Here is a 44,009-nt window from a genome sequence, read left to right on the forward strand (position 1 = left end):
TGATATTCAAAAAATCACTGACAAATATATCGAAACAATCGATGCTCGCTTGAGTAAGAAAGAAAGCGATTTGATGGAAGTTTAATACTGATATATTTGGTATTGATAGCAAGAAACAGTTCAGAAGATTATCTGTAATTGAGCAGCCAATACTTTATAGCTATTGGCTGTTTATTATTGTGTAGACTGATATAGTCAATCCTTTATAAAGAGTGACAGCGTTAACCTCGCTTAAAGTATCACAGTTACATCTGCACTCGGTTGCGCTGTCTCTCTTTTAAACTGAATCAACTATATGAAGCCATATCTAAAGCAAGCCAAAGGTGTGGTTGATTGAGCTGTGTCCATCGCATTCTGAACACTAAAAACTAACGACGCAATTATGATAAGTTAGTGAATTATATAAATGGCGCTTTTTAATCGCTGTTGCACACGTTATTATTATTTTACCTCAACAATAAGCAAGTTCGCCTATGTCCACTTCAGCCGTTTTGGCGCCCGCTATTCTTCCTCGTCATATCGCAATCATTATGGATGGTAATAATCGCTATGGTAAGGCCAATGATTTGGGCCACGGTCAAGGGCATGTGGCTGGCAAAGACGCGCTCGATCCTATCGTTGAGTATTGTGTCAATACAGGCATTGAAGTGCTGACCGTATTTGCATTTTCTAGTGAAAATTGGCAGAGACCGCCTAGTGAAGTGGCACTGTTGATGCAGCTGCTCACATCGACGATTCATGAGCAAATGCCGCGTATGAATGAGTATCGTATTCGCTTGCGTTTCATCGGTGATCGCAGTCAACTTAGTGAGTCATTACAAACGCTAATGGCTGATGCGGAAGAAAAGACGGCGGATTTTGATGCAATGACGCTGGTGATTGCAATTAGCTACGGTGGACAGTGGGATATCGCAAACGCAGCAAAACAGCTGGCTCAGCAAGTGCAAGCTGGCGAATTAAAAGCTGAAGATGTCAGCGAAGAGTTGTTAGGTAACTACGTACAATTAGCCGATACCCCAGCAGTAGATATGCTGGTGCGTACGGGCGGCGAGTATCGTATTTCTAATTTCTTATTGTGGCAATCTGCTTACGCTGAGCTGTTTTTCACTCCTACATTATGGCCAAATTTTGCAGCAGAAGAGCTGGCTTCGATGATCGCAGAGTTTGCTAAACGTCAACGTCGCTTTGGTAAAACCAGCGAGCAGGTAGTGATAGAGCAGCAAGGGCACTGAGCAGTGCGTTGATAGATAAGTTTAGTCGGTTCAGTTCAGTTAGTATTGTATAACTGGTCAATAGGGTTGGTTTATGCAATGATAAACGGCTTGAATGAGTATTGAATGCTATCACTAGGCCATCGTTAGTTAGCTGCTATAATGCATTTTTTGACCATCTGTTCTTCATTATTATAAGGCTCGATAAGTATGTGGCAACGAATTAAGACGGCAATTGTTCTCGTTATTATCGTTGGTATTGCAATGTTTGCGAGCCAAACGCCTATTTTATTTGCACCACTGTTGGCCATTGGGGTCATTATCGCCGCTCATGAGTGGGCTAAATTGATGCCTAAATGGCGCCAGCCTGTGGTATTCGTTCTATTGATTTTAGCGCTCACTATATTCTCACTGATGTTCAAGGTGACTTGGCTGTTCTGGTGGGTGGCTTCATTAGTAATATGGTTGATGGCGCTGTCTTGGGTTCGAGTTTTCCCGACACAAACGAGGTGGTACGGCAACCAGCTGGCAATGATGGGCGCGGTTATCTTGACGGCATCTATCACGGCGATGTTCTATCTCTGGCAGTTATCTGCGTGGTGGCTGCTGTATGTGTTCTTGTTAGTATGGTGTGCAGACAGTGGCGCATATTTCGTTGGACGTAAGCTTGGTCGCCGAAAAATGGCACCCAATGTCTCACCCAATAAGAGCATGGAAGGATTGGCAGGTGGCCTTGTCACAGGGCTGTTAGTTGTGGTGGCTATTAGCGTCTTTAAATTACAGCTGACCGGCGTACCCTTAATCGCATTTGTAGCGTTATCGGCCATCACTATTCTTGCCTCTGTACTTGGGGACTTGTTCGAGTCGATGCTCAAGCGCCGTGCTGATGTAAAAGATTCAGGCACTATCTTGCCAGGTCACGGTGGTATCCTTGATCGTATCGATTCACTGTTGTCTGCCACACCGATATTTGCCCTTGGTTTTTGGGCGATACAGCAGCTTGGTTTGATAGTGGTGTAAGGTTATATAGCAGCACTGTTCTATTTAGACCTGTTCTGTAGTCAGTTCACCATAATATTGGTATAAGTCAGACAGCGAGCAATGCGTTGGTATGACAAGCGAAGTTATCAGAGCAGTGGCTTTATAGTTAACAGACGATATTCTATTTTCATTATTTTTAAGTATCATGGGCATTGATGGTTATGACGCAACGCATCGCCGTACTAGGCGCGACAGGCTCGATTGGCGATAGCACCTTAGCAATATTGGCGGCGCAACCGCACACTTACGAAGTCTATGCTTTGTCAGGCTATCATCGCTTAGATAAGCTATTTGCACTCTGTCAGCAATTTCTGCCGAAACGCGTCAGTGTGCCGACGTCAGCCGTGGATGATTTTGCTAACAAGCTTAAAGCAGCAGGGATTGCTAGCGAGGTCGTAGGAGGCGAGGCAGGGTTGGTAGATATTGCCACTGACTCACAGACTGATACAGTGGTAGCAGCGATTGTAGGTGCGGCAGGGCTACCGTCTACATTGGCAGCAGCGCGTGCAGGCAAACGTATCTTATTGGCCAACAAAGAAGCCTTAGTCATGGCTGGTAAAGTCATGATCGATGCGGTCAAGACGCACAAAGCCACTTTGCTGCCGCTGGACTCTGAACACAATGCCATTTTTCAATGCTTGCCACTCGCTATTCAACAAGACAATACGCAAATTCATCAGCCAAATCATGGTGTCCGCAAACTGTGGTTAACAGCCTCTGGTGGGCCATTTTTGCAGCAGTCGTTTGAGCAGATGCAGCAGGCAAGCGTCGCAGAAGCGGTCAAACACCCTAACTGGTCAATGGGTCAAAAGATATCCGTCGATTCGGCGACGATGATGAACAAGGGGCTTGAGCTGATAGAAGCCTGTCACTTATTTGATTTGCCTGAAGATAAGATAAATGTGGTTATTCATCCACAAAGTATCATTCACTCAATGGTAGAATATAGCGATGGCAGCTTTTTGGCGCAGCTGGGCAGTCCAGACATGAAAACGCCCATTGCGCACGCGCTGAGTTATCCTGATCGGATGGATAGTGGCTCACAGCCGTTAGACTTATTTGCACTTAGTGGTTTGGAGTTTATTGAGCCTGACTTGCAAAAATTTGCCTGCCTGCGTTTGGCTCGCCAAGCCATGCAAGCCGGGACGCAAGCCACGATTGTGCTCAATGCGGCAAATGAAATTGCAGTAGCGGCGTTCCTCGATGGGAAAATTCGTTTGACTGATATTGCTAATATTAACGAACAAGCCTTAAATGACATACAGCTGCCCCCATTGAACGAAACTGCTGACATAGAAGATATATTGGCAATCGATAAGATTGCACGCCATCTGACTGATAAGTTGGTAGCAAAGCTGACATAATCGTAGCAAGCGTCTCTGAGCGGATATATGACATTAATAAACGATATTAGCGAAAATGTTAGTAAAAATGCTAAGAGACAATACTGAGAAAAAATCATGACGTTTTTACTAACACTTCTTGCCGCCATATTTGTCTTGGGCCCGCTTATTGCCTTACACGAGTGGGGACATTATATTGTGGCGCGGCTTTGCGGCGTCAAAGTGCTAACGTACTCTATCGGTTTTGGCCCTAAAGTTTTTGGTTGGACCAGCAAAAAAAGCGGTATCGACTATCGTATCTCAGCATTGCCACTCGGCGGTTATGTAAAAATGCTGGATGAACGTGAAGGTAATGTCGCAAAAGATGAGCAGCACCTTGCGTTTAATCGGCAGCATCCGCTCAAGAAAATTGCTATCGTTGCAGCTGGCCCTATCATGAATTTTGTCATCGCTATCGCGCTATTTTGGGTACTATTTATGACCCCATCTGAGCAGTTGGCGACTAAGATTGGACAGGTACTACCAGATACGCCTGCTGCAATGGCACAGCTGCCAGTCGGCGATAAGATCGTGGCGATTGATGGACATGATGTGCAGACATGGGAAGGTATTAACTATCGCCTTGCAGGACGTATGGGTGAGACGGATAATGTCAGCATTACCTTGCAGTCAGATGCCCAAACCGATCAGTCGACTAAGACATATAAAGCACCAGTTACGCAGTTTATGCAAGGCGAGGCTCAAGGCAAAGACGCATTGACCAGCTTTGGTATGTTGCCGTGGCAGCCGCAGATTGCGCCGATTGTAGGTGGTTTGGCTCCCGATGGTGCCGCTAGCCGCCAAGGTCTAAAGGTTGGCGACCGCATTACTGCTATTAATAATGAGTCAATCGAAGATTGGATTACTGCCACGCGTATCATTCGTGATAATCCTGAAACGCTATTGAACTTTACGGTGTTGCGTGATGATAAGTCAGTACAGTTGCAGATTATGCCTCAAGGCAAAAAAGACAACTTGGGTAATGATTACGGACAGATTGGTGCAATGGTGGATCAGACTGAGATTGTTATCCCTGACGATTACAAGACTACCGTGGTCTATGGTCCTAGTGAGTCGTTAGTGAAGTCATTTGAAAAGACTGAGCAGCTCGCGGTAATGACCGTAAGCTCGATGGGAAAAATGCTGTCAGGTATGATTGGTTTAGACAACTTATCAGGGCCAATTACCATTGCCAAGGTTGCCAAACAAAGTTTTGATATCAGTTGGCAGATGGTATTATCGACAGCGGCGCTTATTAGCCTGAGTCTTGCCGTCTTAAACCTTTTGCCAATCCCAGTATTAGATGGTGGTCATATTGTTTATCACTTTATTGAGTTGATTCGCGGCAAGCCACTGTCTGAAGGTGTACAAATGGTCGGTCTAAATATCGGTTTACTCTTGCTGGCAGGTTTCATGGTGTTAGCAATTGGTAATGACATCAGCCGGCTATTTTGATCGGCTGATGAGCAATATGGCTGATAAAGCACGATATACTAATGGTTTTACGCCTATTATAAGCTGATTATTGTTATGATAGGCATGCTACTCTGTGTCGCAGCCTCTGTACTAATCGTAATTTTTAGTTTATTTTGTGATGCAATTTATATAAAGTGTTCTGAGTTACCCTTGCATGGGTTTATAACCTTATGCGCACGGGTTAGACAATACGTGCCTTTTAACTTAACTTAAGCAATTTTTTTATTGACGGATAGTGTTTATGCGTACGCCTTTAATTATGAGCGCGGCTGGGTTGCCGTTAGTTGTAGCGATGATGAGTATGCCAGTACAGGCTGCAGAATTTGTAGTAACTGATATTGGTTTTAACGGCCTACAACGCCTAACCCCTGATAGCCTCTATCCGGTCTTACCTGTTACGGTAGGCGATACGGTGAATGATAGTAGCTTAGCTGCCAGTATCAAGGCGCTATATGCAACTGAGAACTTTGCTGATATTCAAAGCCGTGTCGAAGGTGGCAAGCTAAGGTTTGACGTCATTGAGCGTCCAACGATCGCTGAAGTTACCTTTGAGGGTAACAAGCTTATTCCAAAAGAAGGACTTGAGCAGGGACTGAAGAATGCTGGCCTTTCTGCTGGTGACGTGCTCAAGCAGTCTACCTTGCAAGGCGTGGCCAATGAGCTACAACAACAATATGTTAGCCAAGGTTATTACAATAGTAATATCGAAGTAGATCAAACGGTCCTTGATGGTAACCGCGTAAAACTTGACGTGAAGTTTATAGAAGGCAAGCCTGCTAAAGTTGTTGATATCAATATTATTGGTAATGAGCACTTTAGTGATGAAGAGATTAAAGACGTTTTCGCGGTAAAAGAATCTTCATGGACGCGTCTACTGTCTAAGTCTGATCGTTACGCTCAAGAAAAACTGGCCGCCAGTCTAGAGAGTTTAAAGGCGCTATATCAGAACGATGGTTATGTGCGTTTTTCAGTTGATAATGCCGTATTGAACATCAGCGAAGATAAAAGTAGTGTGTTTATCGAAGTCAGCCTAAGCGAAGGCGAACAATACCAGTTTGGCGAAGTGAACTTTTTAGGTAAACCTACCTTTGAAAATAGTGAGCTAAAAGAGCTGGTTAGCTTTACCCCTAATGAAAAATACTCGCAAGCAAAACTAGACGAAACCACTGCTTCTCTTAAAAGACGCTATGGTAACGAAGGCTATTATCTAGCTCAAATCAGACCAGTACCACGTATCAATGACGATACGAAAATGGTCGATGTTGATTACTATATTGACCCTGCTCGTCCTATCTACGTTCGTCGTATCAACTTTACGGGTAATATCAAAACGCAAGACGAAGTATTACGTCGTGAAATGCGTCAGTTAGAAGGCACACTGTCATCTAATGAAAAAATTCAGCTGTCACGCACGCGTTTGATGCGTACTGGTTTCTTTAAAAATGTCACTGTCGATGTTAAGCCAGTACCTAACCAGCCGGATCAAGTCGATGTGAACTATGTGGTTGAAGAGCAGCCTTCTGGTAGCTCAACGATTGCAGCCGGTTACTCACAAAGTGGCGGTGTGACTTTCCAATTGGATCTCACTCAAAACAATTTCATGGGTACCGGTAACCGTGTTAAGGCTGCGCTTTCTCGTTCGGAAACACGCGACTCTTATAGCCTAGGTTATACCGATCCGTACTTTACAGAAAACGGCGTTTCTCAAGGTATCAGCGGTTATTATCGTAAAACCAAATATGACGACGACAACGTTAGTAACTATGTGACCGATTCATATGGTGCGACTCTGAACTATAGTTATCCTATTGATGAAACCAAACGCCTTAGTGCTGGTCTAAATGTAGACAACACAAAGGTTCGTGGTGGTCGTTATTTAGGTATATCTAATGTCCAAGAAATTCTAGACGAGGGCGGTACGAAAACGCCGGAAGTCGAGACTGATGGTATTGCCACCTTCAAGAATGATTATCAGACCTACAACCTATTATTTGGTTGGGACTACAGCACTCTAGACCGTCCAGTATTCCCTACCAAAGGTATGAGCCATGCAATTGATGCAACCATTGGTCTTGGCGATGCCAACTACCAAAAGCTAACTTATAGCGGCAATATATATTATCCTCTTTATAAAGACGTGATCGCACGCGGTTATACTAAGCTTGGTTATGGTAATGATTTACCGTTCTATGAAAACTTCTATGCTGGTGGTTATGGCTCAGTACGTGGCTATGAATCATCTACTCTGGGACCTAAATCACAAGTCTATTATGATGCGGTCAATGATCCAGACAACCAAACCTTTACCGCAGAAGAGGTTGGTGGTAATGCACTAGCAACGTTTGGTGCTGAACTAATTTTACCAATGCCGTTTAAAGGCGATTGGGCAGATCAGGTACGCCCAGTATTGTTTGCTGAAGGTGGTCAGGTCTTTGACACGTCTGATAAAGAAGATCGCACTTTTAATGACTCAGATGTTCCATTGCTGACTCAAGATAATGACTTCCGTTACAGTGCTGGTGCCGGTATCACTTGGTATACGCCAATTGGTCCAATCTCACTTAGCTACGCGGTACCATTTGGTGACAAAGAAGGCGATGAGACTGAAAAAGTCCAGTTCCAGATTGGTAATACATTCTAAATTAATGACATCATTCTCATCTATTTGAGTAGTTTTAGAGATTGTCTCAAATAGACGGAAATATCATTAGAGCTTAGTAGGTCGTCAAAACGCATTGTTATTTTGGCGACCGTTTCATTTATAACCATATTTTATTAATAGTCATTATGATAACGATTGAGCAACTCATTACTCGAATTGAGCAGCGTCAGCCTATTATTAATAAGGCTGAGATTGATACTGAGCAATTGTGTCAACCATTCAGTAGCGTCGGTAGTTTGACGACGGCCAGTCAGCAGCAGTTAAGCTTTTTAGCAGATCCTCACTATATCTCTAGCTTGGCTAGCAGTGATGCCGGTGCTGTATTGGTGACAGAAGCATATCGTGACCAAGTGCCTACTTCAGCGATAGCGCTAGTCGTCTTAAATCCATATTTGGCTTATGCCAGTGCCAGTCAGCTGTTTGCGCGTCATTCTTTATCTAACGGAATTCATCCTAGCGCGGTGATTGCAGAGACTGCTGTTATTGGCGAGCAAGTCAATATCGGCCCTTTTTGCGTGATTGGTGACAATGTGCAAATAGGGGCACGTAGCTCACTCGATGCTCACGTCGTGGTTGAGGCCAATACCAGTATCGGCACCGATTGTGTGATTAAGTCGCAAGTCGTTGTCGGGCCTGAGTGTGTCATTGGCAATCACGTTAGATTGCATGCAGGGGTAAGCATCGGATCTGAAGGGTTCGGGTTTGCGCCTACTCAAGATCCTAGTAACACAGGTTGGGAGCGTATAGCCCAGTTAGGCCGTGTCATTATTGGTGATTATGTGCGAGTTGGTAGCCAGACGTGTATCGATCGTGGCGCTATCGATGATACTGTTATTGGTAATCACGTGATTATTGATAATTTGGTACAAGTTGCCCATAACGTCCGTATCGGTGACGGTACTGCTATTGCTGCTCAAACGGGTATTGCGGGTAGTACTACGATAGGTAAGCGCTGTATAATAGGCGGCGCTGTCGGTATCACAGGGCATATCGAGATTACAGACGATGTCGTTTTATCTGGCATGACCATGGTAACCAAATCCATTAAAACTGCTGGCTCATATTCATCTGGTACTGCTGCAATGCCAACTGCTAATTGGCGACGTGCTGCTGTACGTTTTCGTCAGCTAGGCAGTAACTAATGCAAACACAAACAAATAATAGATATTCAAAACACAGCAAGGAAGCGTCATTATGAGCAATAACAATATAGATATCCCAACTGATGAAGACGTTAAAAGCTTGGCTGAGCAAGGTCTTACGCTACCATTGACGTATCATACGATTAAGCATTACTTACCGCATCGTTATCCTTTTATGCTGGTAGATCGTATTGTAGCTTGTACGCCAGGCGAGTGTATTACTGGTATCAAAAACGTGACTATTAATGAAGAGTTTTTTAACGGTCACTTTCCTGATGAGCCAATTATGCCAGGGGTATTGATGGTAGAGTCGATGGCCCAGGTATCAGGAGTGCTTGGTTTTATCAGTGCAGGACTGACAGCAGAAGACGGTTACCTCTATCTATTTGCAGGTGTCGATAAAGTCCGTTTTAAACGTCGTGTAATTCCTGGTGATCAGCTTATCATTCGTGCAAAAACTGTGATGCAAAGACATGGTATCTATAAGTTTGATTGTACTGTTCATGTCGAAGATGAACTGGCTGCTAGTGCGCAAATTATGATTGCACGTCAAGAGCAACAAAAACCTGCTAACGTGAAGGGTGCTTAAGTTTTTAATAAGCCATACTGTACAAAGAGCGATATTATTTCGCTCAATATAATTGCAATAAACAGCTATATGTAAATTCAACAACACAACTGGTATTAGCTTCGTTAGTAACACTGAAATAGCGATACTTTCTTATTATTTACTCGCATCAAATGATACAAGGGCCCATCTTATGAGTCAGATTCATCCTACAGCACTCATCTCACCGTCCGCGCAGATTGACGAAACTGCTATCATCGGGCCCTATTGTATCGTTGGTGATGAAGTATCAATTGGTGCGCATACGGTTTTGCATAGACATGTAGTTGTGACTAAGCTGACTCGTATTGGCCAACACAATGAGTTTTATCAATTTGCGAGTATTGGTGAAGATCCTCAAGACTTGAAATATGCAGGTGAGCGTACTTGGCTTGAAATCGGCGATCATAATACGATTCGTGAAGCCTGTAGCTTACATCGCGGTACAGCGCAAGACGGCGAGCTGACTAAAATCGGCAGTCATAATCTACTGATGGTAAATACCCATGTCGCACATGATTGTGTCATTGGCGATCACAACGTACTGGCCAACAATGTTGGTGTGGCGGGGCATGTGACTATCGGCGACCATACCATTATTGGTGGTAACTCAGGCATACATCAGTTTTGTACAGTAGATGACTATAGCTTGATTGGCGGAGCAAGCCTTATTTTAAAAGATGTGGCTGCATTTACGATGGTATCTGGCAATCCGGCAAAGGCCCATGGACTCAATATCGAAGGTATGCGCCGTAAAGGTTGGTCAAAAGAAACGATTAATGTATTACGTCAAGCGTACCGTACGATTTTCAGATCAGGTTTGACCACTGCGCAAGCGTTGGAAGTCTTACATAATGAGCTGTTGGCTAAAGAGCCAAAAATTCAACTACTTATTGATTCCTTACAAAATAGCAGTCGCGGTGTTGTGCGCTAAAAAAACATAACTCGATTAAAGATGAGTTTGACACTTTTAATAAGCTAAATTCTTATAGAATGAAGACGAATTACGTAGAAGCCATAACTATTTGTTATGGCTTTTTATATTTATGAGCACTTGACTTTTTTGGTCGCTTAGCAGAAACTGAGCGTTTACGATATTGTAATCAATTCTTTCTTAATGTTGCTGGGCGCTTCACATCGAAGCGTTTACTAAATAGTCCAACGGTAAAGCCGACTATTTATGTTGATCAAGGAAGATTATCAGTAACATTAATTGAAGCACGAGGACGGAAAAAATGGCTATCAATAAACAAGAACATGCCCAGTGGAGCTCAAGCTTTGGCTTCGTATTGGCAGCAGTAGGCTCAGCAGTTGGTTTAGGAAACATATGGAAATTTCCATACATGGTTGGCGAAAGCGGTGGTTCAGCTTTCGTTATTGCTTATTTGTTCTGTATCGCGCTGGTCGGTTTTCCGATATTAGTTGCTGAATGGTTAATTGGTCGACGTGGTCAAAAAAACCCAGTCAATACCTTTTCAGACGTAGCAGCGACTGAAGGTAAGTCGCGTAGTTGGGGTATTATTGGTGCTACTGGTATCTTAGGTGGTTTCTTAATTCTATCGTTCTATAGTGTGATCGGTGGTTGGGCGCTTAACTATATCACTAAAGTTGCAACAGGTAGCTTTGCTGGTCAAGACAGTGATTCTGTTGCTGCAACCTTTGATGCTATGCTTGCATCAGCTGGTACATTGACGATCTGGCACACGGTATTTATGATTTTGACCGCTGTCATCGTTGGTATTGGTGTGACAAGCGGTATCGAAAAAACAGCTAAGATATTAATGCCATTATTGGGTGTGATTCTGTTCGTTATCGTTGGTTATAACGTGATGAACGGTGGATTCGGTGAAGCAGTTGCTTACCTATTTACGCCAGATCTTAGCAAACTAACGGCTGATGTTATGCTTGCAGCATTAGGTCATGCATTCTTCACCCTATCAATTGGTATGGGTATCATGGTCGCTTATGGTTCGTATTTGGGCCGTGAAGTGAACTTGCTAAAGACAGCACGTACCGTTGTTATTTTGGATACGGTTATTGCGTTGGCTGCTGGTCTTGCCATCTTCCCAATTATCTTCAGCAATGGTCTAGATCCTGCATCAGGTCCTGGTCTTATCTTTGTAAGTTTACCAATTGCTTTCGGTAGCATGGGTGCGGGTACTATCATTGGCGCATTGTTCTTCTTACTTATTACCTTTGCCGCTATTACCTCATCTATCTCGTTACTTGAGCCAACCGTTGAGTTGTTAGAAGAGCGTACGTCGATGAGTCGTACTGTATCGACTATCGTGGCAAGTACAGTAATCTGGTTGTTAGGTATTGCAGCACTGCTATCGTTCAATCTATGGTCTGACTTTACTATCATGGGTAATGGTATCTTTGATGCATTAGATAAGCTTACTAGTAAGTTCCTACTGCCTCTAACAGGTCTGGCTGCAATTGTATTTGTTGGTTGGAAAATGGATCAACGTAACATTCAGCAAGAGCTTGGTTTATCTAATGGTACATGGCAGCTGTGGCAAATCGTTGCAAAATTCATCGCGCCAATCGCTGTTATTGTAGTATTCGTGACGTCATTGATGGGATAGTAGTCAAGATTGACACTATATTAATCATTAGTTGATAATCATTAAATAATAAAAGCAGCACAGAAAAAGGGCTTAAGATTATTCTTAAGCCCTTTTTTATTTCAACAGATTCGTTACACAGTCGTGAATGTTAAACAGGATTAGCGCAAGTTTAACTCAGGAACCGTTTGACCGCGTTTAGCATAAAACTCGCTGACAAACTCATCAAATTTATCTTGCTCGATAGCATCTCTAATACCCTGCATCAAACGTTGGTAATAGCGTAAATTATGAATAGTCGCTAACTGAGCACCTAGCATCTCTTTACACTTATTAAGATGGTACAGATAAGCACGGCTAAAGTTTTGGCAAGTATAGCAGTCGCACTCAGGATCTAATGGCCCTTCATCATTGCGATATTGGCTATTACGAATACGTACCACACCAGCATTGTCTGCATCGCCCGTCACAAAGTAATGGCCATTACGCGCGTTACGCGTTGGCATCACACAGTCGAACATATCCACACCGCGGCGTACACCTTCAACTAAATCCTCAGGCTTACCGACACCCATAAGATAGCGCGGCTTATCTGCTGGCATATCGTCAGGCAGGTAGTCTAGGACATCTATCATCTCTTCTTTAGGCTCGCCAACCGAAAGACCACCAATAGCATAACCATCGAAGCCAATCTCTAACAGGCCTTCAAGTGACTGCTGACGCAAATCAGGATACATGCTGCCTTGCACGATACCAAATAATGCGTTGGTACTGCCCAGTCTGTTGTGCTCATCGATACAGCGCTGTCCCCAACGTAGCGATAGCTCTAACGACTTTTTCGCTTCATCATGAGTGGCTGGATACGGCGTACACTCATCGAACTGCATGACGATGTCTGAGTTCAAGCTGTACTGAATCTGCATAGATTTTTCTGGTGAAAGAAATACTTTGGCGCCATCGATAGGCGATTTGAAGTTAACTCCTTCTTCGGTAATTTTACGCATTGCACCCAGACTGAATACTTGGAAACCGCCCGAATCCGTCAAAATAGGCTTGTCCCAATGCATGAACTTATGCAAGCCGCCAAATTTGTCGATTACTTCCGTGCCTGGACGTAACCATAGGTGAAAAGTGTTGCCTAAAATGATATCAGCACCGATGGCTTCGATATCACGTGGCAGCATACCTTTGACCGTACCATAAGTACCAACAGGCATAAAAGCAGGCGTTTGCACGTCGCCATGATTGAGATGAACGGTGCCGCGGCGTGCACGCGTTGCACCGCTGGCTGTTTTGTGTAAGACAAATTGCATATGTTAACCGATATATGAGCTATGAAAATGGCGCTAATTATAGCATTGTTAGCGGTTTTTTTGGACATATAGTCAGAGAATCACTGAACTGCTACGGCGTTACTCTCCTTAAATGGACTATTTGTACAATTTTTAGTTGGCAGCCTTGTACCCGTTTTAGCGTTCTCTAACTATAAATACTAGGTGTTATCGATATACGCGCAATATACACTTTGGTCAATATTGCTTTACTATAACCAAAAAACACAGATAGAACGCCAAAAGACACAGACAGTGCTAGAGGTCTATTGATACAGTAGAAGTTATACAGGTGAGGTAGTAATCATTGCCACACCATGCTTTTAGATGCTGGAGACATGATATGAAAAAGACAGGTTATTTATTATTAATGGGCGGATTATTGTTGATATCAAAAGGGGCGATGGCTGCTGAGACAGAAGAGCCAGAGTACACGTTATTGTCGCAAACAGGTGACTTTGAGTTGCGCCGCTATGATGAGCAGCTAGTGGCGCAAACGTGGGTGAGTGGTGATCAAGACTCAGCAAGTCGTGAAGGGTTTAAGATTTTAGCGGACTATATTTTTGGTAATAACACAGCACCAAGTGGAGACAGTAGTAAAATTAGTATGACGGCACCTGTCACGATGCAAGCTAATAACGAAGAAAGTGATAATGAGTCACAAAAAATTGCCATGACAGCACCAGTCAGTATGCAACAAGACGATGGTAAGTGGCGCGTACAATTTACGATGCCTAGTAAATATACGATGCAAACATTGCCAAAGCCAAACAATCCAAACGTTGAGATTATAGAAGTGACTGCACAGACGTACGGTGTGATTAAGTTCTCTTGGCTCGCAGGAGAGGACAAAGTAGCGGAAAAAACCGAAGCGCTGCAAACATGGATGCAAGACCAGAATTTGACGCCTATAGGCGAGCCTGAATTGGCACGTTATAACCCACCTTGGACGCTACCATTTATGCGTCGCAATGAAGTGATGATTGCTTATCAGCCAAAATAATACCAATCCCAAAAATATGACTGGCTGTGTCAAAATCGCTTGTTCTATTATAGGTAGCACTTGCACTCATCTTCCGTGTTACTCACATTTTTGGAAATGATATACCCATAAAAAAAGACAGCAATCGCTGTCTTTTTCGTGCTTCATCTAAAGTATCTGAGTTAGACGTTTTGTTCACGGATGATATTAAGCATGCGACGTAATGGTTCTGCTGCGCCCCATAACAACTGATCACCAACGGTAAATGCGCCTAGATACTCAGGACCCATATTGAGCTTGCGTAAGCGACCTAGAGCAACAGTTAAGGTGCCAGTCACGGCTACTGGCGTTAGGCGATTCATGGTAGCTTCTTTGTCATCTTCGACCAAGTCCAACCACTCGTTGCCACTATTTTTGAGTGCAGCTTCGATTTCTTCTAGTGGAATGTCTTTTTTCAGCTTGATCGTTAGGCCTTGCGCATGACAACGCATAGCACCGACGCGTACACACATCCCATCGATAGGAATCGTACTGACTTCATCATTACCCAAGATCTTATTGGTCTCGACGCCGCCTTTCCATTCCTCTTTTGACTGTTTGTTTTCTAGCTGAGCATCGATATAAGGAATCAAGCTACCTGCCAGTGGTACACCGAAGTATTGTGTAGGGAAGTCTGCTGAACGCTGGGTTTGAGCGATTTTTTTATCAATCTCAAGAATAGCGCTAGCTGGGTCAGCCAATTCGTCTTGGACGGCATCACGTAACACACCCATGCCATTGATGAGCTCGCGCATGTTGTTTGCGCCAGAGCCACTAGCGGCTTGGTAAGTCATCGCGCTGACCCATTCGACCCAGCCTTTATTAAACAGCTCGCCGATAGCCATCAGCATCAATGATACGGTACAGTTACCACCGATAAAGTCTTTTTTACCATTGGCAAGTGCGCTATCAATGACGCTTCGGTTGACTGGATCAAGAATGATGATGCTGTCATCTTTCATACGTAAGGTACTTGCCGCATCAACCCAATAGCCGTTCCAACCACTATCACGCAATGGTTGATGGACTTTTGACGTATAGTCACCACCTTGGCAAGTAATAACGACATCACAAGCAGCAAGTGCGTCAATATCATGAGCGTCTTTTAGTTGGCCGGTTTCAATACCATCGAATTTTGGTGCATCACCACCAGCATTACTGGTAGAAAAAAACACGGGTGTGATACCGTTGAAGTCGTTTTCTTCCTGCATACGTTGTATCAATACTGACCCTACCATACCGCGCCAGCCTACCAAACCTACTGTTAAATCACTCATGAAGTTCAATCCTATTTACAATTATTTGTTGCATCGTCAACCGATAACAATGCCGTGAATGGCGCGAAAAAGCAAGGCGTTTTGGCTATTATTTGGTCGTTTTCCATACACTATTAACTATGTCGACTATAACTTTAAGTTATTACTATTGAAGAGATACTTAGCTATCTAACGACCTCAAAAATATGATGTCTAATAAAGCACTCATTACATTGAGTGAGCCAGTATTGTAACGTTTTATGATAGTTGTCGCATAATTGAGACTCACCAGTAGGCGAGAATCTTCTGAAATGCTAAAGTAAGTCTCAAACACAATTACTCGACGTTAGTTATTTGATGTCAGGTGAGTTACAACCACGATATTTCTTATCAAATAAAAGCTTAACCAATATACATCATCGGCTCTATCAAAATTTCAATCAACGGTTAGTACCTACTTATGGATCTCTCACTATTATATTACGCCTTACAAGGTCTAGCAGGATTCATCGCCTTTGTTACAATCTGGGGCTGGTTGCCGCTGGATAACTGGTGGGTGCGCGGTGTTGAGTTTCCACGCATTCAAATAATGGTGCTTGGTATTATCGCTTGGTTTGGCATGTTAGTGTTTTTCTCAGAGTGGGAGTTATGGCAGTGGATATTGTTTGTTGTATTGAGCGGTACGTTAGCATTTCAGTTGAGAATGGTACTGCCGTATACTAAGCTGTGGAAAAAAGAAGTTCAAAAGGCAAAAGATAAGCCAGAAGGGCAAGCGCATCAGATAAAAATCATGGTCTCCAACGTTCTGACCCCTAACGATGAAACCCAAAAATTGGTTGATTTGGTCAAACAAAGGCAGCCTGATATCTTAATTACATTAGAGAGTGACAAGAAATGGGAGCAAGCCTTACAGCAAGTCGAGTCTGACTATCCCTACACCGTGAAAGTGCCACTAGATAATCTATATGGCATGCACTTGTATTCTAAGCTTGAGCTAATTGATCCTGAAGTTAAGTATTTGATGATAGATGATATACCGTCTATACATACTCAATTGCGTTTGCAAGGAGGCCGCGTCATTTGGTTATATTGCTTGCATCCCATGCCGCCAAGTCCAACGGAAGCGGACAAATCAACCACGCGTGATGCTGAACTACTGATGGTGGGCAAGCACATCAAAGAGAATGATCAAACCGCCATATTAGCCGGTGATCTCAACGACGTTGCATGGTCAAAGACGACACGCCGCTTTCAACGCATCTCAGGGCTATTAGATCCGCGCATCGGTCGCCACTTTATCAATACTTTCCATGTTAAATATCCGTTTTTGCGTTGGGCATTAGATCATATTTTCCATAGTGCTTGCTTTACGGTCGTTGATATTCAACGTATGCCTTCTGTTGGCTCTGATCACTTCCCAGTGATGACGACTTTGCAATATGAGCCAGAAGAGGCAAGCAAGCAAGAAGGCAATGCGCCTACTGCACAAGCAGAAGATATCCAAGAAACTGACAACAAAATCGAAGAAGGCAAGAAAGAAGGCGAAAAAGTGTCAGAAGAGCACAGACAAGAGCAGCGCAGTTTTGGTTGATAAAAGAGGCTGTTTATTAACGGTAATGCATAAAAGTGATGTAAGCATATGCTTACGCAAAATAGAGTCTTTAGCTTCTATCGGCACCAAATTCATTGGCCTATAATACATCCATCAACACAAGGATACGCATGGATGTAGTGTTGAGACAGTATCAATAAAAGCACAGGTCAGCCCGCTGTCTTATATAATACTGTTAAATGACTTAGGATGAGTCAGCACGGAAGAGAGATAATAACAATAACATGAAGTATTGAAACCCTGAACCAATCGCCCTAGGTTCGGGGTTTTTCTTTGTGTATAGATTTTGGTTTATCAAGATTTAAACTATTTAACTTTGGGATTTTCTCATCAAAGCTTCCAGTTAAATATCTAACTGCGCAAAATAAAGAAGGGTATATGCAATGGCATATACCCTTCTTTATTTAAATCGATTCAATATTCTAGCTAACTTAATATTACAATATATTAGCCAAGTATCTGAATATAAGCGCCAGCACGTAGCTCTTGTAACCAGTCTTCTTGAGCTTGTGGTGCTAGGCGTTGATACAATGCTTGACGTGCCATATTGCGACGATATTGCTCGCTAATATCTTGATCGCGCTTACCGTCGACTTTTAGGATATGCCAACCAAACTGTGTCTTAAATGGCGCAGAGTAATCACCAACAGCCGTATTTTTCATTGTGGCTTCAAATGGACCTACCATATCTTCTTCGCTAACCCAATCAAGGTCGCCGCCACGTCCCGCAGAACCTGGATCGTCTGAATACGTTGAAGCTAAACTAGCAAAGTCAGCGCCGCCACGAAGTTGCTCGTATAGATCATTGATTTTTTGTTCAGCAAGCGCGTCAGTCTGTAGGTCATCGACTTTAACGAGGATATGGCGAGTATGCCACTGTGGTATCAGCATCGTATTGCTGGCCTTTTTATCAGCAAGCTTGATGATGTCAATCCCTTCGGGAGTCAATAATGGCTCGCTTACGGTACCAACGTCTAACTTGGTAATTTTGCTAGACAGCTCTGTCGGTAACGAGGCTGCCTTGTGAAAGCCCATATCTCCACCTTGCAATGGAATCGGATAGCTACCTTGGCTAGCAGCAACGGCTTCAGCGACGTTGACATTTGGCTCAAGCAAACGCGTACGTAATGCTTGCGCCACTTTTAATGCTTCTTCACGTTGAGCGGCTGATAGGCGACTATAGTCATCTATATAAGGCACACGTACGTGAATGGTTTGATATTCGCTTTGATTCAGACGTTTGGCTTCAGGGGAGGCCAAAAATGCATCAATGTCTTGCTCGCTAATACGTACTCGGCGAGTAATTTGACGCTGCTGAAGCGCTTGGATAGAAGCCTCTTCGATCAGTTTGGCGCGTAGATTGGCATAACTACCAGGTTGCGCTGCATCTAGACGTTGCTGCAATGCTGCGATGCTATTAAGGCCTTCAGCTTGAGCGATTTGACCAAGACGTTGATTGATCTCTGATTCATCAGCAGACAGTCCCGCGCGTTTGACCATAGACAGTTGCAGTTCACGCAAAATAAGTGCGTTTAGCACTTCAGACTGTAGTTGTGCTGAGTTTGCGATAGGCTCACCAGCAGCTTTGGCACGTGCTTGAGTTTGCTCGATAGCATCAACCAGTTCGCTTTTTAAGATAGCATTTTCATTAACTAGGGCAATAATACCGTCTGTGCTATTGGCTGGCGTCAAGCGATCAACTGAGCTTTGCGCAGCAGAAGTAGAAGCTTGGGCTGCTGTAGGTTTTACAGTAGCAGCGTTGGCACTTAACGTAAGCGTAAGGCCTGCCATAGATAGCAATACTGCTCTGCTAGTCTGACGTAAAGAAAAAAATCTCATGATGCTCCTCATCAATGTCATTGCATCGGATGGTAGTCGGTCAACTCTATCCAATACTCTTAATAATAAAATATTCGACAGCGTTTCCCATACCATAATAGGGGTTCAAATAGTGTCTTATAAATATTTACGTAAATAATTCTAATCTAGCAAAAAACTGGTTAGTCTTTCCATGCCGTCTGTACAGGTTCAAAGCCCAAGATTTTATCAGCAAGCAATCGTGTCAAGCGGCTACTACCACTGCCAAGACCGTTTAATCTAACTTCTGCCATAATAGCTTGTGTTGGCTCGTCTTTTACGTTTAGGTCATTGTAATAGCGGCGACCATAAACAGCAAAGCCGAAACAGCAATCTTCGTAATCAACGCCGATTAATGAATCGAGCATCCTGTCGCTTTTCAGGTCATATTGACCTTGAGCCAATATTCGCCAGCTGTTATTAATAGGAAAAATGGCAGATGCTGTAAACGCGGATAGTGGCAACTGCTCGGTGTTGTCATCACGCTGACGCTTAACATAACCTACATTAAATAAACTATTGTTTGATGGCTGATAGCGCAGTTCAGTCGTAACGTAGTTCAAATCATAATTACTGGTTAAGGCACCACTAACATCTACCCAAAAATTATTATAAGGCTGAGTGCTAGTTTCCCATACCATACCTGAAGAAGACGAGGTAAAAATGGGCTGATTGTCATCAAGTGTTACACGTCCATCATCTAGATAGAACTGTTCTGCAATGCTACCATCAAAACGTGTCACACCCGTTGCATCGATGTAACGATAATTGATGCCAGGCGTAATAGAATGCAAATCCTGCAAACGATCATGACCTAAGAACCAACTGTCCGAAAACAGCTGTTCATAATTAATAGAGGCAATACGCGTATTAAAGTTAGGAATATCGTTTTGGTTCTTATACGGTGAATACGTATATTTTACGCGGGGACTAAGCAAGCGATAACCACCCATCGTATCATCAAACGCGCCAAACGGTGAGCCTGCTTGATAAAAAGTCAAACCTGCATCAATACTGGCTTGCGGGACAAACACAGATTGACTACCGTCTTCTTCACTGAGTTGGTTCGCGATTAAGCTATCTTCATCATATGACGTATATAGATGCTGTAGGCTAAGTTTGGGATGAACATAACCCCAAGAGGTTTCCATCGGATAAGTAGCACTCAATTTATTGTAAATACGTGCACCACTTTTTTCGTTTTCAGAGCCATCATTAATAGATTTTTTAAAGTATGCAGAGTCATGGACTCCAGTAATATCAAGACGCTCAACCCAAGGCAGGCGATAATTTAATTTGAGCTGTGGCAAGCGTGAGTACGGTTTATCTTTATCTTCTAACGCTTCACCATTATCATCAAAAGCGTCTAAAGTTTGAAAGGTTTCGACTTTTAGTTCACCATCGACGTAGTCATTATAATAATTTGCCTGAGCACGACGTGGCAAGTTTATGGTGCTATCTGATAAGCCCAATGTATCAAAGTCATTAAGATAATCCGCATCTGATACATAGCTATATTTAGCATCGGCACTTAAACGCGGAATGCTTTTCGACGACCAAGTATGGTCATAAAACAAGCTGGTACGATCTTCGTCGTCATACTCTTTATCGTTTGGTAAGTATGAACCGTTTAAAATACCTTCCCCATAACTTTCAGTCAGATAACGGAACTCACCTGATAGCATAGGGTTACGGTCAGTATAAATATGCGTGTTAAGGGTGGCATCGTAGTTAGGTGCTAAGTTGAAATAATAAGGAATATCAACTTCAAGACCACTTTCACTACTTACGCTAGCACTTGGTAATAAAAACCCACTACTACGGCGACTGTCTATCGGAAAGTTAAAGTAGGGAAGATAAAATACGGGTATATCAGCCACACGGAAAGTAGTGTTATACGCTGCGCCGCGCCCTGTATCGGTATTTAGATCGATACTTTTAGCTTCAAACTGCCATTTACGATTGGTAGGTGGACAGGTACTAAACATCACCTGATCCAGCTCGTATTCACTTTCGTTAGGTTTGTTTAAGCGTTTGGCATAGCCGTGCGCTTGTAGACCGACACTGGCAAACGCCACATCATTGGCTGTTGATTGACCAGTCTCAGTATTGTAATTCAAGCTGTCTGCAACGCCAATTAGGCCGCTTTGTGCCGCTCTATCATTAAAGCTGGCTTGGCCGTTATTCGTAGCTGCATTGTTTGTAGAGACGTTGCTTGTACGCTGTCCAGTCGCATTATCTGTAAACATGACTTTGCCTTGAGCCGCCGCAACGCCATTACTCAAGTCAATCATGACTTTTTCTGCTTCGATATGCTGAGTGCCTTGGTCAATTTTTACATTGCCAGATAGCTCGGCATAATTAATATTGTTGTAATAACCGTAATCTGACTCGGTAAATAAAGGGGCTTGATTGTTCGGAACGCTAGCCACATTTGGTGCTGGTTGTCCGTTTGCCGTACCAGCTTCATTGACAGCGCGTTGATAATTAGGGTTACTCTGCGGATATACCCATTGACCTTCACAGCGCTGGGCACTGTCCACGGCATTCGGCAGTAGACGTAAATCTCTACCGACCTTTGGAATCGTCTGTGCGGCAGGCATGGCGTTATTATGAGTATTGTTTGCTTCAGTGCTGATACCGTCATTATTTAATGTTGAAGCATCAGTATCTGGTGTTAGCTCATAAAACTCTGCTAAGCGCATTAGGCTGGCCTGAATACTCTCGTCATTAAGGTCTAGCTTGCCATTGTCTGTTGTTATCGCTTTAGGGACAAAGGCACTGCTATCTAGTGTATTACTGCTTACTTGGTTACTGGTTTCTGTATTTAGATTACTAGCATTAGAAACTTCATTGCTAAAAGCTTTAGAGTCAGCAGCCTCATTAATCTCTGTAATGTCTAGGTCATTGTTCTCAGAAAATCTGCTATTTAACGCAGTATCATTCGATAAAGTAGCGTTATTCGTATTAGCAGAATTAGCATCGTCTGGATAGCTATCATTTAGAATATCTGCTTCTTGATAGCCATCATTGCTTTGAGTACGACTAATACTATTGGCGTCAGTCGCCACACTATTAGACGCATAGCTGCCTGTACTATCCGTAGTGAGTGGTTCAGTTTTTTGCGTATTGGCATCACCAATGGCAGCACTGACAGTTAGGCTAGATAAGCCTAAGGCACCAAATAAGATCAAGCGGATGCTTTGGTAAAGCGGAGAATATAACAAGGGCACACCTATGATTGCAGAGCTTATTGGATTGCGTGACTGAGTTTAGTAGCGGTTTCACCGAACGATATAAAGCAGTGAACGAGCGACTAAAATATGACTAATGTATTCTCAAAAATTTGGATGTTTTACATATAATGACGACTAATCATAGTCAAAAAAAACCAAATCAGCTACACTATTTACCAAAATTTATAATATAGCCATGCTGATTTTTAAGTAGCGATAGCGATTCTATCCGACATCAAGTATTGAATGATATAGCAATACGTCTGTGGCAGCTTGTATAGCACCGACACATATCGCTATTTTAGCAAGTATTTGTCAGACTTATCACTACTTTAATTATTTATGACTTATATTTAACCAGCGATGCCCAATATGACTGACAAAACGACTTTAGAGACTGATATGATCGATGAAAATAACAACCGCCAACAGCAATTAGAACAATGGTTACAGCAAGTATTTTTAGATCAAACATTTAGTCTAGACAGCTTACCTGGTGACGCTAGTGCCCGCCGATATCATCGTATCGAACTATCAGAGACAGACAATAGTGCCAATAAGCATTATATCGTCATGGACTCCGCTGACGAGCAAGATGCGATGCTGCAATTCATCAATGTCGCTAAGCTGATGGCACCTGCTGTCAACGTGCCGACTCTGACTGCACAAAATGTAGAAAAAGGATTTTTGGTATTACAAGATTTTGGCACAGTAGAATTTGCTCATTTGCTTGTCGATGCAACTGCAGACCAAATCAATGACTACTATCAGCTAGCAATGCAGACATTAGTGGCGCTACAAACGGTACCAGTAGAAACGGCAAAGTCGCAACATCAGCTGCCAGATTATGACACAGCACTATTAGACCGTGAGATGGATTTATTTAGCGAATGGTTTATACCTTATATTGGTATAGCGCTAAATGAGCAGGTTTGGGGAAACCTAAAAACAGCGTTAATGAATGAGATTTTGCGACAGCCACAAGTAGTGGTCCATCGTGATTATCACAGCCGCAACCTCATGCAAGATCAAGCAGATCAATCAAAGTTGGGTGTGATTGATTTTCAAGATGCCGTCATTGGTTCGTATGCTTATGATCTAGTGTCGTTAGTCCGCGATGCTTATGTTGAATGGCCAGAGAGCCAAATATCTGCATGGATTAATGACTTTTGGCAGCTACAAAAACAAAAAGCACTAACCACTGCTGGCAGCGCGGTGCAGTTTGAAAACGATGTAAATGTCATAGGCGTACAACGTCACCTAAAGGTATTAGGGATTTTTATTCGTTTGTCCGAGCGCGATGGCAAAGACCGCTATTTGGCGGATATTCCTAAAGTCATGCGTGATTTGATTATTGAATTAAACTGTCTTGCCGAACATGGCAATGATGAACTAAAGCAATCAGTTATATCGTTTAATCAATGGCTACAAGAGGCAGTGCTACCTGCTTATAAAGAGAAGTTTGCTTCAGCGTAGATGACGCTCAGCTAAATTAATTTAAATAATAAAGATAGGAGCGCAGATGTCTACCTCTACGATTACACAAGCCATGATTTTGGCAGCGGGCAAGGGCACACGCCTACGTCCATTAACGCTTGAGACGCCCAAGCCTTTGGTTCAAGTCGCAGGTCAACCGCTTATTGTATGGCATATTAAAGCACTAAAAGCAGCAGGCATCACCGATATCACGGTCAATGCATCATGGTTGGCAGATAAACTAATGGACGCCTTAGGTGACGGTTCACAGTATGGCGTAAAACTGCATTGGTCAATAGAAGACGATGAACCACTTGAGACCGCAGGCGGCATTTTTCAAGCATTACAATCAGGTAAGCTAAAGGATGAGCCGTTTATTCTGGTCAATTCTGATGTCTGGACTACCTATGATTTCTCTCAATTAACAGACTATACATTGGGAGCGGATCAGCGCGCGCACTTGTTATTGATTGATAATCCAGAGCACAATAATGGTGGTGATTTCGCCATCAATAACGGTCTTGCTAGTGAGCAGCCGGTGGGCGATGCAGATAAGTATACCTTCGCTGGTATTAGCGTAATGTCACCAAAATTGGTAGAGGGGCTGGTATCAGGACAGCCTGCTGCATTGGCACCACTACTAAAGCAAGCAATGATAAAGTTTCAGATTACCGCTGAGGTGACGACAGATAATTGGATAGACGTGGGGACGCCAGAGCGTCTAACACAGGTTAATGAGTTTATCGAACAGAATGATATCGAGCATGCAGGTAAGCCAAGCTGATAAATTTAAGATAAATAAAAAGCAGCGTTGATTATTCAACGCTGCTTTTTTTATGCATATAGAGATATTTTTTACGACATGTCTAAAAAGTATATTGGCAAGACAAAAATGCAAACTTAGCATCTAGCAAGCTACTCATTAGCTAACTAGCACTCAATCGTATGATTAGGCAATTATGCTAAATACCCATGGCAAGCTTGATTAGCTGAGCAATAGTAAACACTACTAAAAACCCTGCTAAATATAGACCTACAAACCATGCCCATTGCGTTTGTTTTTTACTGAATTTTTTCATAGAGATCTCCTGACTAGCGTATGAAGTGTGACTACCATCTATAAACGATGATAGCCATCCTTTTTAGCCGATCCGTTACCCGTCTCGATTAGCGACTAGTACATCGGATTGTGATCAGACTTACCTTTGAAGGTATAGTAAGCAAATGCTGTATAGCTCAAGATAATCGGTAACATGATACAGGCGCCAATCAGCATGAATGATAATGAGGTATCGGCAGCAGCAGCCTCATAAATCGTCATTTGATACGGCACGATATAAGGGAATAGGGCAAAACAAACCCCGATATAACCCATTAAAAATAGAGCTACCGTTAGTAAAAATGGACGATACTCACGCTCAGTTTTTAAGTCTTTACGCATGATAAAGAATAAGAGCATGACAATGATAGGCATAGGAGCAAGGTACAACAAATCTGGGAAACTAAACCAGCCTTCTAATGCGTCGATGTCTGAGAAGTACATAAACGCTGTGACCACAACCATCGCTACTAGTAACGCAGTAAGCATCCACCTAGAAACTTGGCGCGCCCACACTTGCAACGTGTGCTCTGTTTTTATGATAAGCCACGTTGAACCAAGTAAGGCATAGCCGATAATCATGGCAAATCCGCACACAATTGAAAAGGGTGTGAGCCAATCAAATGGACCACCAGTATATAGACGATTACTGGCTTCCAGTCCTTGCACTAACGCCCCAAGCATAATGCCTTGAGAGAAAGTGGCGACGACTGAACCGACAAAGAAAAAGGTATCCCATACATGCCGACGTGAAGAGGATTTGAAGCGAAATTCAAACGCCACACCGCGCATGATAAGACCGAACAACATGGCAGTCACCGGTAAATAAAGACCTGTCATGATAATGCCATAAGCAACAGGGAATGCTGCGAATAGACCACCACCGCCTAGCACTAGCCACGTCTCGTTACCGTCCCAAAATGGGGCGATAGAGTTCATCATGCGGCTACGGTTTTTATCTGATCCTGCAAATGGGAACAAGATACCGCAGCCCAAATCAAAGCCATCAAGCAGTACATAGACAAAGACAGACAAAGCAATCAAACCGCCCCAAATGAGAGGTAAATCTAATACATCACCGAAGTTAAACATTAGCGTAATCCTCCATCATCGACATCATTTGCAGGCTCATCTAAGCCTTCTTCAGTACCTTTGGCAGGATTACTATCACCACTTAACGCGCGGCCTTGGCTCTCAGTCACTGAGTGCTCGTAGAAGTTATCTTCTGCAGGATCTGTATAAGGTTTCGGCCCTTGAGCAATCAAGCGCAAGATATAAAAACTGCCTGCACCAAAGACAAATATGTACAGCACGATAAAGCCAATCAATGTTGTCGCTACTTGCTGTGCTGCAAGCGGTGACATACTTTCAGCAGTACGAATCACCCCATAAACCGTCCAGGGCTGACGTCCTGTTTCGGTTACGAACCAACCTGATAATAAGGCGATAAAACCAAGCGGAGTCATCATCATCCAAGCACGGTGGAACCATACACTGTCAGTATTGAACTGCTGTTTTTTGAAGTATTTGTATAGACTGAATAGGCCGACCAGTACCATAAGCATGCCAATACCAACCATGATACGAAACGCCCAAAACACGATAATGACGGGTGGTTGATCTTCAGGCGCCCAGTTTTTAAGCCCCTTAACTTCACCATCTAACGAATGGGTTAAGATTAAACCAGTCACATAAGGAATTTTTACTTCGTACTTATTGGTCTGATTTTCTTGGTCAGGAATCGCAAAGAGACGTAGTGCGGCACCGCGCTCATCTTCCCAGAGCCCTTCCATCGCAGCTACTTTAGCAGGTTGATGCTCAAGGGTATTTAGACCATGCTCATCACCAATCAATACCTGCGCAGGCGCAACGAAGATGGCCATAATCATCGCCATACCTAGCATCACACGACCATGCGCGCGGTGCTCGACGTGCTTTTTGGATTGAATATAATATGCGCCGATACCACCAATGACAAAGGCAGTAGTTAGAAAGGCTGCGGTCATCATATGAGCATAGCGGTAAGGGAACGATGGGTTGAAAATAATTTCAAGCCAGTCAGTAGGATAGAGCAGGCCATCTGCACCCATCATAAAACCTTGAGGGGTCTGCATAAAGCTGTTGGCGGCTAATATCCAAAAACCTGAAATCAAGGTACCGATAGCAACGATGGCGGTTGAAGCAAAATGCATACGTTTGCTCACGCGACCCCACCCAAATAGCATAATCCCCAAAAAGGACGCTTCTAAGAAGAACGCTGTCAGTACCTCATAGGCGAGTAATGGGCCTAGAACGTTACCGGCTTTATCAGAGAATACTGCCCAGTTAGTACCGAACTGGTAGGACATTACCACGCCTGATACCACGCCTAAACCAAAGACGACAGCAAATATTTTGACCCAATGCTTGTAGACTTCAGCATAGATAGGTTCACCAGTTCTTAACCAGCGGAATTCAAGCACCGCAAGCCAGCTGGCAAGACCGATAGAAAAGGCAGGAAAGACGATATGGAACGAGATAACAAAAGCGAATTGGATACGCGCGAGCATCAGCGCATCGAGCTGGTCAATCATAAATGTAGCGAACATAAACGGTTACTCTCATCTGTTAGCTGAATAGCGCTGACTTCCATACAACGCTCAAGTAACTGTCCGTAACTATCCATCGATCAAAGTGGCAAACATTACGGGCAATAGCTCAGTGACGTGGACTTAGCTCCATTAGACATAAATTGTGGCTAAGTTTGCGACTCACTGTTTAGCTGAATTGAATAATTTATGTCCTTATAAATTTACATATTACTGTCATGTGCTATAGATATATTATGCGCTCACCTAGATATACACGCAAGCAACCCAGTCTGTCTGTTGCAGACCTAAGAGTCATCAAAATAACATAATTCAAACATTGAAAAATAAAATTAATATTATTAAAAACAAAGCAGTATGCGTTAACATACTGCTTATTTGAAACCTATAACTAATATTTAAAGGTTACGATTTATACGTCAAAAACCTTGTGAAATAACAAAAATCTACATCATTCTTGTAGCTGCTTATGCAAAATCCTTCGCAACGTCAAAATGGTCTGCGGATTGGTCTGGATACTATGACCGCCATTGATAATTGTTTCAGACGCAGCACCATCGAGATGGGCACTATTATAAGGAACGATACCATCTGACAAACGCTCGGTCAGTGCTTGACTGATATCATCATTGACTGTCACAGCAGCAACAAGCGGCTCGGGGGGTAACTGTGATGTCTCAGTATTGTCACTCACATCAACGCTTGCCGTTTCATTTCCAGCATTGTCTTCTACCGCTTGAGACAAATCAATCTTGGCACCGTTTGGTTGCGTTTGTGCCAGTCCTTTAGTGATATCGGCATCGTTATTGGCAATGATCGAATGGTAAGAGATACGCTCATTCATAGTGATGTCTTTGGTTAACTCTATAAAAGAAGACTTATCACTTAACTGGCTGGCACCATTTTGCAAATATAACGCGCCTAGTGGGTTTTGTGCCAAATCGCCTTGAGTGGCAATAGTCGCTAAGTTATCAGTGAATGTCTTGACCAGACCTACGGGTAAGTAAACGATACGGCGTAGCGCACGGGTAAACCAACGATCTGCATAATCGGTACCACGGAAAGGTGCAGATAGAAAAACAGCGGTGTCTACTTGCGGCAACGCCTGTAGCTCAAAACGCTCCTTTAACTGATCTTCGCCAAAAGACGTTTTGAGCGCGTTACGGATTTGCTGTTTCTCATTACTAGAAAGGATATCTTTGTCATTAAGTTTATCTAAATCATCGACTAAATTTTCATCAGATAGCATCATACGAGCGATAATGGCACCCATACTATGACTGATAATCACACTGTTTTGACTGGCACGATTTTGTCCATTGGGATCAGTCTGCTGGTAGGTGCTGTTGATTAACTGCTGAATCTGATAACGATTTTCTAAAATAGGCAGATTGGTTGGATAGAATATCTGCCAAACTTGGTAATTGTCACGCAGCTTGTCATCATTAAGAATATCGTTGGTCAGATTGACCCATGTGGCCGGACTAGAAGCCAGCCCGTGCAACATAATCAACACGCGTTTATCAGGATCATAAGGCTCAAGCATGAAGAGTTTGGGCAGCTGAGCATCTGGTTGGCGCGTAATCAAGTTTAAATAACCTACGCCATCTAACTGGTTCTCTGATAGCCATAAGCCATATCCTGCCGAAAAGTTGGCTGCTAGTGGGTAGTCATCGTTGAGAATGTTGACGGATTCAGTTTGGTACGGATTGTATAAATGAATATCAAGTTTACGACTGCTCAGCGCGTCTAATACGCTATCACCGTCTGGTTTAATCAGACCCGTTAATAACAGATGTCCCGTCGGATAAATACGAGAGCTTGGCTCGCTGTCGTCCGTATTTTTATCCTCATTTGTTAGACGACCAGATAAGGAGGCGACCAATAATTGACGGATTGTGGTGGTGTAGCGATCATCCAACGATGCTACCAAACTGATGCCCAAACCAGGGCGCTTACTCACGGAATTGAGACCGGAGAGTCGCAGCTCATAAGTAGATGATAAGTCTGCCAGAGCAGACGTTTGTTTATGAGCATTTTGCAGATAGTTGTTTTCATTGGGCAAATAAATATCAAGGTTATAGTTATCTACTGTCACTTTCATGACTTTGACTTGGTCTGTCGCTTTGCCCTTTATCGGTGGTCGATTGGCAATCGCTGCTTCATCCGTGTTGTCACGCTTGGTAGAGGTTATTGGCAGATATTCTACAGTCGTATCACCCATCAATTTATTGGCATTTTCAGTCGATTGATAGATTTGAGTAATAACGTCATTGCTAGCAGCGTTATAAATATCTTGGGTTTGGATATCATTGTCATTCGGAATACGGTTTTGCGCACGATGGCTATTGCTATTTTGCTCTGCACCTTCAAAGTCATGGGTCAAACTGTCATAAAACAGATAGGTGTAGCTGTATTTGACGGCATCAAATAACCTTGCTTGATAATCGGTTAAACACAGGTCGGTTTCTTTTTGCTGTATTTTTGAATCCTCATCACTTAAGGGGGCGTTGGCGTAATACGGATCAAGTGGCGGGCGTGCAAGTGCATTACGACAGTTTTTTGAGTCAGATAGTTGACGCGCTTTTGCATAGTGCAGTTCTGTAAAAATAGCTAAGGCAGGCCGATAGTGCCTGTTAAGCATACTGTCAGAGAGCTGAGTCAAGCATAAGTCAAATTGCTGCATACAGGCTTGTTCATTCAGTCCTGCTGATAATAAAGCAGATGCTGTATCGCTGCTTAATGCGTTGTCAGTGACAATATTGCCACGCTGCGCTGAGATGGTCTTGGCCGAGGCTTGTTTATCTACCGTCACTGTACTACATGCTGGTAGCAATACTGCTGCCGCCAAAAGCATAAGTGAAGTAATGGGCAGAGTTTTTTTATTAGTATGCATTATTGTCTGTTTGCCAAGGCCAGTGAAAGTCATATGTCAGTCCAATAAACGGTAGTTATGAGAGTATGAGTAATGAAAGTAGCAATTGATAATGAGTGTAGCGCAACTTTTGGCGTTAGACTATTCATTTGCAACTCTACAAAAGCGTGTTTTAAAACGAATGAGTTTCTGTTAGTCGAAAAAAAGCGCTTTTGTCTTATAGATATAAAACAAAAGCGCTTGGTATTTAAAGCTTAGATTATTTATTAGATATTTGACCTAGTGAAGGTTTTATTAAACAAATATCTTATGAATCAAACCCTAAATAGCTAAGCCCAACAAGTACAAAATTTCTAAGCACCTGGTTTTACGCTAATATCAGGGGCAGGGATATCCCAAATGTAGAATTTGCCTTCTTCAACAAGTTTGATTTGTTGAGGAATAACAGTATTGTTAGGGTATTGCCCTTCAAGACGACGTAGGCGCTCTAACGCATTAGCACGGCGGTCACTAAGTAGATCTGACTGTGCCAAGCTTTGTTCTGCTTCGGTGTACCCTAGAGCGACAGCGCGATCTAGATACTTTTGACCTTCTTTGAAACCGCCACCTTCTGATAGCATCATGCCGTATAGGAAGTTAGCCTCACCACTATCAGGTTGCAGCTTGATAGCGCGATCGACATACTGACCACCACGTACCGTGTAGTCTGAACCCAAATCTAGATTGCGACCCATGCCGTTTAGCTTAGCGGCACGAAGCAACACATCATAAGAAGCATTTGGCGACTTAGCATACGGTTCGATCCAATCAGCCAATACTTTGATTTTTTCACGTGTGTAATGGCGCTGTGAGCGGTTAGGAAAGTTTGGTGGATAGTGACGCGCATTAGGGGATACATCAGCGATGAAGTCATCTAGTAAGCTGACATCAAGCTTATCAGTACCTAGCCCTTTTTGTTGTGGAATCAGTACGGTTTTGACAAAGCTCATGTCTGAGAGCTGTACTTGCGGTGTAGGAATATTCGGAAGTTGTCCGCTACGCAAGTCGATACCGGTAGCTGTCATTGGACCAGGCTCATAAACGCGAGTAGTGCCGTTCATGACAGGTGCAGCAGCAGGCGACATCATTTGTGGTGTTTGAGGTTGAGCAGTGCTAACAGATGCGTTGTTTTGCAGAGTGCCGCTTAGTTGCATGTTAGTTGTTTGCGCATTAGTCGGCTGGCTGTTGCTCGCAGGTGTTGCTGGCAAGCTTGTTTGAGCGGCATTGGCTTGAGCAGGACTGATAGCTGCATTAGGACGAGCAAGACGAATCACACGTTTGCTTGAGTCCATCGCACTAGGTACAGCCGTTGCGGTGGCATCAGTTTCTGCAGCGTTCACAGGTGCAGATAATAGCATGGCACAGGTTGCAGCCATGACGGTCAACGTTGCAAACTTTGATGACTTAATAGAGTGGCTACTAGAGAGAATCGCTTTCATAAAAATCGTTACCTTGTTTAATTTATTTGGTTGTTATTCATTGATTGGACGGTAATATAAATAGCGCATTGCTGCAAAATCGTACAAATTTTTAATACCGTAGCAAATTAAGCTTTATGCTATCTGTGGTAGGATTGTTAATCGCTAGGATTAAGCAAGCCTACGTAAACCTGTGCAGCTATTAATTAGTAAGAAAATCGACAACAGCAGCTAACCACAGTACCTGTAACCATAAGCTATAAATGATAAGCGGTATCTTTCATACGATTTGCCATCCATCGCATGGTACGACGTACTGGAGGAGATAAAGCAGCGCCGCCGCTTGCAAGTGCTAGCTCACGATGGTGCAGCTCCTCTTTATCCATTTGTGCCAATATTTCTTTTGAGCGCTGATCATGTTCAGGTAACTGCTTGATATGATCCTGTAGATGCTCGCTGACCTGAGCTTCTGTCTCCGCTACAAACCCTAGACTAAACTCATTTGAGATCGCGCCTGCGACTGCACCGAGTCCAAAAGACATACCGTACCAAAGCGGCGTAAATACGCTGGCATGGCTACCAAGTTCGCTTAGACGAGTCTCGCACCAGACCAAATGATCGACTTCTTCTTCGGCGGATTGTTGCATGGCTTGTTTGACACCATTATCTTTCGCGGCAAACGCTTGGCCATGGTATAGACCTTGCGCACATACTTCACCTGTATGATTAATACGCATAAGACCTGAGACGTGCCGCGCCTCTGTGATGGTCAGCTCAGGAATCTCATCGCTACTGACGGGCAACGGACGCGTGCTTGGATTGGAATGTGGCACGACAGCTCGTAATGCCTTATCTACCCCAAGTAACAACTGGTCAATTTTAGATAAAGGACGCAGGGTCATAACTCACTCCTGATGGTGTTAAAAACTGTCAATAAAATAAAGTGTGTTACCGTCTAAATGCAACGGCATAATACGTATTACTATAACAAACAATCCAAATTATCGGCTCGAATATTACTGTCTAGATAGCTCATAAATAATCTATAGATAGTGGGCAAACTACTATAGCTATCATAACTACGAAACCATCAGCGCAACATTAGACTGTATTTATGGAGCCAAACTTATTTACGGCGCCATACCATCGTTGGTTTGGATAATGGCATGCTTAATATGTTTATTCAGTTTGATGTATAAAAATGCACCAAACACTATATTCAATAGCCCTGTCACCAAAAATAGCTGCGGTAGCGTAAACCCTAAGACGTTTAAGATAACAATCGCAAAAATCGCTGAGGTAACCATAAATATCGCGTTAAAAATATTATTCGCGCCAACAATACGTGCTCGATGACTCTTAGGTGCGTAGGCTTGCATAGAAGCATATAGCGGTACGATGTACAAACCACCACTAAACCCTAATAAAAATAAATCTGCAAACACCCTCCAGCTACCACTTATATTAAACAAGTCGCCGATGCCAAGTAATGTGTCATTATTCACATTTATATCTAAACCTGAAAGTGAAAAATACAAATCAATAGCAAAGATACTTAATCCAGCAATACCGAAAGGTAATAGACGCAAGCTGACTTTGTTTTTGGTCAGTGTTTTGCACAGTACCGAACCGATTGATACACCAACAGAAAATAATGTGAGCAAGAAAATAACGACTGACTCATCACCAAGCAAAATCACCTTGCTGAACTCTGGCACTTGGGTCAAAAACGTCGCCCCATAAAACCAAAACCAGCTGTTGCCAAGAATGATAAAGAACAAAAAAGGCAGAGAGTATAAGTAACGTACAGTGGCTAAGCTGGTGGTAATAATATTCCAGTTAATCTTTAGGTCAGGCTGCATCGCTGGCATATTAGGGATATAGCGTGCAGCTAAATATCCCAAAACAGCGACAACCAACACCGTGGCACTAATCCAATACAGGGATTGTGATAGCTGAGTCAAAATACCAGCGACAATCATACCGACTAAAATAGCCAGCGAAGTACCCATCTGAAAAAGGCCGTTGGCGCCGACCAACTCATCTTCTTTCATCGCTTGCGGCAGATAAGCGTATTTGATCGGTCCAAAGAAAGTCGAATGTGTGCCCATCAAAAACAACGCGACAAATAGCAGTGCATACCATTCAAAGACAAAGCCTACCGCGGCAACTGCCATAATGACCAGCTCAAGGAGTTTGATAAACTGCGTGAGCTTTGATTTTTCATACTTATCAGCAATCTGTCCTGCCAAAGCAGAAAACAAAAAATAGGGCAGGATGAATAACATGGCGGCCAAGTTATTAAGGATACTGACCTCTACGCCCAATTTACTGGCGGCAGTATAAGTGAGCACCAGTATGAGCGCCTGCTTAAAAATATTGTCATTAAATGCGCCCAAAAACTGGGTGAAAAACATAGCGCTAAAACGACGGCGCTTGAATAACTGAAACTGGTTGGACATGGACATTCCTACAGATAAATCGCGACTGATAGAGAAAATAGCGGCGCTGAACGACAATTTTTTTATGATAATAATCGTAAATTTTATTAAAAACTATATCAAGATATAGCATAGGTTTTATCAATATTAAGCCGTATAATAGCAAGGCTTCGGTGAAAATACATGCAGTCAATGCTATGATTCGATATTTAACTAAGTTATGATTTATAAATTTTATGTGATTACGTTTTAGGGTATAAATAGTAGTGAAAACAAAGGCTACTACTCATCAACACTATCTATAAACTAGTAGCCTTCTCTAAACTAGTAGGCCTACAAGGCGATAGACACACAGTGCTAAAGCCGACACTATAGATAACCAGTCACGAAATGAAAGTAGTAAACCATTAATTGCAGATAACTGCTATAAGTTTATTCACCGGTCAGACTTGACGATCGTTATCGTTGATAAGATTGTGCCGCGTGAGCTGATAGGACGTAAAGATGATAAAGCAGCCTTCAACTCGAGCATGCAAGGGTCTAATGATGCAGCGTGACACAGCCATAATCCAAAACGATAGTAATAATCCAAGTACATATCCAGCAGCGCCGCGTAAAAATTTCAGACGCTCTGCACTGTGCACTGCGCTTGCGACCAGTTTGTTCGGTATAGCACCTGCGGCAATGGCAGATACCATCAATAATGTAAACGATACCGCTATCACTAACTCATCTGCTACTGACCAAACTGATAGCAATCAAACGCTTAGTAAGCAGAATAAAAGTAGTCAAGCCGCGAATGACCAAGCGTCTATCAAGCAATCAGCTACATTATCCGATGACGATACTCAGCTAGATATAGCTCTAGATGCACTACGTCTAAAAAAAGCAGTGGAACAAGGCATCATCGATCAGTCAGTATTGGACGACTATAGCGAACAGAGCTTGGGCATTAAGAAACCTAACTTGACAAAGTCAGGATCTAAAAACTCGACGAAGCAAAATGCCAATGCTCAAAACGTATCTTCTCAAAACAATAACTCTCAAGATCTAGAAACTTTCACTGATAGTCCAAGTACTTCATATAATCCAAACAATGCTCAATCAATCGATTCTAATGATGACCTGTTGCAACAAGCAACCGAGATTCAGCAGCAAGGCTATCAAATGATGACCCCTGAGCAGATCGATCGTGAGCTAGCGGCAATGGATGCGCAGAATGCTCAAGATATTGATAGTATCAATATCAGTAATAACGACAGTGACTTTGATGCGCCAATCGCTACGTTAGATGACACAACATCGCCAATTGGTCTAGATACAGAGCTAGATGCAACAAACTTGCCAGCACCCAACAACCTTGATACGTTGGGTAGAAGTGAAACAACGCAAGAACAGGCGATCGCAGCTGAAGGGATGTCACGTCCGATTGAGGTAAGTGGCGCTGTCAGCAATGAAGATGTCGTTAGCAACGAAGCTACTGTTAAGAATGAAAATGGCCTGACGACTGATGATAGTAGTGATGAGGTGATAGCTGGTACGAATGTGCCTGCCAATGTAGAAGGTACGACAATGGACATTATCAATCCTAATGACTATCTACCAGATTATCAGAATGATACTCAGGCCGTTGATCAAAGTATCGAACAAGCCAATAGACCACGGCCACGCGCACGCAATAGAGGTAATATCGTGACGCGTCTCTACAATCGCTTTTTTAATGACGGTGGCGTGGTGGCTTTGCCAAATGTAGAAACCACTATTTATCTAGAGCAAGTATCCGCTGAAGACTCTCCTATCGGTAAGGCTCAACTGATTGAAGCTGACAATGACATTCAGCCAATGAAAAACATTAAAGCAGCACTGGATGACACTTCCGTTCAGTCGGTTATTGACTTTACTGCGGCATTGCCACGTTTGCGTGAGACGGCACAGAATGCTGCTAAAGCTGTTGGTTACTACGAGGTTGAGCTGCGTCTGACCCAACCTGACCGCGATACAGTCAATGTGGTGATTGAAGAGCTGGGCGAGCCGGTACTGGTAGATAGCCGTATTATTGAGATTCGCGGTGAGGGCAGTGAGCAAGAAGAGTTTGCAGCGCTTGAGGCAGACTTGCCACCGCAAGAAGGTGATATTTTTAATCATCGTGTCTATAAGAGCAGTAAAGCGGCTTTAGAGGCCTTGAGCAATACCTACGGGTATTTTGACCAGTACTGGCTGAACAAATCTGTTGATATCATCTTGCCGGACAATAAAGCAGATGTCTCGTTGGTTTATAACACGGGTGATCGTTACGAGTTTGACGATGTGGTGTTTTTTACCTACGACAAAGAAACCAATACGCTGACCCAAGACCCCGACAAGCTACCAGTAGAGCTTTCATTGTTACAACAGCTCTATGGCTTTACGCTGGGTGAGCCGTTTTATCGTCCAGCAGTCACGAAGTTCAGTAATGACCTATCGGCAACTCGTTACTTTAATACGGTCAACGTCGAGTCGATACTACCACCAACTGATAGTAGTGAAGCTGGTACCTTGGCGTTTGACAATGCTGCTACCGAGGGTAACGGCACATTAGATGACGATATTAATAATGTGGACAATGATGGCGTCGCAGATCTGAGTAGCAATGATGGTGCAGCCGCCTCAAATGTGACTGCTAGTAAAGAAGATACGGTCAATGATAATAGCGACATAGGTGCAGAGAGCGATAATGCTCTGAGTGCTAACAGTGGCGAAACGGTCAATGAAGCGGATATCGCTGCTATTGATTTTGAGGCTGATGAAGCCACCCTTGATAAGCTGCAAGCCATCAGACAAAAAGCAGAACGATTAAGCCGCTTGCCGAATGACCGGGTGCTTGATGAAAAAGATCAGGAAGCTGATAATTTATTGGGCAAAATCAGTGACTCAATCAGTAATGTCGCACAAAAGATATTCCCTGACGAAAAGAGTCTGATCGCTGACGAAAACTTTGTACCGCCAACGCTAGCAGGACGTAAAACGCCGCAAGACGTTGCAGAAAGCAAAAAAGTACCTTTATATGTGTTTGTATATGCGGACAAACCACGTGACGCTCAAGTTGGTCTGGGTTATGGAACAGATACAGGCGTTCGCGCCACCGCAAAAATAGACTACAACCTGCTCAATCGCCAAGGCTATCAAGCAGGTGCAGAAACAGAAGTATCGAGAATTAGCAAAAACGTGGCTGTTTATGCCAGTCGACCATGGAAGCACCCGCTCAATGATAAGTTAGATGGGCGTTTGACTTATGAAGAGGAAGTGATTGACCAAGGTGAAGGTAACTTTGATCTATCAACCACAACACTAAAAGCGGCTTTGGCACGTAATATCCGTAGTGATACTGGATGGAACCGTAGCTACTCTGTGCGTTACCGCTTGGATGAGCTTGAGACGGGGGTTGATGGGGCAGCACTAGATGATCTGCCTATCCGCTTTACCTCTTCAAGTCCGAAACAGCGCGCGCTGCTATTTGGCTATGGTATGAATAAAACAGATACTGACAACGCTACCAACCCAACGCAGGGCATGCGCCAGTACTACTCAATCGAGGCTGGCACTGATAGCGCATTCAGTGATACCGATATGGCGATTATTCGCGCAGGCGTTAGTGGTATCTATAGCTTTGGCGAAGACAAAAAGCATCAAGTATTAGGTAGTGCTAATGCCGGTTATATCTGGGCGGATGATTTTTACGATGTGCCTTATAAATTGCGTTTCTTCGCAGGTGGCGATCAGAGTATCCGCGGTTATGATTACGAGAGCTTGTCACCATTAGACAAAGGCTATCTAACGGGCGGGCAGGTGCTAGCGGTCGGTAGTGCTGAGTATAATTATGAATTTAAACCAGGTTTCCGTGGCGCATTCTTTACTGATGTCGGTAATGCCTATGATAAAGATTTTGACACTGAGACAAAAGTCGGCGTTGGTGTCGGTATCCGCTGGGCATCGCCTGTAGGAATGGTGCGTGTCGATGTGGCTGCTGGCGTGACAGAGGAAAGCATTCCTGTACGACTGCACTTCTTTATTGGTTCACCGTTATAATCGCTTAATGTAGTAGTTCCAACTGTTTAGTAGCTCCAAATGTTCTAATCATTACTTATCGTACCGATTGCTGGTCTTCATTTTTTAACGTAGTTGAGTGTCATGCTGACAGAAAATACCCCGCCTAATAATGCTCCAGATGAAGATCCAGCACAGCGTGATGCCCGTGCCGTTAGGCGTTGGTATCCGTTGTCATTTCTGCTCAAACTTCTGGTATTGATGCTTATCGTACTAGCAATTATGTTCGCCATATTCTTTTATGCGGCAGGGACTGACGCTGGTACGAAGTTTATATTAGAAAAAATTAGTGTTGAAACCGGTATTGATTTCAAATACGGACGCGGTAACTTGCGCGATGGCATTTGGGTCACTGATATCGATATTGAAGCGACTGAAGATCTTGAGATATTGGTAGATAAGGCCTATGTAAAAATAGGCTGGCGTGCAGTATTTGCAAAAGAAGTGCATTTAAGCGATGCAGACATCCAGACCATAGAGATTATCAATAAGAAACCGCCTACTGGTGAACCGTTCGATTATAAAACCTTAAAGTTGCCAGTAAACTTGCGTTTTGACCAAGCAAAAATTAAGAAAATTACTTATAAGCAAGTAACCAAAGATCCTATCATTATTCAAGATATTACGGCACGTGATCTAACGTGGGTAGGTAGTACGGTGACCGTTGGCCGCGGTGATTTGCAGTATGCTGATATCGTGAAAGTCAGTGCCTTACAAGGAGAGATCGACCTACAGGGCGACTATCCACTAGATTTGAGTGCGATTGCGGAAGTCAGCGCCCTTGAAAAAGCCTATATCGACCCATTGAATATCTCTGCAACGGGAACGCTCAAACGGACTGTCGGTAAAGTACGCAGTCGTTATAACGATAGCGATGTGAAAGGCGACTTTGTAGTACAAGGGTTAGATGCGGGTGCGCCGTTTGATGCAAAACTACAGTGGGATGATATTCTTATCCCTTACGCCGATAGCCAAAACATTCGCCTACAAAGCGGTACAGCCACAGCTTCTGGTGTCATCTCTGAGATACGATTGCGTATCAATACTGAATTGACCGCCAAAGACATTCCATCAGGTCATTACCAAGGCCGCGCCGTTATTGCCAACAGTCAGCTACGTATAGATCGCTTGGACGCTGACGTGCCAGCGGGACGTTTGGCGTTACAAGGTATTTTAGATTGGAAAGACAACTTTGAGGCCACAGTGCGTGCGACGGGTAGCAACTTTGATATTCGCCAAGCTATTCCGGATGAATATACTGACTTCAAAGCTTATGCGCCGCAAACTCTAAACGGTAGACTGTCACTGCGTTATCAGCAGCAGAATGCCACTGGTAACACGCAGATTGATGCAGATTTGCGTCAGCGTGATGGTGAGCATATCAATGCGAATATGGTTCGCGGTAAAACCTCTGCCAAATCTAAGCAAGTTGCGCCTTGGTATATTGATGCTAACTGGAAAAACCTAACCCGCCGTAACGTACCCAATATTGGCAATATCGACAGTCCTAGTGGGCAGGCGGACGTCATCGTTCGTGGTTCGACCCTATCAGTCGATGCCAATGCCGTTATCAATGAGCTCAATGCTGCCCCCAAGGGCAACTATGATCTACGTATACGTAAGGCTGGTGATGTCATAGATATCAATCGTCTTAATTATAACGGCATAGTAGGAGACTTATCCGGTACAGGACAGATTCAGTTGGCGAGCAACCAGCGTCCACTGACATGGCAGATTGATGCCAGTACTAAAGGTCTACTCCCTAAGAAATATCGTAGCGATTTACCGCTTGAGCGCCTAACAGGTAGTATAAGCGCGCGTGGTCGACTGTTAAACATCACCAAAAATGGTGTCAGCGGTCAACGTCATGTGATTACTTTAAACAATACCGATATGCAAGCGCAGCTCGATGCGACGCAAGCGGATCGTGCTATCGGTATCACTGGTGCTGGTGATGCCAGTGTCGATATCGTAGGTGGTGAGCTGTCAGTATTTGATGCGCGTTTTGATGGTCGGATTGATACAGCAGATGTACCGCAGGGACGTTTATCTATCGATGCTGCGGGTACGCCAAAGCTGATTAGTATTCGTAAGCTGAACTATAAGGGTGAAGCGGGCGCAGTTGATGCGAAAGGGGTTATCGACTTACGTAAAAATATCGGCTGGAATATAGATGGTCGTTTTGATCAGTTCAACTTGGGTTATTTTTTACCCAATAATCCAGCGATAATCACAGGCGATCTAAAAACCAGTGGCGAGTGGCAAAATGCGCCAAAAAACAGCAAAAACACCGCAGGTACCTTGCAGCGCTTTGCCGTAAATTTTAACGGCATACTGGATGCCGAGCAATTGCCAGCAGGTAAGCTAAATATAGAAGCCAGTGGTGACAGTCAGCTGATACGTATCAATCGTTTCCGTCATGTGGGTGCGGCAGGTAGTATTGATGCCAGCGGTACCGTTGACGTGCGTCAAGGCGTTGCGTGGGATATTAACGCGGTGATGGATCGTTTTAATATTGGTTATTTCCTAAAAGATACCCCAAGCCTTATCACTGGTACGATTGATACAGATGGCCGCTGGAGTGACACGCAGCAGATTGTCAATATTAAACAAGTCAATCTAAATGGCATGCTAAAAGGGCAGCAACTGAGTGCCAAAGGCAGCCTATCAGCGAAGATGCGTTTGCCTAAAGATTTAGCAAGTTATTTTAAACAGCTTCAGACCCAAGATGCCCAAGCACAATATAAGCAAGTGAATGCTTTGATTGATAGCCTAAATGCTAATAATCTGGTGCTACGTTGGGGTGATAATTACGTCACGGCTAACGGCAATGCCAAACAGTTACAAACCAAAATTAACATCACCAGTCTAGATCAGCTGTCTAGCCAATTAGCTGGTAAAGTCACTGGAGGTGCCACGCTGTCTCAACCAGCTGGACAAGCACTGCCTACTATTTATATTGATTTGGTCGGTGAGCGACTTGCGCTACCTGGCTTTATATTGCGTCAAGGCCGTGTACGCGGCAAGCTGGTCAACTTGGCCAATAGCCCAAGTCAGTTAATCGTGACGGCTGAAGGCCTAGATGCTGCTGGTCAAAGTTTCGATAGCGTTAAAGCGTCTTTTAATGGGACCGAAAAATCTCATGTGGTCGATCTAAATGTGGCCAATAAGCAACTCGATGTCGGTGCTAGGCTAAAAGGTGGTTTTGATAGAGACAGACTAAGTTGGTCAGGTGTCATTGGAAAAGGCCGCATTAAATCTAAATATGCGACTTTGAATCAATTGCAACCTGCACAGCTGATTGTGAATTTACCTTACAACCAAGGTGGTGAGAATCGTGATCTAAAAGTACAGCTTGCCGCTCACTGCTGGCAGGCCACGGATCAAACAGGCAAGCTTTGTCTACGTGAAAAACTAGTAGCATCGCCGGACCAAGGCGAAGTCAATGTAGCGTTGCAGAATTTAGATACGTCGTTATTCTCAGTGTTCTTGCCAGAAGATATTGACTGGAATGGCAAGATTAATGGTAAAGCAATCGTCGGATGGCAACGTGGTCGTCCGCCAACCATTAATACCACGCTATACTCAGACAATGGCAAGATTGGCCTTGTTCAAGATGGCGAGAGTACATCAATGACTTTGCCATACAAACGTGTCTCTCTCATTGCTCTGTCTGTGCCTGAGGGTATCAAGCTGCGTACTGATATCAATACTGGGCGCGGTGCGCGTGGCTATGCTGAGGTGATCGTCGATCCTTATAAAGACCCTAAACCAATTTCTGGTGCACTGGTGCTGAACGAGCTTGATCTTGCGATATTTAAGCCTTTCTTCCCTGGTATGCGCGTCCTAAGAGGTAACGTTACAATGGCGGGTGGCCTAGGCGGCACTTTAACCAAACCGCAGTTCTATGGCGATGTAAAACTCTCTGATGGCCGTATAGCCATGCTTGATTTGCCAGTAAATCTGTCCAAAGTAAATGCGGCAGCCAAAATCCGCGGCACGCAAGCGACCATTGATGGCACATTCAATAGTGGTACAGGTGAAGGCGAATTGTCAGGGACAGTCAATTGGCAGCAAAAACTGCAGGCCAAGCTGAGTATTGTCGGTGAAGGCCTAGTCATCACTCAACCACCACTACTGGTTGCTGAAATTGACCCTGATATCGATATTATCGTGCGTCCAGGCGATCGTTATGTCGATATAAAAGGGGCGATTAGTGTGCCGTCTGCGACCATTCGTCCGCCTGAAGCCAGCGAAGATATCATCACTCAAACCGAAGATGCAGTCGTACTAGATCGTCGTTTGATTGGTAATATCGATGAAGTACTGGCTATCTCAAAACCTTGGTCAATCAATGCTGATATCGGTGTTGATTTGGGCGATGATATCAACTTCCGTGGTTTTGGCGCCGTCATTCCATTGGCAGGTGCGATTAGTGTGACTCAGAATGGTACAGGTATCATGCGTGCCAGAGGTGTTGTGCAGGTCTCACGCCGCACCAATATCAATGCCTTTGGACAAAGCCTAGAGCTGAATTATGGTCAAGTTCGTTTCAATGGTGACGTGATGAAACCGAGTCTGAGTATTGAAGCGGCCAAAACGATTAATGGCAAAACAGTCGGTCTGCGTGTCCAAGGAACGACCGAAAGTCCCAATATTATCGTCTTTAACAATGCAGGACTGACCCAGCAGCAAGCCATGAATGCGTTGGTGACAGGTCGCATCGATAATAAGAGCGCGACACAAATTAGTGAGCAAGGGTTTAAATCGCAAGTGACCAATAATCTGGCCGCCGCTGGATTGAGCTTTGGTCTGAGTGGCACTCGTAGCCTGACCAATCAAATCGGGCAAGCGTTTGGCTTGCAAAGTCTGACAGTCGATGCCTCAGGTAGTAGCGAGGACACCAATGTCAACGTCACAGGTTACGTCACCCCTGATTTATACATTCGCTATGGTGTGGGTGTTTTCAATGCGCAAAATAGCCTTTCTGTTCGTTATCAATTGACGCGCCGCATCTATGTAGAAGCAAGCTCAGCAGCGGAGAATGCAGTAGATGTGGTCTATAGTTGGCAGTTCTAAATTGTTTATTAATAAGACGACTGCTTTTTAATTGATGTCAGCTGAGAGCGCTTTTGAAATTGTTTTTAAGTTGTATAACCTATAAAAAAACGCCTCATAATGAAGGCGTTTTTTTATAGAAGTATTGAGAAAAGTGTCACTGAAATAGACGTTACTTGGTTAGAATCAAGCGATTGTTGCGAGTTAGGCGTAGTCGATACTCTTCGCCTTCATGCTCGATACGTACCTCTTTGGTTAGTGCAAATAGATGTTGTGATTGCAAAGTAGGTAGACGGTTTTCACGACAGTTTAAATAACGAGAGATAACCATGCTCATAGTAAATTCCTTTTGAAAAAAAGTGGCTTAAAAAATTGGCTAACCATAGCGTAATTGTTTTTAACGATAATAATTATCATTTAGATTTGATAAATTTGCAAGGCAATTGATAAAATAAAATGCAGTTATTATGTAAACTTATCTAAGTTTACTGTCATAAAATATCTCAGTTCAATATTTTATCTATATAAATT

General features: G+C 43.5%; 28 protein-coding genes (1 of these 28 only partly in view). 16 read left to right on the plus strand and 12 right to left on the minus strand.

What is annotated here, in order from left to right:
- From frr to JMY00_RS05500, 10 genes are all read left to right on the plus strand, one after another.
- On the plus strand, nt 1-85 hold the 3' end of the coding sequence (gene frr / locus JMY00_RS05455; RefSeq protein WP_057759123.1) for a ribosome recycling factor. 470 nt of this gene lie to the left of the window's left edge; the window shows 85 of its 555 coding nt (coding positions 471-555); the start codon falls outside the window, past its left edge; its stop codon occupies nt 83-85.
- A gap of 388 nt (nt 86-473) precedes the next feature.
- On the plus strand, nt 474-1,232 hold the full coding sequence (uppS, locus tag JMY00_RS05460) for a polyprenyl diphosphate synthase (RefSeq protein WP_201579402.1): 759 nt from the start codon (nt 474-476) through the stop codon (nt 1,230-1,232).
- Nucleotides 1,233-1,421: 189 nt separating this feature from the next.
- On the plus strand, nt 1,422-2,231 hold the full coding sequence (locus JMY00_RS05465; RefSeq protein WP_201579403.1) for a phosphatidate cytidylyltransferase: 810 nt from the start codon (nt 1,422-1,424) through the stop codon (nt 2,229-2,231).
- A 176-nt stretch (nt 2,232-2,407) separates the two neighbouring features.
- Complete coding sequence (gene ispC, locus JMY00_RS05470) at nt 2,408-3,616, plus strand: 1-deoxy-D-xylulose-5-phosphate reductoisomerase (protein ID WP_201579404.1); 1,209 nt, start codon at nt 2,408-2,410, stop codon at nt 3,614-3,616.
- Nucleotides 3,617-3,712: 96 nt separating this feature from the next.
- Nucleotides 3,713-5,089: an RIP metalloprotease RseP gene (gene rseP / locus JMY00_RS05475; protein ID WP_201579405.1), complete on the plus strand. Its 1,377-nt coding sequence runs from the start codon at nt 3,713-3,715 to the stop codon at nt 5,087-5,089.
- A gap of 262 nt (nt 5,090-5,351) precedes the next feature.
- Entirely contained in the window at nt 5,352-7,751 is a 2,400-nt protein-coding gene (bamA, locus tag JMY00_RS05480; protein ID WP_201579406.1) for an outer membrane protein assembly factor BamA, read from the plus strand.
- Nucleotides 7,752-7,897: 146 nt separating this feature from the next.
- Nucleotides 7,898-8,914, plus strand: a complete 1,017-nt coding sequence (lpxD, locus tag JMY00_RS05485) for a UDP-3-O-(3-hydroxymyristoyl)glucosamine N-acyltransferase (protein ID WP_201579407.1) — start codon at nt 7,898-7,900, stop codon at nt 8,912-8,914.
- A 52-nt stretch (nt 8,915-8,966) separates the two neighbouring features.
- Nucleotides 8,967-9,503, plus strand: a complete 537-nt coding sequence (gene fabZ, locus JMY00_RS05490; protein WP_238068215.1) for a 3-hydroxyacyl-ACP dehydratase FabZ — start codon at nt 8,967-8,969, stop codon at nt 9,501-9,503.
- 172 nt (nt 9,504-9,675) lie between these two features.
- Nucleotides 9,676-10,455, plus strand: coding sequence for an acyl-ACP--UDP-N-acetylglucosamine O-acyltransferase (lpxA, locus tag JMY00_RS05495; protein ID WP_201579408.1), 780 nt, complete (start codon nt 9,676-9,678; stop codon nt 10,453-10,455).
- A gap of 301 nt (nt 10,456-10,756) precedes the next feature.
- The gene (locus JMY00_RS05500; RefSeq protein WP_201567027.1) at nt 10,757-12,109 is read left to right on the plus strand and encodes a sodium-dependent transporter; all 1,353 of its coding nucleotides are present in this window, start codon (nt 10,757-10,759) and stop codon (nt 12,107-12,109) included.
- A 140-nt stretch (nt 12,110-12,249) separates the two neighbouring features.
- Here the strand turns inward: JMY00_RS05500 and tgt are convergent, their stop codons facing one another.
- Nucleotides 12,250-13,401, minus strand: coding sequence for a tRNA guanosine(34) transglycosylase Tgt (gene tgt, locus JMY00_RS05505; RefSeq protein ID WP_057759140.1), 1,152 nt, complete (start codon nt 13,399-13,401; stop codon nt 12,250-12,252).
- Nucleotides 13,402-13,762: 361 nt separating this feature from the next.
- Between tgt and JMY00_RS05510 the strand changes: the two genes are divergently transcribed.
- Entirely contained in the window at nt 13,763-14,422 is a 660-nt protein-coding gene (locus JMY00_RS05510; protein ID WP_201579409.1) for a heme-binding protein, read from the plus strand.
- Nucleotides 14,423-14,583: 161 nt separating this feature from the next.
- Here the strand turns inward: JMY00_RS05510 and asd are convergent, their stop codons facing one another.
- Nucleotides 14,584-15,717: an aspartate-semialdehyde dehydrogenase gene (gene asd, locus JMY00_RS05515; protein WP_201579410.1), complete on the minus strand. Its 1,134-nt coding sequence runs from the start codon at nt 15,715-15,717 to the stop codon at nt 14,584-14,586.
- Between the two features lie 439 nt (nt 15,718-16,156).
- On the opposite strand from asd, the gene JMY00_RS05520 reads away from it, so the two are divergent.
- A complete protein-coding gene (locus JMY00_RS05520) occupies nt 16,157-17,287 on the plus strand; it encodes an endonuclease/exonuclease/phosphatase family protein (RefSeq protein WP_201579411.1) in 1,131 nt (376 codons plus the stop codon).
- A 468-nt stretch (nt 17,288-17,755) separates the two neighbouring features.
- On the opposite strand, the gene JMY00_RS05525 is transcribed toward JMY00_RS05520, so the two are convergent.
- Nucleotides 17,756-19,147 (minus strand): peptidylprolyl isomerase, encoded by a 1,392-nt coding sequence (locus JMY00_RS05525; protein ID WP_201579412.1) that lies wholly within the window; start codon nt 19,145-19,147, stop codon nt 17,756-17,758.
- Nucleotides 19,148-19,308: 161 nt separating this feature from the next.
- The gene (gene lptD, locus JMY00_RS05530; protein ID WP_201579413.1) at nt 19,309-22,392 is read right to left on the minus strand and encodes an LPS assembly protein LptD; all 3,084 of its coding nucleotides are present in this window, start codon (nt 22,390-22,392) and stop codon (nt 19,309-19,311) included.
- Nucleotides 22,393-22,773: 381 nt separating this feature from the next.
- Here lptD and JMY00_RS05535 point away from each other — a divergent pair, with 381 nt between their 5' ends.
- Together JMY00_RS05535 and murU are read left to right on the plus strand one after the other, a co-directional pair.
- Nucleotides 22,774-23,877, plus strand: a complete 1,104-nt coding sequence (locus JMY00_RS05535) for a phosphotransferase (protein ID WP_240990663.1) — start codon at nt 22,774-22,776, stop codon at nt 23,875-23,877.
- A gap of 46 nt (nt 23,878-23,923) precedes the next feature.
- Complete coding sequence (murU, locus tag JMY00_RS05540) at nt 23,924-24,661, plus strand: N-acetylmuramate alpha-1-phosphate uridylyltransferase MurU (RefSeq protein ID WP_201579415.1); 738 nt, start codon at nt 23,924-23,926, stop codon at nt 24,659-24,661.
- A 178-nt stretch (nt 24,662-24,839) separates the two neighbouring features.
- Here murU and JMY00_RS05545 read toward each other — a convergent pair whose 3' ends face one another.
- From JMY00_RS05545 to JMY00_RS05575, 7 genes are all read right to left on the minus strand, one after another.
- A complete protein-coding gene (locus tag JMY00_RS05545; RefSeq protein ID WP_201579416.1) occupies nt 24,840-24,956 on the minus strand; it encodes a DUF2474 domain-containing protein in 117 nt (38 codons plus the stop codon).
- A 95-nt stretch (nt 24,957-25,051) separates the two neighbouring features.
- Complete coding sequence (gene cydB, locus JMY00_RS05550) at nt 25,052-26,068, minus strand: cytochrome d ubiquinol oxidase subunit II (RefSeq protein WP_057759155.1); 1,017 nt, start codon at nt 26,066-26,068, stop codon at nt 25,052-25,054.
- On the minus strand, nt 26,068-27,564 hold the full coding sequence (locus tag JMY00_RS05555) for a cytochrome ubiquinol oxidase subunit I (RefSeq protein ID WP_101206159.1): 1,497 nt from the start codon (nt 27,562-27,564) through the stop codon (nt 26,068-26,070). The genes cydB and JMY00_RS05555 overlap by 1 nt, the downstream gene beginning before the upstream one ends.
- Before the next feature lie 451 nt (nt 27,565-28,015).
- Complete coding sequence (locus JMY00_RS05560) at nt 28,016-30,493, minus strand: alpha/beta hydrolase (RefSeq protein WP_240990664.1); 2,478 nt, start codon at nt 30,491-30,493, stop codon at nt 28,016-28,018.
- Between the two features lie 299 nt (nt 30,494-30,792).
- The gene (locus JMY00_RS05565) at nt 30,793-31,917 is read right to left on the minus strand and encodes a hypothetical protein (protein ID WP_201579417.1); all 1,125 of its coding nucleotides are present in this window, start codon (nt 31,915-31,917) and stop codon (nt 30,793-30,795) included.
- A gap of 236 nt (nt 31,918-32,153) precedes the next feature.
- Nucleotides 32,154-32,792: a 2-polyprenyl-3-methyl-6-methoxy-1,4-benzoquinone monooxygenase gene (gene coq7 / locus JMY00_RS05570; RefSeq protein WP_201579428.1), complete on the minus strand. Its 639-nt coding sequence runs from the start codon at nt 32,790-32,792 to the stop codon at nt 32,154-32,156.
- A 234-nt stretch (nt 32,793-33,026) separates the two neighbouring features.
- Complete coding sequence (locus JMY00_RS05575; protein WP_201579418.1) at nt 33,027-34,358, minus strand: MFS transporter; 1,332 nt, start codon at nt 34,356-34,358, stop codon at nt 33,027-33,029.
- Nucleotides 34,359-34,841: 483 nt separating this feature from the next.
- On the opposite strand from JMY00_RS05575, the gene JMY00_RS05580 reads away from it, so the two are divergent.
- Both JMY00_RS05580 and JMY00_RS05585 read left to right on the plus strand, forming a co-directional pair.
- Nucleotides 34,842-38,402 (plus strand): BamA/TamA family outer membrane protein, encoded by a 3,561-nt coding sequence (locus tag JMY00_RS05580; RefSeq protein WP_201579419.1) that lies wholly within the window; start codon nt 34,842-34,844, stop codon nt 38,400-38,402.
- Between the two features lie 102 nt (nt 38,403-38,504).
- The gene (locus JMY00_RS05585; protein ID WP_201579420.1) at nt 38,505-43,499 is read left to right on the plus strand and encodes a translocation/assembly module TamB domain-containing protein; all 4,995 of its coding nucleotides are present in this window, start codon (nt 38,505-38,507) and stop codon (nt 43,497-43,499) included.
- Between the two features lie 151 nt (nt 43,500-43,650).
- On the opposite strand, the gene JMY00_RS05590 is transcribed toward JMY00_RS05585, so the two are convergent.
- Complete coding sequence (locus JMY00_RS05590) at nt 43,651-43,815, minus strand: hemin uptake protein HemP (protein WP_010200173.1); 165 nt, start codon at nt 43,813-43,815, stop codon at nt 43,651-43,653.
- Nucleotides 43,816-44,009: the final 194 nt, after the last annotated feature.

The sequence above is a fragment of the Psychrobacter sp. Pi2-52 genome (genome assembly GCF_904846705.1).
Classification (GTDB): domain Bacteria; phylum Pseudomonadota; class Gammaproteobacteria; order Pseudomonadales; family Moraxellaceae; genus Psychrobacter.

Bases quoted from the DNA above. Each gene is read 5' to 3' on its own strand.
- uppS (WP_201579402.1), top strand. From the start codon at position 474: ATGTCCACTTCAGCCGTTTTGGCGCCCGCTATTCTTCCTCGTCATATC.
- JMY00_RS05465 (WP_201579403.1), top strand. From the start codon at position 1,422: ATGTGGCAACGAATTAAGACGGCAATTGTTCTCGTTATTATCGTTGGT.
- ispC (WP_201579404.1), top strand. From the start codon at position 2,408: ATGGTTATGACGCAACGCATCGCCGTACTAGGCGCGACAGGCTCGATT.
- rseP (WP_201579405.1), top strand. From the start codon at position 3,713: ATGACGTTTTTACTAACACTTCTTGCCGCCATATTTGTCTTGGGCCCG.
- bamA (WP_201579406.1), top strand. From the start codon at position 5,352: ATGCGTACGCCTTTAATTATGAGCGCGGCTGGGTTGCCGTTAGTTGTA.
- lpxD (WP_201579407.1), top strand. From the start codon at position 7,898: ATGATAACGATTGAGCAACTCATTACTCGAATTGAGCAGCGTCAGCCT.
- fabZ (WP_238068215.1), top strand. From the start codon at position 8,967: ATGAGCAATAACAATATAGATATCCCAACTGATGAAGACGTTAAAAGC.
- lpxA (WP_201579408.1), top strand. From the start codon at position 9,676: ATGAGTCAGATTCATCCTACAGCACTCATCTCACCGTCCGCGCAGATT.
- JMY00_RS05500 (WP_201567027.1), top strand. From the start codon at position 10,757: ATGGCTATCAATAAACAAGAACATGCCCAGTGGAGCTCAAGCTTTGGC.
- tgt (WP_057759140.1), bottom strand. From the start codon at position 13,401: ATGCAATTTGTCTTACACAAAACAGCCAGCGGTGCAACGCGTGCACGC.
- JMY00_RS05510 (WP_201579409.1), top strand. From the start codon at position 13,763: ATGAAAAAGACAGGTTATTTATTATTAATGGGCGGATTATTGTTGATA.
- asd (WP_201579410.1), bottom strand. From the start codon at position 15,717: ATGAGTGATTTAACAGTAGGTTTGGTAGGCTGGCGCGGTATGGTAGGG.
- JMY00_RS05520 (WP_201579411.1), top strand. From the start codon at position 16,157: ATGGATCTCTCACTATTATATTACGCCTTACAAGGTCTAGCAGGATTC.
- JMY00_RS05525 (WP_201579412.1), bottom strand. From the start codon at position 19,147: ATGAGATTTTTTTCTTTACGTCAGACTAGCAGAGCAGTATTGCTATCT.
- JMY00_RS05535 (WP_240990663.1), top strand. From the start codon at position 22,774: ATGACTGACAAAACGACTTTAGAGACTGATATGATCGATGAAAATAAC.
- murU (WP_201579415.1), top strand. From the start codon at position 23,924: ATGTCTACCTCTACGATTACACAAGCCATGATTTTGGCAGCGGGCAAG.
- JMY00_RS05545 (WP_201579416.1), bottom strand. From the start codon at position 24,956: ATGAAAAAATTCAGTAAAAAACAAACGCAATGGGCATGGTTTGTAGGT.
- cydB (WP_057759155.1), bottom strand. From the start codon at position 26,068: ATGTTTAACTTCGGTGATGTATTAGATTTACCTCTCATTTGGGGCGGT.
- JMY00_RS05555 (WP_101206159.1), bottom strand. From the start codon at position 27,564: ATGTTCGCTACATTTATGATTGACCAGCTCGATGCGCTGATGCTCGCG.
- JMY00_RS05560 (WP_240990664.1), bottom strand. From the start codon at position 30,493: ATGACTTTCACTGGCCTTGGCAAACAGACAATAATGCATACTAATAAA.
- JMY00_RS05565 (WP_201579417.1), bottom strand. From the start codon at position 31,917: ATGAAAGCGATTCTCTCTAGTAGCCACTCTATTAAGTCATCAAAGTTT.
- JMY00_RS05575 (WP_201579418.1), bottom strand. From the start codon at position 34,358: ATGTCCAACCAGTTTCAGTTATTCAAGCGCCGTCGTTTTAGCGCTATG.
- JMY00_RS05580 (WP_201579419.1), top strand. From the start codon at position 34,842: ATGATAAAGCAGCCTTCAACTCGAGCATGCAAGGGTCTAATGATGCAG.
- JMY00_RS05585 (WP_201579420.1), top strand. From the start codon at position 38,505: ATGCTGACAGAAAATACCCCGCCTAATAATGCTCCAGATGAAGATCCA.
- JMY00_RS05590 (WP_010200173.1), bottom strand. From the start codon at position 43,815: ATGAGCATGGTTATCTCTCGTTATTTAAACTGTCGTGAAAACCGTCTA.